At 50.9% G+C, this 57,671-nt stretch carries 53 protein-coding genes (2 of these 53 cut by a window edge); 28 read left to right on the top strand and 25 right to left on the bottom strand.

From position 1 onward, the window contains the following. Nucleotides 1–873 carry the 5' portion of a DNA helicase RecQ gene (gene recQ / locus ACXYMU_RS02330; protein ID WP_458984731.1) on the bottom strand. Its footprint begins 1,308 nt before the window's first position, so the window shows 873 of its 2,181 coding nt (coding positions 1–873); its start codon is at nucleotides 871–873; its stop codon lies off the left edge, out of view. Between the two features lie 69 nt (nucleotides 874–942). On the opposite strand from recQ, the gene ACXYMU_RS02325 reads away from it, so the two are divergent. Together ACXYMU_RS02325 and ACXYMU_RS02320 are read left to right on the top strand one after the other, a co-directional pair. After that, entirely contained in the window at nucleotides 943–1,914 is a 972-nt protein-coding gene (locus tag ACXYMU_RS02325; protein ID WP_458984730.1) for a KpsF/GutQ family sugar-phosphate isomerase, read from the top strand. Nucleotides 1,915–1,922: 8 nt separating this feature from the next. After that, nucleotides 1,923–2,999, top strand: coding sequence for a mannose-1-phosphate guanylyltransferase (locus ACXYMU_RS02320; RefSeq protein ID WP_458984729.1), 1,077 nt, complete (start codon nucleotides 1,923–1,925; stop codon nucleotides 2,997–2,999). A gap of 120 nt (nucleotides 3,000–3,119) precedes the next feature. Here the strand turns inward: ACXYMU_RS02320 and rlmB are convergent, their stop codons facing one another. From rlmB to ACXYMU_RS02295, 5 genes are all read right to left on the bottom strand, one after another. Further along, nucleotides 3,120–3,932 (bottom strand): 23S rRNA (guanosine(2251)-2'-O)-methyltransferase RlmB, encoded by an 813-nt coding sequence (gene rlmB / locus ACXYMU_RS02315; RefSeq protein WP_458984728.1) that lies wholly within the window; start codon nucleotides 3,930–3,932, stop codon nucleotides 3,120–3,122. Beyond that, on the bottom strand, nucleotides 3,905–5,155 hold the full coding sequence (locus ACXYMU_RS02310; protein ID WP_458984727.1) for a GWxTD domain-containing protein: 1,251 nt from the start codon (nucleotides 5,153–5,155) through the stop codon (nucleotides 3,905–3,907). Before ACXYMU_RS02310 ends, rlmB begins: the two co-directional genes overlap by 28 nt. An 85-nt stretch (nucleotides 5,156–5,240) precedes the next feature. Then, nucleotides 5,241–8,195 carry a glycosyltransferase family 117 protein gene (locus ACXYMU_RS02305; RefSeq protein ID WP_458984726.1) on the bottom strand — a complete coding sequence of 985 codons (2,955 nt, stop codon included), beginning with the start codon at nucleotides 8,193–8,195 and terminating at the stop codon, nucleotides 5,241–5,243. Nucleotides 8,196–8,320: 125 nt separating this feature from the next. Beyond that, complete coding sequence (locus ACXYMU_RS02300) at nucleotides 8,321–8,911, bottom strand: T9SS type A sorting domain-containing protein (protein ID WP_458984725.1); 591 nt, start codon at nucleotides 8,909–8,911, stop codon at nucleotides 8,321–8,323. Between the two features lie 353 nt (nucleotides 8,912–9,264). Beyond that, nucleotides 9,265–10,014, bottom strand: a complete 750-nt coding sequence (locus ACXYMU_RS02295) for a biotin--[acetyl-CoA-carboxylase] ligase (RefSeq protein WP_458984724.1) — start codon at nucleotides 10,012–10,014, stop codon at nucleotides 9,265–9,267. A 51-nt stretch (nucleotides 10,015–10,065) separates the two neighbouring features. Here ACXYMU_RS02295 and rsfS point away from each other — a divergent pair, with 51 nt between their 5' ends. From rsfS to ACXYMU_RS02270, 5 genes are all read left to right on the top strand, one after another. Then, a complete protein-coding gene (gene rsfS, locus ACXYMU_RS02290; RefSeq protein ID WP_458984723.1) occupies nucleotides 10,066–10,440 on the top strand; it encodes a ribosome silencing factor in 375 nt (124 codons plus the stop codon). Nucleotides 10,441–10,508: 68 nt separating this feature from the next. Next, nucleotides 10,509–12,641 carry an ATP-dependent zinc metalloprotease FtsH gene (gene ftsH / locus ACXYMU_RS02285; RefSeq protein WP_458984722.1) on the top strand — a complete coding sequence of 711 codons (2,133 nt, stop codon included), beginning with the start codon at nucleotides 10,509–10,511 and terminating at the stop codon, nucleotides 12,639–12,641. A gap of 11 nt (nucleotides 12,642–12,652) precedes the next feature. Then, nucleotides 12,653–13,306, top strand: a complete 654-nt coding sequence (locus ACXYMU_RS02280) for a LutC/YkgG family protein (protein WP_458984721.1) — start codon at nucleotides 12,653–12,655, stop codon at nucleotides 13,304–13,306. After that, nucleotides 13,290–14,060 carry a UDP-2,3-diacylglucosamine diphosphatase gene (locus ACXYMU_RS02275; RefSeq protein WP_458984720.1) on the top strand — a complete coding sequence of 257 codons (771 nt, stop codon included), beginning with the start codon at nucleotides 13,290–13,292 and terminating at the stop codon, nucleotides 14,058–14,060. The genes ACXYMU_RS02280 and ACXYMU_RS02275 overlap by 17 nt, the downstream gene beginning before the upstream one ends. Beyond that, on the top strand, nucleotides 14,050–14,880 hold the full coding sequence (locus tag ACXYMU_RS02270) for a hypothetical protein (protein ID WP_458984719.1): 831 nt from the start codon (nucleotides 14,050–14,052) through the stop codon (nucleotides 14,878–14,880). Before ACXYMU_RS02275 ends, ACXYMU_RS02270 begins: the two co-directional genes overlap by 11 nt. A gap of 2 nt (nucleotides 14,881–14,882) precedes the next feature. Here ACXYMU_RS02270 and ACXYMU_RS02265 read toward each other — a convergent pair whose 3' ends face one another. Next, nucleotides 14,883–15,212 carry a DMT family transporter gene (locus tag ACXYMU_RS02265; protein WP_458984718.1) on the bottom strand — a complete coding sequence of 110 codons (330 nt, stop codon included), beginning with the start codon at nucleotides 15,210–15,212 and terminating at the stop codon, nucleotides 14,883–14,885. A gap of 57 nt (nucleotides 15,213–15,269) precedes the next feature. Continuing rightward, nucleotides 15,270–16,148 carry a GNAT family N-acetyltransferase gene (locus ACXYMU_RS02260; protein ID WP_458984717.1) on the bottom strand — a complete coding sequence of 293 codons (879 nt, stop codon included), beginning with the start codon at nucleotides 16,146–16,148 and terminating at the stop codon, nucleotides 15,270–15,272. A 142-nt stretch (nucleotides 16,149–16,290) separates the two neighbouring features. On the opposite strand from ACXYMU_RS02260, the gene ACXYMU_RS02255 reads away from it, so the two are divergent. The 4 genes from ACXYMU_RS02255 (at nucleotide 16,291) to ACXYMU_RS02240 (ending at nucleotide 20,853) form a co-directional block, all read left to right on the top strand. Continuing rightward, entirely contained in the window at nucleotides 16,291–17,448 is a 1,158-nt protein-coding gene (locus ACXYMU_RS02255; protein WP_458984716.1) for a zinc-dependent alcohol dehydrogenase, read from the top strand. 98 nt (nucleotides 17,449–17,546) lie between these two features. After that, a complete protein-coding gene (locus tag ACXYMU_RS02250; protein WP_458984715.1) occupies nucleotides 17,547–18,482 on the top strand; it encodes a glycosyltransferase family 2 protein in 936 nt (311 codons plus the stop codon). Between the two features lie 28 nt (nucleotides 18,483–18,510). Beyond that, complete coding sequence (locus tag ACXYMU_RS02245) at nucleotides 18,511–19,764, top strand: glycosyltransferase (protein ID WP_458984714.1); 1,254 nt, start codon at nucleotides 18,511–18,513, stop codon at nucleotides 19,762–19,764. Nucleotides 19,765–19,851: 87 nt separating this feature from the next. Further along, the gene (locus tag ACXYMU_RS02240) at nucleotides 19,852–20,853 is read left to right on the top strand and encodes a GNAT family N-acetyltransferase (RefSeq protein ID WP_458984713.1); all 1,002 of its coding nucleotides are present in this window, start codon (nucleotides 19,852–19,854) and stop codon (nucleotides 20,851–20,853) included. Between the two features lie 5 nt (nucleotides 20,854–20,858). Here the strand turns inward: ACXYMU_RS02240 and ACXYMU_RS02235 are convergent, their stop codons facing one another. Next, a complete protein-coding gene (locus tag ACXYMU_RS02235) occupies nucleotides 20,859–22,268 on the bottom strand; it encodes a lipopolysaccharide biosynthesis protein (protein ID WP_458984712.1) in 1,410 nt (469 codons plus the stop codon). Nucleotides 22,269–22,599: 331 nt separating this feature from the next. On the opposite strand from ACXYMU_RS02235, the gene ricT reads away from it, so the two are divergent. From ricT to ACXYMU_RS02220, 3 genes are all read left to right on the top strand, one after another. Further along, nucleotides 22,600–24,006, top strand: coding sequence for a regulatory iron-sulfur-containing complex subunit RicT (gene ricT / locus ACXYMU_RS02230; RefSeq protein WP_458984711.1), 1,407 nt, complete (start codon nucleotides 22,600–22,602; stop codon nucleotides 24,004–24,006). After that, entirely contained in the window at nucleotides 23,999–24,478 is a 480-nt protein-coding gene (locus ACXYMU_RS02225) for a gliding motility lipoprotein GldH (protein ID WP_458984710.1), read from the top strand. Before ricT ends, ACXYMU_RS02225 begins: the two co-directional genes overlap by 8 nt. A gap of 205 nt (nucleotides 24,479–24,683) precedes the next feature. Beyond that, nucleotides 24,684–25,760: an endonuclease/exonuclease/phosphatase family protein gene (locus tag ACXYMU_RS02220; RefSeq protein ID WP_458984709.1), complete on the top strand. Its 1,077-nt coding sequence runs from the start codon at nucleotides 24,684–24,686 to the stop codon at nucleotides 25,758–25,760. 80 nt (nucleotides 25,761–25,840) lie between these two features. Here the strand turns inward: ACXYMU_RS02220 and ACXYMU_RS02215 are convergent, their stop codons facing one another. After that, the gene (locus ACXYMU_RS02215) at nucleotides 25,841–26,032 is read right to left on the bottom strand and encodes a cold-shock protein (protein WP_115565521.1); all 192 of its coding nucleotides are present in this window, start codon (nucleotides 26,030–26,032) and stop codon (nucleotides 25,841–25,843) included. A gap of 419 nt (nucleotides 26,033–26,451) precedes the next feature. Between ACXYMU_RS02215 and ACXYMU_RS02210 the strand changes: the two genes are divergently transcribed. After that, complete coding sequence (locus ACXYMU_RS02210) at nucleotides 26,452–28,254, top strand: hypothetical protein (RefSeq protein WP_458984708.1); 1,803 nt, start codon at nucleotides 26,452–26,454, stop codon at nucleotides 28,252–28,254. Between the two features lie 108 nt (nucleotides 28,255–28,362). Here the strand turns inward: ACXYMU_RS02210 and ACXYMU_RS02205 are convergent, their stop codons facing one another. The 3 genes from ACXYMU_RS02205 to ACXYMU_RS02195 form a co-directional block, all read right to left on the bottom strand. Next, nucleotides 28,363–29,232 (bottom strand): SDR family oxidoreductase, encoded by an 870-nt coding sequence (locus ACXYMU_RS02205; protein ID WP_458984707.1) that lies wholly within the window; start codon nucleotides 29,230–29,232, stop codon nucleotides 28,363–28,365. An 85-nt stretch (nucleotides 29,233–29,317) separates the two neighbouring features. Beyond that, nucleotides 29,318–30,175: a hypothetical protein gene (locus ACXYMU_RS02200; RefSeq protein WP_458984706.1), complete on the bottom strand. Its 858-nt coding sequence runs from the start codon at nucleotides 30,173–30,175 to the stop codon at nucleotides 29,318–29,320. A gap of 38 nt (nucleotides 30,176–30,213) precedes the next feature. Next, entirely contained in the window at nucleotides 30,214–34,152 is a 3,939-nt protein-coding gene (locus ACXYMU_RS02195; RefSeq protein WP_458984705.1) for an AAA domain-containing protein, read from the bottom strand. A gap of 286 nt (nucleotides 34,153–34,438) precedes the next feature. Here ACXYMU_RS02195 and ACXYMU_RS02190 point away from each other — a divergent pair, with 286 nt between their 5' ends. Next, nucleotides 34,439–35,185, top strand: a complete 747-nt coding sequence (locus tag ACXYMU_RS02190) for a hypothetical protein (RefSeq protein WP_458984704.1) — start codon at nucleotides 34,439–34,441, stop codon at nucleotides 35,183–35,185. A gap of 88 nt (nucleotides 35,186–35,273) precedes the next feature. Here ACXYMU_RS02190 and ACXYMU_RS02185 read toward each other — a convergent pair whose 3' ends face one another. The 5 genes from ACXYMU_RS02185 to ACXYMU_RS02165 form a co-directional block, all read right to left on the bottom strand. After that, nucleotides 35,274–36,218, bottom strand: a complete 945-nt coding sequence (locus tag ACXYMU_RS02185; RefSeq protein WP_458984703.1) for a ComEA family DNA-binding protein — start codon at nucleotides 36,216–36,218, stop codon at nucleotides 35,274–35,276. A gap of 7 nt (nucleotides 36,219–36,225) precedes the next feature. Beyond that, entirely contained in the window at nucleotides 36,226–36,387 is a 162-nt protein-coding gene (locus tag ACXYMU_RS02180; RefSeq protein ID WP_458984702.1) for a hypothetical protein, read from the bottom strand. Between the two features lie 5 nt (nucleotides 36,388–36,392). Next, nucleotides 36,393–38,045: a sodium-dependent transporter gene (locus ACXYMU_RS02175; RefSeq protein WP_458984701.1), complete on the bottom strand. Its 1,653-nt coding sequence runs from the start codon at nucleotides 38,043–38,045 to the stop codon at nucleotides 36,393–36,395. 184 nt (nucleotides 38,046–38,229) lie between these two features. Further along, entirely contained in the window at nucleotides 38,230–39,135 is a 906-nt protein-coding gene (locus tag ACXYMU_RS02170) for an SDR family oxidoreductase (protein ID WP_458984700.1), read from the bottom strand. A 6-nt stretch (nucleotides 39,136–39,141) separates the two neighbouring features. Then, on the bottom strand, nucleotides 39,142–39,789 hold the full coding sequence (locus tag ACXYMU_RS02165) for a peptidylprolyl isomerase (protein WP_458984699.1): 648 nt from the start codon (nucleotides 39,787–39,789) through the stop codon (nucleotides 39,142–39,144). Nucleotides 39,790–40,228: 439 nt separating this feature from the next. Between ACXYMU_RS02165 and ACXYMU_RS02160 the strand changes: the two genes are divergently transcribed. From ACXYMU_RS02160 to ACXYMU_RS02140, 5 genes are all read left to right on the top strand, one after another. Continuing rightward, nucleotides 40,229–41,782 (top strand): alanine/glycine:cation symporter family protein, encoded by a 1,554-nt coding sequence (locus tag ACXYMU_RS02160; protein WP_458984698.1) that lies wholly within the window; start codon nucleotides 40,229–40,231, stop codon nucleotides 41,780–41,782. Between the two features lie 301 nt (nucleotides 41,783–42,083). Then, a complete protein-coding gene (locus tag ACXYMU_RS02155; protein ID WP_458984697.1) occupies nucleotides 42,084–42,614 on the top strand; it encodes a hypothetical protein in 531 nt (176 codons plus the stop codon). A gap of 140 nt (nucleotides 42,615–42,754) precedes the next feature. After that, the gene (locus ACXYMU_RS02150) at nucleotides 42,755–43,255 is read left to right on the top strand and encodes a hypothetical protein (protein WP_458984696.1); all 501 of its coding nucleotides are present in this window, start codon (nucleotides 42,755–42,757) and stop codon (nucleotides 43,253–43,255) included. A gap of 245 nt (nucleotides 43,256–43,500) precedes the next feature. Next, entirely contained in the window at nucleotides 43,501–43,743 is a 243-nt protein-coding gene (locus ACXYMU_RS02145; protein ID WP_458984695.1) for a hypothetical protein, read from the top strand. Continuing rightward, complete coding sequence (locus ACXYMU_RS02140; RefSeq protein WP_458984694.1) at nucleotides 43,734–44,045, top strand: type II toxin-antitoxin system RelE/ParE family toxin; 312 nt, start codon at nucleotides 43,734–43,736, stop codon at nucleotides 44,043–44,045. Before ACXYMU_RS02145 ends, ACXYMU_RS02140 begins: the two co-directional genes overlap by 10 nt. A 195-nt stretch (nucleotides 44,046–44,240) precedes the next feature. Here ACXYMU_RS02140 and hemC read toward each other — a convergent pair whose 3' ends face one another. From hemC to ACXYMU_RS02110, 6 genes are all read right to left on the bottom strand, one after another. Next, complete coding sequence (gene hemC / locus ACXYMU_RS02135; protein ID WP_458984693.1) at nucleotides 44,241–45,194, bottom strand: hydroxymethylbilane synthase; 954 nt, start codon at nucleotides 45,192–45,194, stop codon at nucleotides 44,241–44,243. A 371-nt stretch (nucleotides 45,195–45,565) separates the two neighbouring features. Beyond that, complete coding sequence (locus ACXYMU_RS02130) at nucleotides 45,566–46,690, bottom strand: DNA polymerase III subunit (RefSeq protein WP_458984692.1); 1,125 nt, start codon at nucleotides 46,688–46,690, stop codon at nucleotides 45,566–45,568. Between the two features lie 172 nt (nucleotides 46,691–46,862). Continuing rightward, complete coding sequence (locus ACXYMU_RS02125) at nucleotides 46,863–48,056, bottom strand: GlmU family protein (protein ID WP_458984691.1); 1,194 nt, start codon at nucleotides 48,054–48,056, stop codon at nucleotides 46,863–46,865. A 68-nt stretch (nucleotides 48,057–48,124) separates the two neighbouring features. Then, nucleotides 48,125–48,334, bottom strand: a complete 210-nt coding sequence (locus tag ACXYMU_RS02120; RefSeq protein WP_458984690.1) for a hypothetical protein — start codon at nucleotides 48,332–48,334, stop codon at nucleotides 48,125–48,127. Between the two features lie 75 nt (nucleotides 48,335–48,409). Then, nucleotides 48,410–48,565, bottom strand: coding sequence for a hypothetical protein (locus ACXYMU_RS02115; protein WP_458984689.1), 156 nt, complete (start codon nucleotides 48,563–48,565; stop codon nucleotides 48,410–48,412). Between the two features lie 166 nt (nucleotides 48,566–48,731). Continuing rightward, a complete protein-coding gene (locus tag ACXYMU_RS02110; protein ID WP_458984688.1) occupies nucleotides 48,732–48,977 on the bottom strand; it encodes a type B 50S ribosomal protein L31 in 246 nt (81 codons plus the stop codon). A gap of 183 nt (nucleotides 48,978–49,160) precedes the next feature. Here ACXYMU_RS02110 and ACXYMU_RS02105 point away from each other — a divergent pair, with 183 nt between their 5' ends. The 6 genes from ACXYMU_RS02105 to secDF all read left to right on the top strand — a co-directional run bounded on the left by ACXYMU_RS02105 (nucleotide 49,161) and on the right by secDF (nucleotide 55,282). Beyond that, nucleotides 49,161–49,676, top strand: a complete 516-nt coding sequence (locus ACXYMU_RS02105; RefSeq protein ID WP_458984687.1) for a phosphoribosyltransferase family protein — start codon at nucleotides 49,161–49,163, stop codon at nucleotides 49,674–49,676. A gap of 64 nt (nucleotides 49,677–49,740) precedes the next feature. After that, nucleotides 49,741–50,319, top strand: coding sequence for a non-canonical purine NTP diphosphatase (locus ACXYMU_RS02100; protein ID WP_458984686.1), 579 nt, complete (start codon nucleotides 49,741–49,743; stop codon nucleotides 50,317–50,319). An 86-nt stretch (nucleotides 50,320–50,405) separates the two neighbouring features. Further along, on the top strand, nucleotides 50,406–51,026 hold the full coding sequence (gene udk / locus ACXYMU_RS02095; RefSeq protein ID WP_458984685.1) for a uridine kinase: 621 nt from the start codon (nucleotides 50,406–50,408) through the stop codon (nucleotides 51,024–51,026). After that, the gene (locus tag ACXYMU_RS02090; RefSeq protein ID WP_458984684.1) at nucleotides 51,023–51,715 is read left to right on the top strand and encodes a potassium channel family protein; all 693 of its coding nucleotides are present in this window, start codon (nucleotides 51,023–51,025) and stop codon (nucleotides 51,713–51,715) included. The genes udk and ACXYMU_RS02090 overlap by 4 nt, the downstream gene beginning before the upstream one ends. 96 nt (nucleotides 51,716–51,811) lie before the next feature. After that, entirely contained in the window at nucleotides 51,812–52,126 is a 315-nt protein-coding gene (locus ACXYMU_RS02085) for an RNA methyltransferase (protein ID WP_458984683.1), read from the top strand. A gap of 174 nt (nucleotides 52,127–52,300) precedes the next feature. Continuing rightward, nucleotides 52,301–55,282, top strand: a complete 2,982-nt coding sequence (gene secDF / locus ACXYMU_RS02080) for a protein translocase subunit SecDF (RefSeq protein WP_458984682.1) — start codon at nucleotides 52,301–52,303, stop codon at nucleotides 55,280–55,282. A 239-nt stretch (nucleotides 55,283–55,521) separates the two neighbouring features. Here the strand turns inward: secDF and ACXYMU_RS02075 are convergent, their stop codons facing one another. Continuing rightward, the gene (locus ACXYMU_RS02075; protein ID WP_458984681.1) at nucleotides 55,522–56,133 is read right to left on the bottom strand and encodes a NifU family protein; all 612 of its coding nucleotides are present in this window, start codon (nucleotides 56,131–56,133) and stop codon (nucleotides 55,522–55,524) included. Nucleotides 56,134–56,348: 215 nt separating this feature from the next. Between ACXYMU_RS02075 and ACXYMU_RS02070 the strand changes: the two genes are divergently transcribed. After that, on the top strand, nucleotides 56,349–57,671 hold the 5' portion of the coding sequence (locus ACXYMU_RS02070; RefSeq protein ID WP_458984680.1) for a sodium:proton antiporter. Its footprint extends 63 nt past the window's final position; the window shows 1,323 of its 1,386 coding nt (coding positions 1–1,323); it begins with the start codon at nucleotides 56,349–56,351; its stop codon lies beyond the right edge, outside the window.

The raw sequence follows: 57,671 nt of genomic DNA, 5'->3' as shown, positions 1-57,671 counted from the left end.
AGCAATCGTAGCGACAATCACATCCGCATCTTCGTTCAGGAAGGCATCTTGGTTGGCCATACGTATCTGCGAATCGAGCCCGGCGTGGTATGGCAATGCCTTTACGTCGTTTACACGCAGCAGCTCTGCAATCTCCTCTACCTTCTTGCGGCTCAGGCAATACACAATGCCACTCTTGCCCTTGTGCTTCTTCACGTACTGAATCAGCTGCTTCTTGGTATGGTGCTTCGGACGAACCTCGTAGTATAGGTTGGTGCGGTTGAAAGACGATTTGAAGACCGAGGCGTCATCCATCTGCAGGTTGCGCTGTATGTCGAGCTGCACTTTCGGGGTAGCCGTTGCCGTGAGGGCGATGATCGGCAGGTTTCCGATCTGGTCGATGATACCCCGGATGCGGCGATACTCCGGCCTGAAATCGTGGCCCCATTCCGAGATACAGTGTGCCTCGTCTATGGCTACGAAAGACAGGTTGGAGTTCCGCAGGAATTCGATGTTATCCTCTTTGGTAAGTGACTCCGGCGCAACGTACAGCAGCTTTACCTCCCCTGCCAGTGTTTCGCGCTTCACCTTGTTTATCTCCGCCTTAGATAGCGTAGAGTTCAGGAAATGCGCGTTCACACCAAAGGCATTCAGCTGGTCTACCTGGTTTTTCATCAGGGCGATAAGTGGCGAAATAACGATGGCCGTACCTGGCAGCGAAAGCGCCGGTAATTGGTAGCACAACGATTTGCCCGCACCTGTCGGCATAATCACAAAGGTGTTTTTCCCGTTGATAATGTTATTGATTATCAACTCTTGGTTTCCCCTAAATTGATTATACCCAAAAACTTCTTTTAATTTGTTCTTGAGATTGATCTCTTGTTTTACTGACATGTAATCGTACTAAAATTTAAGCAGGTAGCAACGTACTTCCGAATAGAGTACACTTAATACAAATTTAATTTGAATCTCTCAAATAATATAACCCTTACCGCAAAAAAAGTCTTAGAGCTGGAAGCCGCTGCAATCGCCAAACTGGCAGATTTTATCGACGAAGACTTTGAGCAATGTGTCAAAACCATTTTAACTATCAAAGGAAGGGTGGTTGTGACGGGTATTGGCAAGAGTGCCAACATTGCTCAAAAGATCGTGGCAACCCTGAACTCTACGGGGACCCCGGCCCTGTTTATGCACGCCGCCGATGCCATACACGGCGACTTGGGTATGATTCAGCAGGACGACTTTGTAATCTGCATCTCAAAAAGCGGTAACACCCCTGAGATTAAAGTACTTGTACCGTTGCTAAAGCGCAAAGGTTCCAGGATGGCCGCCATGGTTTCGAGCACAGACTCTTACCTGGCGCAGGCAGCCGACTTTGTTTTGAACGCTTATGTAGAGCGTGAGGCTTGTCCGCACAACCTGGCCCCCACCACCAGCACCACCGCTGCCCTTGCCCTGGGCGATGCCCTGGCCGTGAGCCTGCTGGAGGCACGCGGCTTTAGCAGCACCGACTTTGCCACGTTGCACCCCGGGGGTTCGCTGGGCAAGCGCATGTACCTGAAAGTGGAGGATGTGTACATTCAGCACGAGTCTCCGCAGGTAAAAGCGCACGCAAAATTAAAAGAGATCATTATCGAGATTTCCTCGAAACGATTGGGCGCCACGGCCGTATTGACCGCAGACACAGAACGACTGGTAGGCATCATTACCGACGGTGATTTACGCCGCATGCTCAACAAATACGACAATTTTGAGCACATCACCGCGACGGATATCATGACGCCGTCGCCCCTGACCATTGAGGCCTCGGAGTACGCCGTGGAAGCACTGGCCCTGATGCAAAAAATGAGTATTACTCAGGTAATTGTTACAAATTCAGGTAAATTCGTGGGCTTTGTGCACCTGCACGATCTGCTGAAAGAAGGACTGATTTAAACTAAGATATGAGAAACGACACCTATGTAGTTATTATGGCGGGCGGCATCGGAAGCCGCTTTTGGCCCTTTAGCCGTACTAATTACCCGAAGCAGTTCCATGATGTGCTGGGCATTGGCGAAAGCATGCTGCAGATGACAATGAAGCGCTTCAAGGATATTTGCCCCACTGAGAACATCTTTGTCGTTACCAACAAGGACTACAAGGAACTGGTGCAAGATCAGTTACCCGAGCTGAGCGACAACCAGATTCTGCTTGAGCCTATTGGCCGCAACACGGCTCCCTGCATTGCCTATGCCTCTTATAAAATCGCGCAAATAAACCCGAACGCTAACCTGGTGGTGACTCCTGCCGACCATGTGGTGATGAAGCCCGAGGTGTTCACTTCTGTAATTAAAGAGGCCGTAGAGGCAGCCTCAAAAGACGATGTGCTGATCACGCTGGGCATCACGCCGAGCCGTCCGGACACAGGATATGGTTATATCCAGTATATAAATGAGGAAGACAAGCACATCAAGAAGGTGAAAACCTTCACAGAGAAGCCTAACCTGGAGTTGGCGCAGATGTTCTTGGAGAGCGGCGACTTTGTATGGAACTCCGGCATTTTTATCTGGAATGCGCAGAGCATCCTGAGCGCTTTCCGCCAGCAGTTGCCCGAAATTGCGGAGATATTCGAGGAAGGCACTACGGTACTGAACACACCGGAAGAGCAGAACTTCATTACAAGAGCCTACTCGCATTGCCGCAACGTGTCTATCGACTACGGCATCATGGAGAAAGTAGACAATGTGTTTGTGCTGCTGGCTGACATTGGCTGGTCTGACCTCGGCACCTGGAACTCACTTTATACCATTAACGAGAAGGACGAGAATGGCAACGTGGTGGATGGTGAAACGATCATGTATGACACCAAAGACTGCATCATCAAAACGCCTAAGGAAAGGCTAGTCGTGCTGCAGGGCCTTGAAGATTTTATCGTGGCAGAATATGATAATGTGCTAATGATTTGCCGCAAAGGCGAAGAACAGCGCGTAAAGGATTTCATGGCGGAAGCCAAGTCTAAAAAAGGCCCTGATTATATTTAGAGCTGCACGCAATACCGCGTAACACATACCAGTTAAAAACAAAGGGGCTGCAACATTGCAGCCCCTTTGTTTTTAACTTTTCACACAAGTACCAGTTCGCTGGCCTTGTCAAGTGCTGTGCTATTTTGCGTCCTGCAGGCGCTGCCGCATCGCTTCGAACAGGATGATGCCAGTGGCCACCGATACATTCAGGGAACCGATCTGCCCCATTAGTGGTATACGCACCCGTGCATCGGCACGCTTCAGGTATTCCGGCGAGATGCCATCTTCCTCGCTGCCCATGATGATGGCGGTAGGTCCTACCATGTCCACATCCGTATCTGTGAGATTGTCTTCTGTCTTTTCGGTACAGGCCACAATCTGGAAGCCCGAGTTTTTCAGGTATTCGATCGTCTCCTTTAAGTTTGGCTCACGACAAACCGGCACCAGGTGCAGCGCTCCCGCCGATGTTTTAACGGCATCCGCATTGATCTGCGCACCGCCACGACTTGGGATCACGATGGCATTTACCCCCATACACTCCGCGTTCCGGGCGATAGATCCGAAATTGCGCACATCCGTTACACGGTCCAGGATGAGCAACAGCGGGTTTTTGCCCTGCTCAAAAAGCGAAGTCACTATTTCTGAAAGCGGGACATAGGTAATAGGTGAGATAAGCGCTACGGCTCCCTGGTGGTTCTTACGGGTCAGGTTGTTGAGTTTTTCCAGTGGCACCGTAACCACGGGCACCTCAAACTGCTTTGCCAACTGGATAATCTCGTCAGTGGTCGGGTTCTTGGCGCCTCGCAACAAGAAAATCTTCTCCAGTTCTTTCCCGGCTGTCATGGCCTCTAAAATAGGACGCGTGCCGAAAATCATTTCGCTCTTGTCGTCTCTTGATGCTTTAGGGCCACCGAAGCGGTTACCTACGTATTTGTTTTGCCTGCTCTCCATTTTGCTACGGTGCTGTACCAGCTTTCCTCGTACTCGGGGCGCCGTATCAGCTCATAATGATTTTCGGTAAAGTTATTCCCTTTTTTGGTAAAAACGAATTTGAGGTTTGGCGCCCGCTCTGCGTTCTGGTATACCCACGTCACCTGATCGCCTACGCTGCTCACTCGGGTGGGCTTGCCGTAGATGATGTAAATCATGCCCCTGTCGGTGGCCCAGCCTGCTTTATGCGAGGAGAAAAGCGTATTGGCGTATTCCACACGGCTGTAAAATTCCTTGATCAGATCGCGGCCCTTACTCTTGTTTCCTGCCAACTCCAGCCAAAATTTATCGATCGCGGCTTTTTTATCACGGGCGGCATTCAGCTGCTCCCGCTCTTTAGAGGTAGTCAGGTAGACAAGCGGCTGCAGCATCTCCGTTGCGCGGGTTATCTGCGGGAAAGCCCCTGGCAACACCAACAAACCGCCTGCCGCTACAGCATCTGATTCAAGCCGGTAAAATCCTTCTTGGGCTAACGCCAATGTATCGCCTGCCTGCAGGGTATAAGTATTACTTGCCGAAAGCGTGCGTGGCCCTACTGCCGGGCGCATGGACATGGGTGGGGCGGCAGGCCTGAAATCAGCATCAAAGCGCTGTAGTTCCACTGGCCCTGCGGCTGTGTCGAAGTACTGAATAGCTAACTTATCGCTGGTAGTGGCGAAAGTTTGCATGAAAGGCTTGCCAGTGGTGGCGTTGCGCATTAAAAAGTTCTTTCGGAGCATTTGGCTGCGCAGCGGCACCCGGAATTTATTGCCCATTTTCTCCTGCCCTATCAATTGCTGCCACAGCCAAAAGTGCAACACGTTCGGTTCTTGCACCAGGCTGCGGGGCAGCACCACCTGCACCATGCGCTTGCCTTCCACATCGGTGATCTTCCGGTTAGGTAGTCTCACGGAATCGCTTAGCAAGGCACCCGCTGTTCCGTTTTCGCCTGTTAGCACTTTGTACTCATAGGACAGGGCCGTTTCCAGCAGATCCAACACCTGCCGCACATCCTCAAACTGCAGGATTAGGTATAGGCTGTCGTTCTGAGCATAGTGTCGCTGCAGCATTGTGATCTCTGGCTCTTCTGGCTTGGCTGGAGGAAGTGGAGGCGAAGACGTACGCGTGGTTGGTGCGCCGCCCCAGCAGCCCGTCAGAAACAGTGCTGGCAGTAGCAAGAGTATCAGGTTCTTCATTTTAGGCATGCTGTCATTGCTTTAAAAATGAAAAGGCCGGACAGTAGATCGCTGGCCGGCCTTTTGTAGTACTGCATCCGCAATGGTTTTGTTATTAGCGACGCATGCGCTGCAGGTACTGCATGAACTGCTGCTGCAGCTGCTCGGCACGTTCTTCCATACCCAGGTTTTCCGCGGCTCCTATCAGTTGCTGCAGGATCACCATATTGGTCTGTATCTCGGTATCGAATAAGGCGCCTTTTGCAAAATAGTAATCTAATGATTTCTGTGCATCAACCGCCATTTCGTTTAGCAATTGCTCTGCCTTTTCCGGTTCACCCAATGCATCATAAATCGGGATGAACTGCGGGGTATAGTAATCGTAGGGCACCGTGTTACCCGGCATCACGGCAAAGCAGTAGTCCACCACTTCCTTTGCTTTGGCAGTGTTGCCGTCCTCGAGGAAGGCCATTGCCAGGCGGGCAAACTTATCGCGCGCATTAGCCGAGAAGCGGTAGTAATTCTCATCGTAGAAGATGTCCGGGTTATCGAAATTTCGGAACTTGAACTTCTTCATCATGTTCTCATACATCATCTCCTTGTTCACATACCCCTGCTCATCTTTCTGCGCGGTTTTAACCGGGACAATGCGATAGGCAAGCCCCTCCAGTTGGAAGTGGTCCGACAGGCCCATAAAGTCGGCGCTGTTTACGGTGGTAGAGAAATAAATCGGGCGCACCCAATCATTGGTCGCCAGCAGATCCAGCATCACCAGGTGCTTCTTCTCCAGCAACGACTTGTTAATCGTCCAGGACATACGCCCCAGAATCTGGTCTTCTTTGTCCTCAGCCACGAAGCCCAGTTGCTCCACTTTCGCCTTGTCCACGTCCATGAAGAAGTTTTTGGTAGGCATCGTCAAAAGGGTCGTGCCCTGCCCGTACTGTACCTGCAAAGCCGGGTGGTTCTGCTTCACCAGGCTTATGTACTGATCCAGGTTTATACCTGCTGCCACCTGCGGACGCTCTACGTAAGGCAGGTAGTCGTTAGTGCCCTGACGGTAGTTCTCGTTCTCCAGCGTGAGCGGCCACGGATCTGATTTGTAAGAAGGGCGCTTCATCTGATCGATGTACCAGTCGGTGTTCAGGTAGCTGAGTACAGCCACGCGTACATCCGTGCGGTAACCCTCTACCTCCTGCACATACCACAGCGGGAAGGTATCGTTGTCCCCGTTGGTGAACAAGATAGCATTCGGAGCACAGGAGTCCAGCAGGTTCTTGGCAGAGTCTACGGACTGATAACGCTCAGACCGGTCGTGGTCGTCCCATCCCTCCGCTACCATGATACCCGGCACGGCCAGGCCAAGCAGTGTAGCAGCTATGCCTCTTGTCTGGGTGTTCTTTAGCACCCTGGCCAATAGTTCGGCCAGGCCCAGCACACCCAAACCTATCCAGATGCTAAAGGCATAGAAGGAACCGGCAAAGGTATAGTCACGCTCCCGAGGCTCCACCGGCGGCTGATTCAGGTAAAGCGCAATGGCAATACCTGTAAAGAAGAACAGCAGGCCAATCACAAACGCATCCCGCTCTTTCTTGCGCACCTGGTAGATCAGCCCGAGTATACCAATTAAGAGTGGCAGCAGGTAAAAGCAGTTACGGGCCTCGCTCTCCAGCACGCGTGCCGGCGCATTCGGATCGTCTTTGCCAAACCAGAGGACTCCGGCGTTCTGCACATCGCTCTCGCGGCCTGCAAAGTTCCACAGGAAGTAGCGCCAATACATAAAGCCCAGTTGATAGCGCATCAGGTAGCTAATGTTCTGCCCAAACGTAGGCGCCTGGCCTTCGCGCAGATCTACCCACTTCTTGTAAGCATCAATATGCTGTGGCTGATCGCTGTAAATGCGGGGCAGCAGCGTTTTATCTTTGCTATCGTAAATCGGCTCTATCTTCGGGGTAGTTGGCAAATAACGGTCTTTGCCCCGGATGTAGCGCGGAGCACCTTCTTCCTGTGCCACCGGCTGTGCATTGTACTGCGGCCCGTAAAGCAAAGGACGATCGCCGTACTGCTCCCGCTTCAGGTAAGCCACAAAGGTCAGGATGTCATCCGGGTCGTTCTCATCAATGGTTGGGTCGTAAGACGAGCGGATCGGGATCATCAGGTAAGAAGAATAGCCAATAAGCACAAACACCAAGCCCAGCAACGCCGTGTTCAGCACGCGGTTCTGATGCTTGATAGAGTAGCGTATCCCGAAGACGATGGCTGCAATCAGCAGTGTTACAAACACCAGTAACCCTGAGCCGAAAGGAAGCCCGAACGTGTTCACGAAGAACACCTCAAAGTTGCCCGCCAATGTTGGAAGCCCCGGTATAACGCCCCACAGGATGACCACTACAATCACGGCGCTGATGGCAAATGCCGCCACACCGCCCCAGAAGCTTGGCTTGTACAGTCGGAAGTAGTAGATAAAGCCTAAAGCTGGGATTGTTACAAGATTTAGTAAGTGCGCGCCGATGGACAGGCCTACCAAATATGCAATCAGGATCAGCCACTTATCGGAGTGCGCCTCCCCTACTTTCGCCTCCCAGCGCAGAATCGCCCAGAACACGATGGCCGTGAAGAACGAGGACATGGCATATACCTCTGCCTCCACAGCTGAGAACCACGCGGAGTCTGAGAAGGTATAAGCCAGGGCTCCTACGGCACCGCTTCCCATGATCAGGATCAGGTTGCCAGTAGTTGGCTCCGCACCTTCACTCACCAATATTCTGCGCGCTAAAATGGTGATGGTCCAGAAAAGGAACAGCACGGTAAAGGAGCTGCAAAGCGCCGACAGCAGGTTTACCCACCAGGCTACTTGGGTAGGGTCTGACGCGAACATGGAGAAGAGCCGGCCTACCAACAGGTAGAAGGGTGCACCGGGTGGGTGCGGCACTAGCAGTTTATATGAACAGGCTATAAATTCGCCGGCATCCCAAAAACTAGCCGTTGGCTCCAGGGTAAGAATATAAGCCAGTGTTGCGATAAAAAAGACAACCCAGCCCACGATGTTGTTTATCTTCCGATAATCCGTCATAACGATAATTGATTCAGCCCCGAAAATAATAAATAATGTAAAGCGGCTGTGGAATAATTAGATGTTTATAAAGAAAAAGCCGACCACTTGGTCGGCTTTCATATCATTTACAAGGAAACGCTGGCTTACTTCTGCAGCACAAGACGCTTCGTTTCAATTGTTTTATCGTTTGCCAGCAGGCTATAAAAATATATTCCGGAAGGATAGCTGCTTAGATCCAGTTCCACTTCCATTTTCTCGGCGGGGCCTAACTCGTGTACCCTGATCACGCGGCCAATGGTGTTGGAGATGCGGATTTTATAGGTGTTGTCGCCGGGCAGGTTCAGTGCCAGGCGCGTGATGCCACGCGATGGATTTGGGTAGGCGTTGATAGAAGGCACAGGTTTAATCTCACGGCCGGGGGCAATAGCTGCCAACGTTACACTGGCATACATCGCTTTTTCTGCTTTTGGCTCCACCACATGAAATACCTGGCTTACAGAAGAGGCATATATCTTAGAGCAGGTATGCTTTTCTGTATTTGCGATAAAGGCTGGTCGCGAATTATTGGCCGAAACCACTAAAGCTGAACCTGTCTTTTCGGCCATCAGCTTCCACAGAGTATTCCCTCCATTCGTAACGGGTGCCACCCCGTCGCTTACACCCGTCGCAGCATAGCTAAGCAAGTGCGAGGTGATGAGTGTTACTACTAAAAAAACTTTTGTAAAAATCTTCATACACAGTCTGTTTTTGTAAAAACCGCAGAATATGGCTATTACACTTCAAATATAATTAAAATAGCCACTTTATACTATCCTAATTAAAATTAATATAAGTGAGTCCTTGCCTACTTCAATTAACCTTTCCTTAGGGAATTAGCAGCTCCTGATTTATTAGTCAATTATCATGCCTCTTTAAGACCAAGCGCTCATTGTACCATCAAAAAGCTGAATTACCTGGCTTGGCTCTCAGAGGAGCACTAATTTGCAACTATTCGATGTTAAAACAAACATTTAGATCGCAAAAGATTCCCGCATTGGGTATATGTGCTTGGAATGCGTTTCTCTAGCCAGTTCAGTTTCTCCAAATGCTAGATGACATATTTTATCTCCTGGAAGTTAAAATACCGCAACTCCTTATCTACCTGGAGCGCTAGGCGGCCTGCCTGGTCCACTCCCACCATCTGCCCTGCCACATACTGCCCGGCCACCTCATACAAATGCACCTCCTGGTAACGGTACAGTGCCTGCAGGTACTCGTGCCGTATTTTGTCCTGCTGCCGGTTGCGCAGTTGCAGATAGCGTTTTTCCAGCAATTCCAGCAGCCTGACCGTTAATTTTTCCACCTCCTGCTCATGCCCTAATACTTGTTGCACCGATGTGGCCGTTGTATAGCCAAAGTGCTGTTGGTTCACGTTTAAACCAATGCCGACAATACTGTGTTGCAGGGTATGGCCACAAATGGTATTTTCTATCAGGATCCCGCCGAGTTTTTTGTTCTGGAAAAACAAATCGTTGGGCCACTTAACCTGCGCTTCTGTCAGGCCTTGCGCATGCAGCAGGTCGAGCACAGCAAGGGATACTGCCATGTTAAGGGAGAACTGCTCTCGGGCTGTTAAAAAAGTCGGAGACAAGACCACAGAGAGCGTTATGCTCTTGCCAGGCTCGGCCTCCCAGGTATTACCGCGCTGCCCACGGCCCTTGGTTTGGTGCGCCGTAACAACGGCACAGCCTTCTGTGGCTTCATTTTTGATAACAAGTTGTTGCGCCTCCGTGTTAGTAGATTCACAAACTTGCAGAAAATAAAGCTGCTGGCCTATAAACAGCGTATGAGGCACCATATTTTTACCGTATAATTTAGTACTTTTACAGATCAAATTTAAAGAGCACAAATGAAAGAAACCAAGGTTGAGGCTGCTTCAGACATATTGGCAGAGCTTGTGGTAAAGGGAATGCAAGAAAAGAAGGCTACTGATATTGTTGTGATAAACCTCAAGTCACTTAAAAACGCTGTATCCGATTATTTCGTAATAGCATCCGCAAACTCCGACACACAGATTGACGCCATTGCATCTTCCATCGAAGAGGAAGTGTTTAAATCCGTAAGGCAAAACCCGTGGCAAAGCGAGGGCCGCACCAACAACGAATGGGTGTTGTTGGACTATGTAGACGTCGTTGCGCATATTTTTCTAAAGGACAAACGTGAGTTCTATGCTTTGGAAGAGCTTTGGGGCGACGCCAAGATAGAGCGCATCGCGTCTGAATAACATACTTGGCCGCCTCTAAACATTTAGTGGCGGCCAGGGTTTCTCTTTTATCTGAATTTAAAACATCAATGGCAGAAAAAAACAATAAAGGCAACAACAAAAAGAAAAAGCCGATGATACCGAACACGCCTCCACGGCCTACTATGCAGCTGTGGATGTTAGCCGTACTCATTCTGCTCATTTTTGGGTTGTCCTATCTCAATAACAGTAACTCTTCCATAGAAACCACGCAGCAGGATTTCGAAGAAATGCTGCTGAGCGGAGACGTGAAGAAACTGACGATCGTGAACGGCAAGACCGTGGAAGTGACGCTGAAACAAGAGGCGCTTAATAATGACAAATACAAAAGCGAGCTGAATAACCGCGGTATGCTGTCGGTGGAGAACACAGGGCCGCAATACCATTTCCAGGTTATTTCCGCCGAGACTTTCAAAGAAGATCTTGAAAAGCTTCAGCAGGACATCCCTAAGGACCAGAAAGTTGGCTATACCCTCGAGAACCGCACGGGCTTCGCTGATTTCTTCCTGCAATGGGGCTTCCTGATTCTGCTGGTATTTGGTTTCTGGTTCCTGATGCGCCGGGTTACAACTGGTGGCGCTGGTGGCCAGATTTTCAACATCGGCAAATCCAAGGCAGCGCTTTTTGATGCTGAGAACAAAGTAAAAATAACGTTTCAGGACGTGGCTGGCCTTGAAGAGGCGAAGGAGGAGGTGCAGGAGATTGTTGAATTCCTCAAGCACCCTTCCAAGTTCACGGTATTGGGCGGCAAGATACCAAAAGGCGCTTTGCTGGTAGGCCCTCCGGGAACAGGTAAAACCCTCTTGGCGAAAGCCGTGGCAGGCGAGGCAGACGTTCCATTCTTCTCGCTTTCCGGTTCCGACTTCGTGGAGATGTTCGTGGGTGTGGGTGCTGCCCGTGTGCGCGACTTGTTTAAGCAAGCCAAAGCCAAAGCGCCTTGTATCATATTTATTGATGAGATTGACGCTATCGGACGTCACCGCAGCCGTGGTGCCACACCAGGCGGGAACGACGAGCGCGAAAACACTTTGAACTCTCTTTTAGTAGAGATGGACGGTTTCGCCACTGACTCCGGGGTGATAATCCTGGCAGCCACTAACCGGCCGGATACCCTGGACTCTGCATTGCTTCGCCCAGGCCGTTTCGACCGCCAAATTAGCATCGATAAGCCAGACATCAACGGACGTACTGAGATTTTTGATGTACACCTGAAGCCTTTAACGTTAGCAGATGATGTAGACGCAAGGAAACTGGCTGCACAGACTCCAGGATTTGCTGGGGCTGAGATTGCCAACGTGTGTAACGAGGCTGCGCTTATTGCCGCCCGCCGTAACAAAAAAGCAGTTGACCAGCAGGATTTTAACGATGCCGTGGACCGTGTAATTGGTGGTTTGGAGAAAAAGAACAAGATCATATCTCCGGAAGAGAAGAAAATTGTAGCCTACCACGAAGCTGGCCATGCCATTGCCGGTTGGTTCTTAGAGCATGCTGACCCATTGGTGAAGGTAAGTATTGTTCCACGTGGAGTGGCAGCCCTGGGTTATGCCCAATACTTGCCGAAAGAGCAGTTCCTGTATACTACTGAACAGCTGATTGACGAGATGTGTATGGCCTTAGGTGGCCGTGCCGCTGAGGAGCTCGTGTTTGGCAAGATCTCTACAGGTGCCCTAAGCGACCTGGAGCGCATCACCAAAATGGCTTACAGCATCGTGACGATGTATGGTATGAATGCGAAGATCGGTAACGTATCGTTCTACGATTCGAAGCAAAACTCTGACTATTCCTTCAACAAGCCATATTCTGAGGCAACTGCTGAGACGATTGACGAAGAGGTACGCAAAATCATTGATTCAGCTTACCAGCGCACCAAGCGGTTACTAACTGACAAAGGGCCTGAGCTGGAAGTCATTGCACAGGAGCTATTAGCGAAGGAAATTCTTTTCCAGAGCGATCTGGAGCGATTAGTCGGACCTCGCCCGTTTGAGGCTCTCACACAATACCAGGCACATACTGCCGGTACTGACCGTAGCAAGACCAAGAGCGAGGTAGAGCAAACCCAGCCACTTGAGCAAGGGTTAACGAAGCACCCTGAGCAGCAGGAAGGTCGCGTACCGGGCACACCGCTCGATGATGCCAACACACCCGCTGAGCAGGACAGTTCTGTAAATTCTAGAATAGCTTGAGCTGAACAAGCATGTACGAAGCAAAATCAAAAGAAATAGTTTTAAGAAGAGTAAGGGAGGCGCTGGCTAAGTCGGCGCCTTTTCTGCCTCCTACCCCGGATTTTACCTCTCCTTTGCACCCTGCTGTGGCCTTAGAGGATATGTCGGTTGTTTTTGCAGAGAATTACATCCGCAATAGCGGCGTTTTTGTGTACTGCGAAAGCCAGGAAGACTTCTTCGATCAGCTTTACATCTACAAGAAGGAGCAGAACCTGCAGCACCTGTATGTGTGGGAGCGCAACCTGCAAAATGCCTTGGCGCATGCCGGTATTGAGTTTAACGACGATGAAACAGAGTTCGTGCGCGACGCGGAAGCCAGCCTTACAACCTGCGAGTCGCTGATAACCCGTACGGGCAGCGTATTGGTCAGTTCCGCAAATGCCGGAGGCCGCAGGCTGAGCATCTACCCTCCTACCCACATGGTAGTGGCGCAGGCCAGCCAGCTGGTACCTGACATAAAAGATGCCCTGCAGCGCATCAAAGAAAAATATAAAGAGAACTTCCCTTCGATGGTATCGATGGTGAGTGGCCCTAGCCGCACCGCTGATATCGAGAAGACGCTGGTAATGGGTGCACATGGCCCGAAACAGCTTGTCCTGTTCCTAATAGATGACCTCCCGCATTAACGAACTCCCTCCAGGTAAAAAAGTATACTTCGCCTCTGATTTCCATCTGGGCGTACCAGACGAAGCAACCAGCAGAGCCCGCGAAAAAAAGATTGTTCGTTGGCTGGATACTATCCGGCACGATGCCGCCGCTATTCTGCTGGTAGGTGATATCTTCGACTTCTGGTTTGAGTACAAGTACGCCATCCCGAAAGGGTATGCGCGTCTGCAAGGCAAATTGGCCGAATTAACGGATGCAGGTATCCCCATCATGCTATTCACAGGGAACCACGACATGTGGATGTTTGACTATTTCCCTCAGGAGCTCAATATTCCCGTACTCCGCGATCCGATCTCCACTCAATTCGGTGGTAAAACCTTTTACATCGGGCATGGCGATGGTTTGGGCCCTGGCGACCATACCTATAAACTGCTGAAGCGCGTGTTTAACAACAAAGCCTGCCAGTGGCTTTTTGCGCGTGTGCACCCTAACCTCGGCATTGGCGTTGCGAACATATGGTCGCGCAGGAGCCGCATCAGCAACATCAAAAAAGACGAGGAGTTTCTGGGTGAAAGGGAGTGGCTGGTTCAGTACTGCCAGGAGGTAGAAGCAACCCAGCACCACGACTACTATGTGTTTGGGCATCGGCACTTGCCATTGGACTTACCCATTGGTGAGCACAGCCGGTACATAAACCTGGGAGAATGGGTCAATTTTTGCACCTACGCTGTATATGATGGGGAGAGTTTACAACTGCAGACCTTTGAAGGCTAAAACAATCAGCCTGCTGCTGGTACTGGTGATGCTGCTCGCACCGCTTTTCACTTATGCCCAATCTATAGCGAGCCCCAAACCGGTTTATAGCCATACCCTGTCAGTCAGTTCCCCAACCACTGTATCACAGGACCGTAATGGCGCTGTTTACGTGCTGGGGCCACAGCGCAATTTGCTGCGGCTGGATGCGCTGGGACAGCCGTTAGACACTTTCTCGCCCCCTACCCGAGGCCGCATCAGCACCATGGAGGCATGGAACCCAATGAAAGTGCTGCTCTTTTATGAAGACAGCCAGACCCTACTGTTGCTCGACCGTTTTCTGCGCCCTCTCAGCAGCACCGATCTGCGCGACATCAATTACGGCGGAATAGCCAAAGTCGCGGCCCTTTCTTCGGATGATGGGGTATGGCTGTTTGATGAGACAAACCTAACCTTAAGCAAACTAGACTTGCGACAGCGTAATGTTACGTTGGAAACGCCCCTTAACTTGATTCTGGATCGGGAACGCTTTGACGTGCTGCAGCTACGGGAGTACCAGAACCAGCTCTACCTGCTGGACTCTAACAATGGCCTGTATGTATTCGACAACCTGGGCAACTATAAGCAGCAAATTCCTCTGAGCGGCGTGCGCTACGTCGGCTTCCGCGACAACGAGCTCTATTACGTGCTGCAGGGGCAGCTGCACTTTCTTGATTTATACACCTCTGAGAAGCGTGCGATGCCACTGCCCGCAAACAAGGGCTATACCAATGCACTGGTAGGAAACGGGCTGCTTTACTTTTTCAGCAAGAACAAGGCAGACGTTTATACCTGGCAATAAGATCATTTCACCTCTGAGAAAACTTTCAGCCCAACTACTCCGGCCACAATCAGGAGTATGCACACAATGCGGATGAAATCGCGAGGCTCGTTCAGGAATGCGATGCCCAGAATGGCGGTACCGGCGGCTCCGATGCCCGTCCAGATACCATAGGCCGTGCCTAAGGGCAGCTGTTTCATCGCTTGCGACAATAGCACAAAGCTCAATATCATCACCACAACGGTTACAACACTAACCCCTACTTTTGTGAAGCCTTCACTGTATTTCAGGCCGAAGGCCCAGCCTATTTCACAAATCCCTGCCAATAGCAGGTATACCCACGCCATGTTCATGTTTCCCAGCCTTTGTTGAGGTGCAAAGGTATAAAATAGCATCTACAGATGCCGTAATCAGGCAAGTGGCAACAGCATTTCGTATTGCCGCAGGACAAAGCCGAAGTGCCGCCGCTCCAGGTATGTTATCATGGAGGTTGCGCTAATGTCTACGTTCACAAACACCAAGGCCGGTGCTGCCGTTAACTGCGTGGCCTCCCGCAGCAAAGCCGTACCAATGCCCCGTTGCCGGAAGGGTTTGTCTACTGCAAACTGCGCGACAGAGCCTGTGTTGGGGAAGAAGGCAATATACCCCACTACTTCTCCAATATTGTTCGCGGCTTCCAGAATGATTTTCTTGTCCGGGCTTTTGCGTACTGCCTCTGCGGTATTTTGCCACGTTGGGGCGGCCTCCCAAAAGCACTTATAGGTTTGCCAGTCGGGTTTGGCTGTGGCTCTGATGGTTATATCGTCTGGTGCTTCCACCTCCAATAACAATTCGGATTTCAAGGCCCTGAAAAAATCCACCGACCGCGTGACACCAAAGCCCGTGCTCTTGTAGGCACGTATAGCTGGCGAGTTTTCCCGGATCGCTTCCAGCAGGCACTGCTCTATTCCGGCTTCCCTTAGCTTAGGAAACAGGAATTTGTAAAGCTGCTGGGTTAGGTTATACCCTCTGTATTCTGGCAGCACGCCGGTTCCCGCATTGTATGCAGTAGGCAAGCCGCCCCACTCACCGAGGCCCGTTATGATAAAGCCCACCATTTTGTTGTCCACAAACGCAGCCGCACAGAAGGACGCGGTAATTCCTTCGCGTTTCGCCTTCACCTGAAACTGTGCCCAGTCCAGCTTAATGGGCATGAGGTAATCTGAAAAAGCCTCCAAGAAGGTTTCATGCAAAAGAGGCAAGTCCTTTTCAGTGAGAAAGGCAAAGCGGAAGTCGGGCATTTTGAGCATAACAAGTTGGTCGTAATCCGTTTACAGATGAGTTCAAAAAAATTGGCTGCGTGATGTGGCACAACTCGAGTTACCACTCAAGCGTTTATAGGACCTACTATATGGCCATATCGGCTGGCAACTTAAACCACACAATTATACTATGAAAGCAGCAGTATTTCACAAAATGAAAGATATTCGGGTTGATAACGTTGAAGATCCGCGGATACTCGACCCACGCGACGCAATTATTCGGGTTACCTCTACCGCTATTTGCGGTTCTGACCTCCATATCTATAACGGAATGATTCCGCAGGCGCACAACATGGTGATGGGTCATGAATTTATGGGCGTGGTAGAAGAGATAGGTGCGCAGGTGAAAAACATCAAAAAGGGCGACCGCGTGATTGTGCCCTTCCCTATTTCCTGCGGCAGTTGTTTTTTCTGCCAGCACGGCCATTACCCGCATTGCGAGAATTCTAACCCCGACAATTACGGTCCGGAAGGCGGGCTGCTAACTGAAAAAGGCGCTGCCCTATACGGATACACAGACTTGTACGGTGGCTACGCCGGTGGCCAGGCTGAATATGTGCGCGTTCCGTTTGCCGACGTAGGCCCTGTTAAAATATCAGACCAGTTTACAGACGAGCAGGTGCTTTTCCTGACCGACATTTTCCCTACCGGTTACTCCGCCGTGCATTGGGGCGAAGTGAAAGGCGGCGAAACGGTGGCCGTGTTTGGTTGCGGCCCGGTGGGCCTGATGGCGCAAAAGGTTGCCTGGATTAAAGGGGCGAAACGCGTGATCGGCATCGACCTGGAGGAATACCGACTGGACATGGCCAGGCGCTCAGCCAAGTCAGAGACAATCAACCTCAAGCACGTTGACCCGATCGAGGCCATTCGGGACATGACCGGTGGCCGCGGTGCCGATGTGTGCATTGATGCCGTAGGTATGGAGGCCGACAAGTCGCTGCTGGACCGGGCCAAGTCTGTTATTCACATGGAAAAGGGCACCATCAACGCGCTCAAAATGTGCTTTAGCGCTGTGCGTAGAGGCGGTATCGTTTCTATCGTTGGGGTATACGGTTCGCCTTACGACAACTTCCCGCTTTACCAGATCTTCGACAAAGGCCTCACCTTGAAGATGGGGCAGGCGCCCGTTCAGCTTTTCGTAGACGAGCTTTACAGCTGGGTAGACCAGGGCAAGATTGTGCTGGATGACATCATCACGCATACCCTGCCACTCGACCAAGCCGCCTACGCCTACGATATCTTCAACAGTAAACAGGACAACTGCGTGAAGGTGGTGCTGAAGCCATAGAGAGGATATATTAAGTCAATGCAAAGCAGCGGGCCATAGTGTGTCCGCTGTTTTGCATTAAATTCTTTATCTTCCGTGCTATACCGATCTTGTAGACCATGGTAGATGTTTCTGTCCTTATCCTGAATTTCAACACATTCGACCTTACATGCGCCTGTATTCAGTCTGTATACAACCATACCAAACAGGTTACTTTTGAAATTATTTTAGTAGATAATGGCTCAACAGAGTGCCACCCTAATCTCTTTAAGGAGAAGTTCTCAGATATTATCCTAGTTGAAAGTGACACTAATCTAGGCTTTGCCAAAGGAAATAATCTCGGCCTTCGGTATGCTACTGGTATGATGGTGCTTCTTTTGAACAGTGATACCGAGCTTTTAAATGACAGCATTTCTATCGGGTTCCAGCGCCTGGCAAAATCGAAAGGAATAGGTGCACTTACAGGCAAAGTAATAACTCCAGCAGGCGAAGTGCAGCATGTGGCACAGCGTTTTCCTTCAATTTCCCTCTTACTGCTCCAGGTGCTACGCCTTTTCCATTTTATGCCTTCCCCTAAAAGAGCAGAAGCTTTTCTGGGAGAATACTTCTCATATGACAGAGAGATTTACGCCGATTGGATTTGGGCTACCTTTTTCCTTATCCGAAGAGAGGCCATCAGCACTTTCCGGGGTGGAAAATTCCCCGAAGACTTTTTTATGTATGAGGAAGATAAACTTTGGGGATATTATCTCAGAAAAAAAGGGTATGACTTGTTGTTTACGCCGCTTCCTCTCATCCTGCACCACGTATCGGGTAGCAGTAAAGAATCTTCAGATATCGTAACCGCTCATACTCCTATACTTCGCAATGAATTCCTGGTGATTGCTATGACGAAGGGAAAATGGTATGCTAAAGCTTATTTTGCGCTTAAAACGGTACACTATCTCACCTCCAGATACACATTCGCTAAACCTCTTTCAAAGCTGTATCTTAGCATTGCACTGTCACCCCCTAGAACAGTAAATGCTATTAAATTAAACATTAAGCACCATTAAGCAACATTAAGCAGCTTTTCAAACATACATGGCCTTGAAAATTGCATACTGTGTCAGCCACTTTCCTTATCAGTCTGAAACATACCTACTTACACAGCTTAAGGAGCTTTTAGATGCGGGGCACAATGTAACCATCTTTTCAACAGGGCGGTTTGAATCTTACCCGAAGCATGCCATCCTGGACCAATACCAGTTGTTGGATCGAACTATTTACCGACCGGTTATACCTAAAAGCCGCCTAAAACGTGTGGTGAGGGCTGCGAAATTCTTATTGGAAAACCTGAGACAAGCAAAGTACCTGATTCGCACTTTAAATATTAGGCGCTATGGACGGTATGCGTTGAGTCTGCAATTTTTCTACGATGCTATTCCTTACCTCAAAATAAAAGAATTCGACATTGTACACTGTCAGTTTGGTCCAAATGGAATCAAGGCGCTTAACTTTCGTGAAATAGGATTACTTTCAGGTGAGCTAATCACCTCCTTCCATGGGTTTGATATCAATGACAAAGACTTCTTGTCCTGGCCAACGCACTACTCCAGAAAAGGCTTATACATAGAGCTTAATCAAGCATGTCAGATTTTTACAGTCAGCTCCGATTTTTCTAAGAAGACAGCTATGGGGTTAGGTATTCCTGAGTCGAAAATTGAGGTACTGCCTGTTGGTCTGGACACTGGCAAATTCAAACGGAACAAACCATATCCTGCTACAAACCCCTCTAAGCCTTTCATTTTAACGGTAGCCCGTTTAGTTCCTTTCAAAGGGATAGAGTATGGAATTAAAGCGGTCGCCGCGCTCGTTAAAGATTTCCCTGACTTAGTTTATCACGTTGTTGGTGAGGGCGACAAACGAGTGGAGCTAGAGCAGTTGGTTGATTCTTTGCAGTTGCAGCATCATGTAGTCTTGCGTGGTGCTGCTACGCAGGAAGAGGTCATCCGCTGTTACCAAATGGCTGATGTCTTTATCCTGACAGGCTATGAGGCGATGGATGGCGAAGTGGAAACGCAAGGCCTTGTACTGCAGGAGGCACAAAGTATGGAAATACCGGTTATTACGACCGATGCCGGCGGCACGCCAGAAGGGGTCAGGGATGGCGAAACGGGTTATATCATACCCCAACGAGATTTGACGGCTTTAACAGACAAGCTTTCTTACCTGCTGGCAAGGCCGGATGAGCGCTTGAGGCTCGGAAAGGCAGGCAGGGCCTACGTTGTCGAACACTTCGATGCTCGGGTACAGCACCGCAGGTTGATGAAATTATATGAGCGCCTGCTTTCCTGAAATTCCTCTGATGCCAGCGATAACTACTAAAAAGCATTTAGTGAAAACTTAAACTATCTTGCGCCTTAGAAAAGCGACTTACTCTTCATGATCCGTTACCTCCGCCACAACCAGATTGACAAGCAAAAGTGGGATGATTGCGTGGCAGCATCTGAGGCGGGCGTGCTGTGTGTATTGTCGTGGTACCTGGATATTGTGTCGCCGGAGTGGCATGCACTGGTGGAGGAACAAGCAGATCAATACATTACCATTATGCCATTGACAGGTACCCGCAAGATGGGCTTTCGCCGGTTGGGTTCGCCCCACTTTTGCCAGCAGTTAGGTATAATTTCAACCAGACCAGTTGCAGATGCCCAAGTGGTGCAGCAGTTTCTAAACGAGGCCATCCAACGCTTCCGCTTCGTCCATAACTACAAATTCATCACCGAAAACACGCCTGCACTCGCACAACTTGCGGGCCAGTTCCAGTTACAGCAGCGGCACACTCGGTACTTGTCATTAAACAAGCCTTATACTGATCTATACCAAGACTATAACCGCGACAGAAAGATGAACCTGAAGCGGGCCCAAAAGGCAGGTTTAACAATGGAGGAAAGCGCGGATATCGAACCGATGCTCGAGTTCTTTAGAGCCCATGTGGCGCATAAAGTGGTGGGCGGTGTAGCGGAGCCTACTTACCAGATGCTGCGCGATTTGTTTACTCAAATGCAAAAAAGGGGCTATGGCAAGTTGTTCTATACCTCCATTAATGGAAAACTAAACGCGGGTTGCCTGTTTGCCCATTACAACGGCAAAATCAGCTACACCTTCAACGCGGCTGATGAAACAGGCAGAGTGACTAACGGCAGGACGCTGATGTTAGATGCGGTCATCAGGCGGCATGCGAACTCAGCCCATATATTTGACTTCGAAAGCCCTTCCATCGAGCAAATCGATCAGTTTTATGCCAGCTTCGGGGCAATGCAGGTACAGTATTTTGCCTTGCATCATAACAATTTGCCTTTGCCTATCCGGTTTATCCGCGACCTGCGCATGCAGGCTTACCGTGCGCTGCACCTGACAAAGGGCGTTGCCGAAGACGGGGGGTAACCCCGCTACCTTTTCCTTTCTACAAAAAAGTACACCAGACCAATCCCCAAACCTACCCCGGTAAGTGCCGCTTTTTGTACCAGCGTGGTACCTGCCAAGGTATAAACCCCAAGCAAGGCGAAAACCGTTAGCAGCAGCCAAAACCAAGGGAAGTAGTTGATTTGCTGTAGCTGCCGGTACTCTTTTAGCATATATCCGGCGTACCCCATAAACATGAGCGCGGCAAATGTGGTAAAGGCGGCCGCCTCTATCCCGTATACCGGCACAAGGATCAAGTTCAGTAGTACGTTGCCCACACCCGCCACTGTGGAAATTTTCCAGAGGACCGAGGTCTTTTCGCGGTACACCAGTTGGTTGATCGCGGCCAGGTACATCGGTTTGTAGTTATACCCCATCAGGATGACAATGGCGAGCGGGTAGGCTTCCTGCAGCGTTTCATTCTTGATCAAAAGCTCAAAGATTTCCTTCATCCATAGCCCGAGCACGGAGGTGCCGAGTAGAAAAAGCACTTGGAGGGAGAACGTGAGTTTACGGGCCTGAAGTTTGTCTGATATTGCCGCCTCCTTGCCATACAGCTGCATATACACCGGCATTGCGGCTTGCACCACAGCATGCGAGGCCGCGGAAAAATAAAGCCCGAAACTGGAGGCGACGTTGTATGAGCCGATACGGGCGACGGGCACCCGCAGCACATCCAGTACTAACCTATCTGAAGTATCCAGCAGGAAAAATGAGAAGCTGTGCGGAAGCAACGGTAAAGACACTCGCAAAGAACTCCTGATACGCTCCCAATTAATCCTGAAAATAGGCCACATCCTTTCGCGCACATACATCAGGTAGCCTAAGAACAGCACGCTAAAGACACTCCCGAGAAAGTTGGCGTAGAACCAGCCCATATACCCAAGCTTCAGATAGGCGATGGTATAGATGTTAAGGCCGACCACCAAACCGCCCATCAGAAAAGAATGCAACGCAATGGGGAAAGGCCGCTGCTGCATCTGATAGTAATGCCCGCCAAACAAACCGATGCTATTGAAAAAAATGGTTGAGGTGACGTTCAGCACTATTAGCTCCCACAGGTTACCAGCAGCCTCAGCGGGTATGACCCAGTATAGCACGGTACCCAACAGCAGCCCATACCCTACCGACCAAAGCAACAGGAACCCGTGCAGTTGGCGCCATATCCATTTATACCGTGTGGGGTATTTGGCATAGCTGTTCACCATCACCACCGATAGCCCCAGCGACTGCAGTATTCCCAACGCACTCATATAGGCTGTGATCACTCCTGCCACGCCGTAATCGGTGGTGGTGAGGAAGGGAGTGATGATGGGCAAGGCCAACACTCCCGCGAGCCGGGGCACTTGGGCTGCCAGCCCATAAATGGCTGCGTGCGAGAGAAGTTTCTGAAGCATCGCCCAAAATTAACTTTTATATCCTAGCTCCGGCTTACCTGCCGCATTTTTTAGCGCGAGGCTGCCGTTAATCCGTATAGGGCTAGGGGCTGGCGCAGCCGTTGACGGTAGTAGCAGAGATGTGCCGCATAAAGCCTGAAAAATTATTATATTTGTTAATTAACAGTTTTTGAAAACAAGAATAGCCTAGCTATATAAGGAGATATAAAAAGTGGGATGTAGTTCATGTTCTAGTGGCGGATGTGGCACCAGCGTTGGTGGCTGCAAAAGTAACGGCGGGTGCAGCACAGGAGGTTGCAACCGTTTAAATGTATACGACTGGCTCAGCGACATGGAGTTACCAACGTCGTTTGAGGAGTTTGACATAATAGAAATCAGGTTTAAAGGAGGCCGCAAAGACTTCTTCCGAAACGTTAACAGGCTGGACCTGACCACAGGCGATCCTGTGGTCGTGGACGTGCCGAACGGCCACCACATCGGCTTTGTGTCGTTGAAGGGGGAGCTGGTGCGCCTGCAGATGCTGAAGAAGAAGGTAGACAACAACGAGGAGATCCGCAGCATCTACCGCATCGCCAATGAGCGCGACATGGAGAAATTCCAGGAGGTGCGCGATTTGGAGGCAGGCACGATGTACCGCAGCCGCGAGATCATACAGCAGCTGCGCTTGCGCATGAAGCTGTCGGATGTGGAGTACCAGGCCGACAAAAGCAAAGCGACTTTCTTCTACTCTGCCGATGACCGCGTGGATTTCCGTGACCTGATCAAAAAGTTGGCCGAGGAATTCAAGGTCCGCATCGAGATGCGCCAGATCAGCCTGCGCCATGAGGCTGGCCGCCTGGGCGGTATCGGCTCTTGTGGCCGGGAACTCTGCTGCTCTACCTGGCTCACCGATTTTAAAAGCGTTTCTACGACGGCGGCGCGTTACCAAAACCTCTCGCTTAACCCAAGCAAGCTCTCTGGCCAGTGTGGCCGCCTGAAGTGCTGCCTCAACTATGAGTTGGAGACCTATATGACAGCGCTGAAGGATATACCGACCGTTAACCGGCCGCTGCAAACAAAGCTTGGCGATGCCATTCTGCAAAAGACGGATATCTTTAAGCGCATGATGTGGTTTGGCTACAAAGGCGACAACAACTGGTACCCAGTGCCTGTGGAGCGCGTGCAGGAGATTCTGGAGATGAACGCGAAAGGCGAACCAGTTGAGGCACTGCTACTGGAGGTTCCGGATGAGCCGAAGCAGAATGAGTTTGTAGCGCAGGTAGAGGGCAACCTCGAGCGCCTCGACGACAAATTCAAGAACAAGAAGAAGAAAAAGAAGAAGAAGAAAAGACCTGCTGGTGAGGCGGCACAGCCAGAGCAAGCAACAGCCGCTTCCGCGAAAGAGCCTAAGAAAGGCCCACGACGCGAGGAGGCGAAAACCGGTGAGGCAGTCACAGGAGACAGACCGCCGCGTCCGCCGCGCAACCGCAACCGCCAAAAGGATGGCAGGCCGCCACGCGACAGCAGCGAAAACCGGGAGCCAAGGGAAGCCAGGGAGCCAAGGGAAAACCGCGACGGCAGAGACAGGCGCCCACCCAGGGCTCCAAAACCGGAGGCACAGGCAGACGGCGCCGGCACTGCTACGCCAGCAAGCCAGCCTAATGCCGAAGGAAAGCAGCCAAACAAGAAGTCCCGGTCCCGAAAGCCTTCCAGAGGCCGAAGACCTGATCAGCCAAAACCGCCGCGTACAGATGCTTAGAGGTATAGTGATATGGGCAACAGCCTTGTTGCTGCTCGCCGGTTGCGACCCGAACCGGGTGTATGAACAGAACGTGGAGCTGCCCGAGGGCAACTGGCATATTGATAACGCCCCGGTTTTTGAGTTTACGATTCAGGACACTACTACTGCGTACAACGTCGCGTTTAACGTGCGGTACAACCTGCAATATGAGTACTATAACCTCTACCTGCGGCACCAGCTGATGGGGCCGGACAGTACGCAACTGTCGGCGGCGCAGCATGAGTTGCTGCTGATGGACGCTAAAACGGGCAAACCCTTGGGCAGTGGCTCCAGTGATACGTATGACTTGCAGAAAGTTGTGCTGAAGGATGTCCGCTTCCCGAAAGTGGGCACCTACCGTCTGAAGCTCACCCAGTACATGCGCCGCGATCCGCTGCCGCAGATGCTGGCCGTTGGCGTACGGGTAGAGAAATCAGCTGCGGCAGAGTAGATTCAGCTGAACGATTCAATAGCCCTTCGCTGTGGCAGGCAGTTTGAAAGCTGCCTGCCACAGCGAAGGGCTATTTTTATGAATGTCGCCTCCCTGCCCTGTGTTTACTATGCAAAGCACTTACAGCGCGATAGTGTAGAGGGCATACAACAAAACGCGTTTTGCTCTAGTATGCATAATACACTCTCAAATCTTTTTCGACGGAATGCAGATTACGCTAATCATACTAGGTTTTATCTTCACCCTCTTCTCTTTTCTTCCCCTCATCAAATCCCCTTTATGGTGGATCAGGGTGCTGGATTTTCCGCGCCTGCATGTAGCGGTGTTGCTGTCTGGCATTACGGCGCTCTACCTTATTTTTTACGGTATAGCAAGCACAGCTGAAATAGCGATGCTCGCGCTTTGGGTGCTGGCCGTGCTGAATGAGTTGCGTTACATTTATCACTTCACGCCATTGGCCAAGAAAGAGGCCCTGCGCACCGAAGAGCAGAAGCCCAGCAATGCTTTCACGCTTATGATTGCCAACGTACGTATGGTCAACACCAAATACGACAAGTTTCTGGACCTGGTGCTGAAAGAAGACCCTGACATGCTGGTGATGAATGAACCCAACAGTGCCTGGCACGACCATGTAAAGCAGGAACTGGACAAGCGCTATCCTTATTCCATTAAAAAGCCGCTGGAGAACACATATGGAATGCTGTTCTGGAGCAGGCTGAAACTGCATGACACCGAAATACGCTTCCTGGTGGAAGATGGTATTCCGTCTTTTTACATGGTTGTGGAGTTGCCGAGCGGCAAGAAGTTCGACTTGTTTACGGTGCACCCGCAGCCGCCACGCCTGCTACAAAACACCGAAACCCGGGAAGCAGAATTGCTGCTGGTGGCCAAGCAAGCGAAAGAAACAAAATACCCCAGCGTGGTTGCCGGTGACTTGAACGATGTGGCCTGGTCTAAAACAACAAAGCTTTTCAAGGAGATCAGCTGTATGATCGACCCGCGGGTGGGGCGTGGATTCTATAACACGTATAGTGCACTTGTGCCGCTTTTCCGCTACCCCCTCGACCATGTTTTCTATGATCCGGAGTTCAGGCTTGTAGGCCTGAGACGCCTGCAGAAATTTGGGTCTGATCATTTCCCCATCTCCATCACGCTCAATTATGAGCCCCGGCATGAAGCGGAACAAGAGCATCCGATAGCAGACAAGGAAGACCGCCAGGAAGCCAACGAGCTGATTCAGGAAGGTTTGGAGAAAGGCGAGGAGAAAAACGGAAACAAATAGGCCATAAAAAACCCGCTCAGTAAACTGAGCGGGTCAAAAAATAAATGAATGGTTGCCTTGCGGCACTATATATCTTTAACTTAGATACGCTCTACGTTAATTGCATTCAATCCTTTTTTGCCATCTTTCACTTCGAAAGATACACGGTCATTCTCACGGATCTCGTGGATCAGACCAGACTGATGCACAAAGATGTCTTGGTTAGTGTCATCGGCAACTATGAAACCGAAACCCTTAGAAACGTTGAAGAACTTTACTTTACCTGTTTTCATTATAACAAATTAATTAATAATATGGCAAAGGTAAGTATAACTTCTGATATAATCGCCTGTTTAGAGAAATAATTAACGGAAACGGGTTCAACCACTTAAGCGGTTCTGAGCCACACTTCCCCACGCCCAGAAGTACAAAACCAGGGTACCGCATCTTGATTTTCAATCGCTTTTTCCCCTGCTCCTACTGCTTTGAACCGACAGCCAGACAACTCCTTTAGAGTGGCTCTGTGAAATAACCATGTGCTGTGGGGTTCGTATAGTTAAAACATTCAGTCACACTAAAAAAGAGGGTAATTACCTCAAATTTACGCGTCGCTGAAACAGTTTAACAAGCCACATCGGCGGCCCCTGTGGTTCATTTTTGCGGGGCTTGCAACAAACTTAATTCTAACTAATAATCTTAAGGAGATTAAACTATGAAAGACACAGAGAAAAATCAGGATTCGAATGACATGAATAGCTCGATGGGCTCATCGGGCAGCTACTCTAGTTCATCTAGCTCGCCAAGCACCTCTTCTTCTGGCACCACATCCTCGGGTAGCAGCAACAGTGGGTTTGGCTCGAACAAAAACTCCGGCTCAAATCCATTATCCGGCTCAAATGCATTATCCGGCTCTACCGGCTCTTCGTCAACTTCCGCGAACAAAGACAGCAGCGGCAAGACAACTGCTTCAGGCAGCAAGTCTTCTACTACCAAGGCAAAATCGAGTTCCTCCTCTAAAAAAGAAGGCAAGACCACTGATAGCAAGAGTGCCAAATCAACAGGCTCTGCTGGCTCCAGCAGCAGTCAAAAATCCGACAGCAACAAATCCGACTCTAACCGCAGACAAGACCAGCTTTCAGAGTATGGCAACTATGGCTCTATGAGCGACAGCTCTGACCAGACATCCCAGACCAGCACTGGCCAGGGAAGCTATGGTAATCAAAACTACGGCAGCAATCAGGACCGCAGCAGCCAAGGCAGTGGGTATGGCTCACAGGGTGGCTATGGGTATGGCTCTCAGAACAGCAACTACGGCGGGCAAAGCGGCTACGGTTATCAGGGCGATTATGGCTCGCAGGGCAACTATAGCAACCAGGGAAGTTACGGCAGCTCAAACCAGGGTAACTACGGAAACCAAAACGATTACGGCAGCCAGGGCGGCTACAACTACGGTAACCAAGGCGGCATGGAAGGAAACCGCATGCGTGCACAAGACTCGAACGATATGTATGGCAATCGTGGAGGCGCCCAGGGCGGATACCAAGACCGCGAAGGCGACATGCAGGGTGGCTACGGCGTGATGAATGACCAGGGCGGTATGGGCCGCTACAACCAGCAGAGTGGTTCCGGTAACCAGGGCTCACGCGGCAATTTTGACTCTGCCTCGCAGAATTATGGCATGCAGGGCGGATACGGTAGCCAAGGCGGCTATCAGCAGAACTACGGGCAGGGCGATTATGGCCAGCGCGGCGGCAACTACCAAAGCAACCGCGACCAGGATTATTACGGCAGCTCCAGCAACAGAGGTCAGCAAAGCTCTAATAGAGGCTCGCAGGACAACTACGGCGACAGAGACCGTCACGGTTCTATGGGCTACGGCTCATCAAGAGGAATGAGCGAATACGACAATGACAACCAGGGATCGTCCAGAGGGTATGATTCGCAGCGTTCCATGCAAGGGGGTTACAGCAGCCAGGGCGGATACGGCGGCTCCAGAGGAGGATCTTATAACGATGAATACGGCAGTGGCCGTTCTTCTGGCAGATCCGGCTCTCAAGGAAGCGACTATGGCCAGGGCATGAGCGGCGGCTATGGTTCCGGTTCTGGTTCCAATAGCGGCTATGGATCAAACAGAAGCGGTGGCTATGGCTCTTCATCTGACAGAAACAGAGGTGGCTACGGCGACAGCGACTCCAACCGAGGCATGAGCGGAGGATATGGCTATGGCTCAGGGGGCCGCAACCAGGACAGTGATTTCTCTGGTCGTCGTGGCCAAAGCGGTTACAGTTCCGGAGGCTACGAGCAAGGCGGCCGCGGAGGCGATCAGAGCCGTTATGGCTCTATGGACAGCGGCACCTCGTACTACAGCGACAACCGTGGCTCTACTTCCCGCGAGAATTACCGTGGCTATGGCCAGGGAAGCGGTTCCGGGGCGTCTGGATCAGGTGACCAGCACCGTTTCGAGTCGCGCCGCAGCGACCGTTACCGCGACATAGACAACGATAGAGACAGATAAGCAGCTCTAGATGGCTTATAAACGAGAAGGCCATTCCTACTGCAGGAGTGGCCTTCTTGCTTTAATCTGGAATGTGGGGCTATATGATAACCTTGCACTGACGACTGGTTAAACAAAGCACTTTTTATAGTCTGTGGCAAACTGCCGGAATGTGTGGGGAGTTCGGCCGGTCAGTTGCTGCACCGCATCGGTAGTTTTTTCCAGCATGTTTTCTTTATAGGCCCGTTGCAGTTCCAGCATAGCGTCTACCATCCAAAGGGGCATGTGCTGCAACATTGCGCTCCGGGCATCATCCTCGGGTATATCCACAAAGTCCACGGGCTTTCCGGTTACTTCGCTTAGTATACTCGCCACCTCTTTCCCAGATAAGGCCTCCGGGCCTGTCAGCTCATAGGCCTTTCCTTCGTGTCCGGTGCTCGTGAGTATCGCTACAGCTACAGCGGCAATGTCCCGCACGTCAATGTGGCTTACCCTACCGTTGCCCGTCGGATGATAAAATTTGCCATCCTTCTTGATGCTCTCAGCATCGTAGTTGGCAAAATTCTGCATGAAGGACGTAGGGCGCAGGAAGGTATAAGCAATACCGCTCGCTTCGATGTACTGCTCCACCTCGCGGTGCCAACGCCCAATTTGCAAGCCCGGTGTTGCATCAGCCCCTATCACCGACAGTTTCACGATGTGCTTTACGCCAGCCTGCTTTGCTTCGTCCACCAAGGTCTTGGCCATCGTCACCTGATCCTCCGAAAAAGGAGTGACCATAAACACTTTATCGGCATGGGTGAAGGCGGGGCGCAGCGAGTGCTGGTTGTTGAAATCCATTTCCACTACTTCCAGGTTGGGCAGGCGTTTCAGGTTCTCGCCTTTAATGATGGAGTGTACCCCGGCTCTCACCCGCACATCGTCTAGCATCGAAAGCTGTATGGCCACCTCTTTTCCTACTGTGCCTGTAGCACCTGTCACTAATATCGTTGTATGCATCTGTCTGTCTTCCTTTGTTCCTTCTTTCTACGGCTCTCTACCTGTTCAGTTCTTGCCATAGCCAGATGGGCATTGGCGGCAGGCATTATTTCTTTTGCAGCGTGACAAGGAACATTTTGCCATTCTCGTTGGTGAGCAGCAAGGAAGTGGGCGAAAGGTAGGTCAGGGCTTCGGCCTGACCCGTTCTGCCAAGCGGCAGGCAAGTGCGCTTGCCTCGGAAGTTCACGCTTCCCGCCTCCATCCCGAAAAGGTATAAGCGGCCATACCCTAACAAGGCAAACTGACTGCGGTCAGGTGCGACGGCTGCAGCTGTTACAGGCGATTGAAGCACCAGTTCTGCCTGAGGCTCCAGGGTATAATCCCCGGCATTGGCCGGCACGCTGTAGTAGCGCGTCAGGTTGCGGCGAAGCGAACGGCTTTTGGTGAAAAAGTGCAGGCTGTCATCCTGGTAAAACATCCCCTCCAAATCATACTGCAATTGCTCTTTCTCGGGCGGGAAAGCGGTTTGGTCGGCATAGCGAAAACGAATGATGTCCAGGACGGTGTGTGTTTCGGGATGCACTTTATAGACGCGCAGGTTTTTCCGGTTGTTAAGGTTGTTGCCTACATCGCCGATGTATAAGTTACCGTCCGCATCTTCTGTCAGGTCTTCCCAATCGTGGTTTGGCACTTGGAGTGGCATTTCCTGCAGCAGTTCTCCTTTTAAGCTGATGCGATACAGGGCATTGGCAGTCCCCCCGTCGCCATGCGTCCAGAGCGTGGAGTCTTTCGCCATAGCCAGCCCGGAGCTTTCCTTGATTCGATCATCCAGCTGGCCGATACGCTGTACCTTTACTTTGTAGTCTTTCCGGAGGCTGCTAACATCGCTTATGCGCCGATCGGCTCCACAGCCACAGACCAGTGCTTGCAGGTACACATACACAGTAAAGAGCTTGAAAAGCATGGCTAACAGAATAAGTCAATTAAAAGCAACAGGTATCATCATAGGGCTTTGAGTCTGCGCAATACCTCTTCGCGGTCGGCCCAGAACTGGCGGCTGTATACCTTAGTAAAAGGCCAGTGGCGCTGTTGTAGCAGTTGCGGTACATCCGCATGCGAGTGCCGCACAGACACATGGCTATAGTACAGGTCATCGTCGGTTAGCACCACACTGGTATAGCGCCTTCCTTGCACCCGCGTCAGGTCGGCAAACGGCACTTTCTGTTGCAGTGTTTCGACCTGTTGCTGCAGGCGTTCCTTTAGCATCGGTACCTGCGTGGCTAAGGGGGCTTGCCGGGGCTTATACGTGAAATAACGGCGACTCACTTGCTGCGCATACAACAGGTATGCCTGCAGTAGTTTCGGGCCCTGGTGCAGGGTATGTGCCACCTGCAGTTGCTCTGCCCGGATGCTGCTTACCACCTGCACCTGCCGCCGGGCACGCGTAATGGCCACATTCAAGCGATTAGCGCCACCTGCCTGGTTCAGACTACCGAACTGCATCGCGAGCTTGCCCTGGGCATCCGGCGCATACCCCACCGACAGAATGATGACGTCTTTCTCATCACCCTGTATGTTCTCGATGTTCTTTACCAGTAGGGAAGCCGGCAAAGTAAGGCCTTGCGCGTTCGCGCGGTCTTCCAGCAGGTCTTGCACTAGCATTTGCTGCGCATAGTTAAAGGTGATGACGCCTACTTCCTCCTGCCCTGCCTGCAACCATTGCATCACCAGGTCCACCACTTTTTCGGCTTCAGGCAGGTTCGTGTTATGTTGCCAGATGCCGTGCACTTTCACAAACTGTATGGCCGGGGTGCGGGTATTCAAGTCCTCCCGCTCCGGAATCAGCTCCAGCCTATGGCGATAAAAGTGTTTGTTCGAGAACTCAATCAGTTCGGGGTAGCGGCTGCGGTAGTGCTGCGTTAGCATCGTCTGGGGCAGATACAACCCGCACAGCTGCAGCAGCGACTCTGCCGACAATTCCTCCACCTCCTCTTCATCTGCCGGGTTCCATCGGGCACGGTACAGGTCTGAGGGTTTCAGCTGCTGCTCATCGCCGGCCACCACTACTTGTCGGGCACGCTGCATGGCAGGCAAGCCCGCCTCGGCAAAGCACTGCGAAGCTTCATCAAAGATCACCAAATCAAAGCAGGCCGTTAGGGGAAGCACCGCCGACACCGTTTCAGGGGAAGCCAGCCAGCAAGGCATCAGGTCCAGAATCTCGTCGGAGAACAGTGAGAACAGTTTTCGGAGGGGGTATAAACTGCGCTTTTTGCTGACTTGGGCCTGTAACCTACGGTAGGTAACAGCATTGCCCAGGCGGTTGTGCTCCAGGTTGCGGTAAGTTTGCTCCCGCAATTTAGATAACACGATCTCCTGGCTTAACTGCTGTTTTTCCATTACCAAGTTCTGCAGTTCCTGCTCTAGTCGCTCGAGCTCTCCGTTGGAGGGCATGCGCAACTCCGGATGCTGTCCTTCCAGCTCATGCAGCCAGGCCAGGTATAAACTATTCAGAAACAGCTTTTCCACTTCATCTGCAGTGCCGTCGCACTTGGTTAGCAGCAGCTCAACAACCTCGCGTTCCGGTTTGGTGAGCATGGCGTATACCGTGTCGTGGGCAACCAGCACCTCGAAGTGCGTTTGCAATTCGGATAGCAACTGTGCAGCATGATCTTTCCGGGCTACAACGGCCTTCACCTGGGCCACGGTCAGCCATTCCAGCCAACCGTTATACTGCAACGTGGTGGCCTGTATGCTTTGGCTGAGCGATTTCAGGTGCGTGTCAAGGGTAACGTTCAGGAGCAGCCTCTCAGCCAACACCTTTTCGCGGTTGAGCTGGCGCAGCAATTTGTGCGCCTCCAGCGCCTGCTCCGCTGCCTGCAGCATTTGCAGCACCACCTCCTTTTCATCCGCCACTTGCAGCGAGGTGCCAACCCCTTTGTTAAACAAATGCAATTGTTCCTGTGCCTGCTGCCGAATTGCCAACCGCTGCTGCAACTGCGCCACATGCTCTTCGTTCAGTTCCAGGCGGTAATTGGCCAATGCCTGCGTCAATAGCTTCCTTTCTTCCGAAAAGAGCCAGCTCAGGCTTTTCAGCCAGTCGGTGCGTTGCTCCCCGTAGGCGGCAATGGCTTTTTTGAGGGTTGGTATTTGCGCAACCGGGATGGCCGCATCGGGCGCAGGGCTGTTGCCATAAAGCCGTTGCAGCCTGGTGGTTTGCTTTTTGAGTTCCTCCGGGTTAACCTGCCCGTGCAGCAGCGCCTCTACGATGGGCAGCACACTTGGCAACGACAAAAGCTTTTGCAGTGCCGCCAGATTATGGAGCGCCACTTTATAGGCTGAGAGGTTATCCAGCGTGAAGGTATAGCCACTCAGCGCCGTGAGTTCCTGCTGCAGTTCGGCGTATTGCGTGGGCAAGGCCTTGATCACCTCTTCCAGCTTTTGCCGCTGTGGCCAGCCGAAATCTTTCATGTTGTGGCGCTCCTTCCAGGCGAAGTCCTCCTGCTGAAAAGGCACTGCCTCCTGCAAGTAGTGCCGCAGGCGTGGCAGGAAATCCAAGACCGTAGCAGCCTTAAAATGTTTGAAATAAGCCGTGAGCGGCACATGCGGTTCCTGCAGGCTGCTGCGCAGGTATAACTCTTTGGCAGACCACCCGCAGTGCGAATCATTGAACAGCGCTTGCTTAAACGACTCCAGCTTCAGGATGCAGCGGTTTATACCCCGGCTAATCTCCAGGAACTGGCGGTCGGTATAAATACTGTTCAGCGCCAGGTTCTGCTTCCTGTATTCGTCCAAGGCCTCTATCTGGGCAAGTAGCTGGGCATAGATCCCGCTGCGGTCAGCGTTGATGTCGTGTACCAAACCGGCAAAGGCACTAAGGCCTTTCTGCGCTAAGCGCTGCTGCACCACATCCAGTGCGGCGCGCTTCTGGCTGACCACCAGCACCTTTTTGCCACGCGCGGTGAAATCAGAAACCAGATTACAGATGAGCTGTGATTTGCCTGTACCCGGTGGGCCTTGCACCACCATCGAGCGGCCCTGCTTTACAGCCTGTAGCGCGGCCTCCTGCGAGGCATCCATCTCAAAAACCGTGAATGTCTGCTGGGCCTGGTTACTGGCCGGTGTGTTCTGGGCAACTGCGGGTGCAAAAAGGTCTTCCATTTCCTGCAACTTATCGCGGGCCAGCAGTTCATCATAGTCCGAGAGCAAGTACGATGCTGCCTGCGGATACACGCCCAGTACGGCTTCCTGCTCCAGGTATAACTGCCCGGGTTTCTGCTCTCCCTCGTAAGCTGCTTTTTTGTGATCCCGGAAAGGTGTGAGCTTGTCTGCAAAGAACTCCCTGCCTACCTGTATCTTCAGCTGATTTTCTTTCAGGAGTTCGTACACTTGTGTCCGGAACTCCAACGGGTGCCTGGGCAAGGTGCTCAGGTCAAGTTCGGTGAGGGCTTCGGCCAAGGGCGTGCCCATGTAGTGCGCATAGGCCAGCAGGAAGCTTTGGTTGAATTGTGGGGGCTGGGAGGCATCGGGCACTAGTTCCCATTCCTGCGCGGCATTGATTTGCAACTGCACCGGGAAGAACAGCAGGGGGCAGCGCACCGCTGTGCCGTCTGAGAACTTTCCGTGCACAAAAGGCCAGCCAATGTATAGTTCCCGGCTACCGCGCTCTTCATAGACCATCTCAGCCTTGCGCCGGATATAGCGCAGCTGCTTGCTTACGGGGGTTATAGCCGCATACCCACTGTCGGCATAGGGGCTGATGGGAACGCGTTTTCTCGCGGCAAGCATTTGCTCGATCACAGAAAAGGCCGGTAGCCCGTTCAGGAAGTCCAGCCTCTCCATGTCCAGGTGCATTTCCTTTGACAAGCGGAGCAACAGCAGCGCTCTGTTGCTACTGCTCAGGTTCAGGAGCCGCCGACGGTATGTTTTAAGGATGTTTTTCATTTGCCGCTGCCCCGTTAACGGAGATAGGGTATAGATAGTCTGTAATAAAGTCGCAATTTAAGCGGATTTGCTCTTATTGAAAGCCGATGGATGGGTAATCCCTTTTCTGTGCAGCCTACCGAAGGTTATAACATAAGACGAAGCAGGCGCTCCGCTGTTTTGTAACCCAAACATTTAGTGCAAATAATAACCACAATTACCCTTGTGATCGTACAAATAAATACACCCTTTGCTCTAGAGTATACCTGCAACAGCCAGCCTGTATTGCAAAAAGCCATTCTTGACAATGGAATTGATCAGAAGATATTTGCCATTTTACATTTATCATCCCCTTTTAAAAGCGACTGATGTGTATGCCCCGGTTGACAAGGCCGCGATTTTCAGCACGTTTCTGTACACGTTCTCTTTCGCGCACATCTTCATGGGCATTGTGTTCTCGTTTCTTCACCCTGAACTGTACTATGCCTACACAGCCGAAGACAGTTACATCGAATATTTTACTGCTTTCACGCTGCTGGCCACATCACTTGTCTGCCTGTGCAAAGCCTCCTTTACAGGCATCAGCCCATCCAGGGTGTTTTACTATGCGGCGGCAGCGCTGTTTTTCCTGGGCTTTGGCGAGGAGATTTCGTGGGGCCAGCGAATTTTCGGTTTCGAAACGCCTGCCCAGTTAGAGCAAATAAACGCACAGAAGGAAACCAATTTGCATAACATTCACCTCGGCGGCATTAACCTCAACAAGCTAATCTTCGGCAAGGTGCTTTATACCGGTGTTTTCCTCTACTTCCTGGGCGTGCCCCTGCTGTACCGGTACAAGCGGCGATTCAGGGTTCTGGTGGAGCGCGTAAATTTCCCTGTGCCGACTACCGCCCAAAGTCTGGTGTACTTTCTAGCATTTTTCAGTATTCTGCTCATCCAGGAAGGCGAAAAATGGGAGCTGCAGGAATTTGCCTTGGCAAGCTTCACCTTCTTCTCATTTTTGCTTCCGCGCAACAAGCAGGAGAAAAAAATCAACCACGTTCCGGAATCCTGATCGGCAAATGCCGCATGGCCCGAGAGGTACTCCCATGCCCTTCGGCGTGTACTGTATATTTCATCTGTATCGCCTTGCTAAGGGGGCATTAGAGAGCCAGGTATGGGCGGAGCTTTTCGAACAGCTCTGCTGTAATCAGCTTTACTTTCCGGATGTCATCCACGGTCTGGAATTTGCCGTGCTGCTCGCGGTAGGCCACCAGCGCTCTTGCCACGTTAGAGGAAATATAGGGGTGTGCTTTAAGCTCGTCGGCTGTGGCTGTGTTCAAGTATAACTGCTTGGGTGTGTAGGTATCGGGCACGAAGGTATACTTCTGCAAACTGTCTACTACCTCGGGCTGCAGCCCGAACACCTCCTGCAACTGCTCTAACCGGTTAAAGCCGCCCAGGCCATCGCGGTACTTCACAATGCGGGCGGAGAGCTTGGATCCAATCCCTCTGATCTGCTTTAGTTGCGTGGTGTCGGCAGCGTTGATGTTGAAAGGCGCCAGGATAAACTTTTCCCGTGGCCTCCTGCTGTTGTCGAATTCCGGTGCCGGGCGGCTGCGACCCGCAGCCCACTGGTTCATGCGGTCTTTGGTGGGCCGGGTCTCCGGTAGCTCAATGTAAGGGTATAGCCGCTGAAACACTGAGTCCGGCATGTTGTAAATCCTGCCCAGTTCTGCCTTGTAACTCAAATCACCGACTTTGCTGCGATAGTTCAGGATGCGCTGCGCCAGGTATTTCGGTAAGCCAAAGGCCTGCCACTCCTCCAGCGTCAGTTTGTTGGGGTTAAAAGGGCGCAGGGCCACCGCAGGAACAGTATACCGGCTTTTGCGCTTCGCTGGCTGCACGGCTTCTAAACCTGCTACCAGACTGTCCAGGGTTTGCCTGTCCGAAGGGTTTATACCTGTGGAAGGAGATGTTCGGAAGGCCTTAAACAGAAATGGTGCTGCCGTAAGCAGCACCATGATTCCTATCAGCAACAGGAAACCGTTTACCTCGCTTAGCGAAAAGCTAAAGTAGTTCCGAATCCAGTGCCTGATCTTTTTCATTTATCTCTCAATGGTTGGGTACCTGCCGCTCCGGCTCATCGTCGTTATCCAAGTACGAGTCTGGCTCTGGTTTCGGAGGGGTACTAATCACCCGATAGAAAAAATAAATCATTAAAAAGCTTACCAAGGTGATGGTCGAAAGCATCACGACAAATGCAGATGTATTCATATCTTCTAAATTCTTCCTTCTCTAACTCTCTTTTTATACGCGATATACACCAGCAGCGCCAAACTCAGGAATACGGCCAATAGCAGGATGCGCGAAGCATTCACGAAGAACAGCTGGTCCTGTATCCCCTGTATAACCGAAGGATCGGTGGCAGCGGCCAGCTTCTCCTTTAGTTCGCTGTTCATGATCTTCTTGATGATGGAGCTGTTGTCCAGTTCCCAGGTGCCGCTGATGGCAGCGCCCCAGTCACCGCCCTTCGGCGTGAACAGGGAACCCAGGAACACCCACAGCAAGAGCAGCGGCGTGATGAACTTGATGATATACTTGTAAATGCCCGGCACTTTTATGTCGGCACCCGAGGTGATCTCATCCCAACCCTTGCGCATACCAAATACCCACGCAAACAAAATAGACTCGAACAAAGCGAATACTACCAGCGATACCGTTCCGGCCCAATAGTCATACTCGTCGAACACGCCATACTTAAAGAACAGCACCGTAGGCATACCCAGCAGGAACACGAACAAACCAAACGACCAGGCCGCCGACTTGCGCTCCCAGTTAAACTCATCCTGCAGGAAGCCGATCCAGGGCGTACCCATCGCTAAAGATGACGTGATACCGGCAAAGAACAACAGCCCGAACCACATGACACCGGAGATAGTACCCAACACATCGCCCCACTGGTAGAACAGGTATGGCAACGATCGGAAGGCAAGGCCAAGCCCGCCGCTCTGCACCAGTTCCGTCACCCGGTCGATGCCCAGGTAACCGATGGAGATCGGAATCAGGATAGCACCACCCAGCACCACTTCCACAAACTCGTTCATCCAGCCCGCAGACATCGCGTTCAGGGCGACATCGTCTTTGGAGCGCACATACGAGGCGTAGCAATGCACCGTGCCCATACCCACCGAAAGGGTGAAGAAGATCTGGCCGGCAGCTGCCAGCCATACCGTAGGCGACCACAGTTGGTCGAAGTTAGGCGTCCAGAGGAAGTTGAGGCCGACAGAGCTGTCGTTGATGGCACCGTCTACGCCCGCGGAGATCGTTACGCCTTTAAAGGCCAGGAACAAACCGAAGATAATCAGGAGCGGCATACCGATTTTAGCCACGCGCTCCACGCCAGAGGCCAGGCCCTGCGACAGGATCCAGGTGTTGAGCAGTAAGCAGATGATATAGAATACAACCGGCTCGTAAGGGATGCCCAGTGTGGAAATGCCCAGGCTGGTATACTCACTGAAGAAGGCCGAAACCGCATCCTGGTCCATGCCGCTAAACGTGCCGATAACGGAGTGGAACACATAGGAAAGCGTCCAGGACTCGATGTAGCAATAGTAAGAGGCAACGGCAATGTTAGTCCAGATGCCGAATACGCCAATGTATTTCCAGAGGCGGTTCTTGCCCATGGTATCCACAATAAACGGGGTGGAGTGGTGCCCGAACTTGCCCCCGAAGCGGCCCATCGACCACTCGATCCAGAGCAGGGGGATACCCATCACCAGAAAACAAACCAGGTATGGTATGATAAAAGCCCCTCCTCCGTTCTGCACCGCCTGTACAGGAAAGCGGAGGAAGTTGCCGAGCCCCACTGCGTTGCCGGCCATCGCTAAAATCAGGCCGACGCGTGAACCCCACGATTCTTTGTTAGCACTCATAAATTAAATAGTAGGTAGAAGTGTTAGTTTTGTTAAGGTTGATTTGTATTCTGTGTTATCAGGCTGGAATTAAAGGATACAATATAGAGAAAGCATCCGATAGCACCATTAAAAATCGAATATTTTAATATAATTGGTGGGCAGTATACCTATTCCCAGCGAACTAGCTCGGCAGGATGGTTTGCTAGCGGCTGGCTTGCGCTGCTACCAGCTGGATGCCTTGCATGAACGTATGCGGCCGGTAACCCAGCACTTCCTCGGCCTTCTGGATAACAAAGCCGGTGCGGGGCGGCCGCTTGGCGGGTTGCGAGAACGTGTTGCCGTCCACCTTGTCGATCAGGGATTTATCCAGGGCGAAGTAGTCGGCTACCTGCAGGGCCATCTCGTAGGGCGTCATCATCTCGCTGCCGGAGATATGAAAAATTCCCGTTGCATCTTTATCGGCCACCAGCCAGCAGCCCATGGCCAGGTCTTCGGCCAGCGTGGGGGTACGGTACTGATCATTCACGACCTTGATCACCTTACCGGCCACTAGGTTGTTGCGCACCCACAGCACGATGTTGGTGCGGCCGTAGTCGTGGGCCACGCCATACACCAGCACGGTACGCACAATGGCCCATGGGCACTTGGCCTGCTTCACCAGTTCTTCGGCCTGCAGCTTGGTTTTGCCATAGAAGTTAACGGGGTTTCCTGTCGCCCCCTCTCCATAAGGGCCATTCTCCCCATCAAAGATAAAGTCTGTGGAGACGTGGATGAGGTGCACCCCATACTTCTCGCAGGCCTTTACCAAGTACTGCACCGCATCGCGGTTCAGCAGCAGCGCACCGATGTGGTCATGCTCGCACTGGTCCACGTTGGTCATGGCGGCGGTATGGATGAGGTGGGTCGGTTGAAACGCGCGCACTACCCGCTCAATCTCAGCGGGCTTTGTCACGTCCAGGAACTCAAACAGCAGATCGGGCAGCACACCGGCCAGTTTGTTCTCGCCACGGCTGGTGGCCAGCACTTCCACGCCCTGGCGCGGAAGCAGTAATTCGGCTAGTTTCTGGCCCAGCAACCCGTTAGAGCCCGTAATCAGGATTCGCTTCATACCGGCTTATTTCGCTAGTGCCTGCGTGTTGTAATCGTAGTCGTATTTCTTCGCGATCTTCTTGCGCTTCACGTTTTCCACCTCTACCTTCATCTTGATGTCCTTTAGCGGGCGGTCGCGTCCGTCTTTGGGCTGCTCCGCAATTTTGTCGATCACATCCAGGCCATCCACCACTTGCCCGAACACCGTGTATACCTCATCCAGCATAGGCGTACCATCATGGTTCTCCACAATGTAAAACTGTGAGCCACTGGAGGCGCGCTGCGGGTTGGCGAAGTCGCCCTGTCGGGCAGCAGCCACAGCGCCGCGTACATGCTTGTGGCTTGGGTTAATTTCAGCGGGCACGGTATAACCGGGGTTTCCGGTACCGTCGTTGCGCGGGTCATCGTCTTTGGTGTTCGGGTCTCCCCCCTGTATCATAAAGCCGTCGATGACGCGGTGGAAGGTTGTTCCGTCATAAAATCCCTCCTCGGCCAGTTTCAGGAAGTTTGCCCGGTGCTGCGGCGTGTCCTCAAACAGCACCAGTTTTATCTCGCCCTGCGGCGTCTCGATGGTAACCAGTTTGTCTTTTCCTTTCGGTTTCTGGGCCAGCGTGATGGCAGGCAGCAGGATCACCAACGCAGCCATCCCGGCAATACTTTTCAGCAGTTTCATTCTCTAATAATCAGTTTAAGGCAGCAGGCTCACGCCTGTGCATGGTTAACAGGTTTTCAAATTTAAGCCTTTTTAGCTCTCAGATACATTTTTTCATCATTTTCTGTTTCCCATACCCGCCATACCTAAAGGCATGCCACCACCCAAGTAACCCGACCCGAATATATCATATTCAGCGTGCAGGCGGCAAGTATGCATTCGATATAAAAAGCTGTTTATCAATAAGAAGAAAAGCAAATTAAGCTCTCAAAAACCACACATAGGCAAGATCGGAGCAATTAAATCCTATTTCCATACCCCAGCCATACAACTTGGCTGTCGCTTTTTTGTGATATATGGGCCATGCCTTGCATTATATAATGTAAAACAGGTATATTTTTCATATTCGCCTCAAAAGTTGCTAACTTTAAGATACTCACAAACCAAATAAATCTACCACATGAAGAGAATCATACTGTTTACAGTACTTTCCTTAGCCATTTTTAACCCCACTTTCGCACAAACCCCGGCAGCACAAGAACTCTCTGTTGATGAGAAAATAGACGCTGCCATCGCCCCTACCGCCACTTTCATCTCCGACATTATATTTTATGAAGTTTCCATTGTAGGCGTGGGCATCCCGCTAATCCTGGTATGGCTGTTGGCTGGTGCTATTTTCTTCACCTTCTACCTTGGCTTTATCAATTTCAGGGGCTTTAAGTATGCCATTGATATTGTGCGCGGCAAGTATAACCAACCCGGCGCTCCCGGCGAGGTGTCTCATTTCCAGGCCCTGACGGCCGCTGTATCTGGTACCGTCGGCCTAGGTAACATTGCCGGTGTGGCCATCGCGATCTCGCTCGGTGGCCCCGGTGCCACGTTCTGGATGATCATGGCGGGCCTGCTGGGTATGTCCTCTAAGTTTGTGTCGTGTACGCTGGGCGTAAAGTACCGCGACGAGCACGCCGACGGCACCGTGTCGGGCGGACCGATGCACTATTTGAGCAAAGGCCTTGGCGAAAAAGGCATGGCCAAATTGGGCAAGTTCCTGGCGGCTTTCTTTGCCCTGATGTGTATTGGCGGCTCACTGGGCGCCGGTAACATGTTTCAGATCAACCAGGCAACGCAGCAGTTTGTAGCCGTAACGGGTGGCGAGGCCTCTTTCTTTGCTGCCGGTAACGCCTGGATCTTCGGCCTTATCATGTCGGTGCTGGTCGGGCTCGTGATTATTGGAGGTATGAAAAGCATTGCACAGGTAACCGAGAAAGTGGTGCCGCTTATGTGCGGCATTTATATTCTGGCTGCCATTGTGGTATTGGGCGCTAACATCACGGCCATACCTGCTGCCTTTGCGGCTATTTTTGAAGGCGCTTTCACGGCTAGCGCTGTGGGCGGTGGCTTGGTGGGCGTCATGATTCAGGGCTTGCGCCGTGGTCTGTTCTCGAACGAGGCCGGTATAGGCTCTGCCTCCATTGCGCACTCCGCCGTGAAGACCAACGTGCCGGTAACCGAAGGCTTCGTTGCCTCCCTCGAGCCGTTCATCGACACTGTGATCGTGTGTACCATGACAGCGCTCGTGATTGTGGTGACAGGCTCTTACAAGATGGACATCGGAGACGGTATCGCCCTGACATCGGCTTCCTTTGCCACCGTGATCAGTTGGTTCCCGATGGTGCTGGCAGGTGCTGTTATCCTGTTTGCCTTCTCTACCATGATCACCTGGTCTTACTACGGCCTGAAGTCGTGGACCTACCTGTTTGGCAACAACAAAGCCGCTGACGTGAGCTTTAAGGTGCTCTTCTGCATCTTCATTGTGTTGGGTGCCCCAATGAAGCTGAACAGCGTGGTGGCCTTCTCTGATGCCATGCTGTTTGCCATGAGCATCCCGAACATGGTCGGCCTATATATCTTGGCCCCAACCGTGAAGCGCGAGATGCAAGCCTTCCTGGCCTACGCCCGCTCGTCTAAAAAGCAGCCCTTGACGGAGGAAGCTGTTGAGGCGGCACAGGTATAGGTTTTAAAACAAGAGGCGAGGCTAAACAAGAAAGCATTCCGCTTTATATATGATAAACGAATTTTAGCAGAAGAACTAGCAAATGCTGGTTCTTCTGCTTTTTTTATGACTAATTTAAGACAGGTTTTATAACTTACTTAAGGAGTAGTATTGTACGCTGGTGAAATGACCTTAAGTTTAATCATGCTCGTCAAAAAAAGAGAAAGATAGCTACACACATAGTGCAGATAAACGGAATAGACTCATGCTATACATAAGTTGTGGTGCATTTGGGAAAAACATTACGAAAAGAAAAAATTAAGTGAAAGCTGAAATAATAAATCAACCTTACTCTGGCGAATTTGAAGAACGAATTTATGACGTTGAAAGCGTGTGGAATTCGCAATCTTGGACTTGGATAAAGTTTACAAATGATAACGGAGTTGAAAAAGTTGGACAATTTCGCGGATTTCCAAAAGAAGTAAAAGTATCTGACCAGAAAAATGAAGTTATTGTTTTGACTTCTGACTGTGTATTTCGATTAGACACTAACGAATTGAACATTATAGAATCGGAAAATCAAGTTGATTATGGGAATTTAGAAGTAACACCAAACGGAACATTTATTTTTTCCGAGTTTAGTGATGTTTATAAAATGGAAAATTCGCTTTCTGATATGCAAATAATCAAAAGCCCATTTGAAATGGACATGATAGAATTTAAAGAATGGAATGGAAATATTTTGGAATTTGAATGTGACGAAATGGGAAGATGGGAAAGGCACGAAATTATGGAATTGGATACAATAGAATGGACAATAAAAATTAAAAAAACGCACCACAACAATGTATAACCGCAATTACGGCGGATTCGACTGCGTCCGAATCCACTCGAAATTGCTAAAGTCTGTGCCAAACCGAAAATTAACGCATATTAACCCGTATTTGACGGTTATACGAGACCGTTAAAAGCTAAACAGAATCAAAAAAAACAATGAGAGTTCTAACGCTGCTTTTACTTGCTTTTTGCTTTGGCTGCCAAGACAAAGCAAACCCCAGGTTCCCTGATATAAAAGTAGCGATTAATGATACAAGCGAAATTGCCATTTCAGACTCCATCTACTTTATCACCGCCGATACCCTTCCTAATAAAGTTACGGTTGTCTCTGAAGTTTCAGACGCGAACATGTTCTATGCAGTAAACAACGCTGCATCTACAATGAGCACAAACGAATCCATCACTCTCCAAAGGCAGGATACGGTCTTTCAATTCTACCTTACCAAGAGGGGTTACGATAATTCAAACCTCAAAACGGTCCTTATACAGGCGCATTCAAAAAAGTACTTAGCCGGAGTAAAAGTTAGCACTCCCGTTTCTGATGCAAACCTTAACATTAGTATGAATGACAAAACCAGAGGAATAATGGAGGTTGAAATCTTTAGTATTACCGGACAAAAGCTGCTTCAGCGCAACCACCTGAAAAATGCCGATTAGTTTAGTATAAACTATGCCCTGCCCGAATATCCCAAGGGAATGTACCTTGTTTCTGCCACTTATGGGAAAGATCAAAAGATGTATAAACTCATAAAAGAATAAACACTTATACCCAAGCTGCGCGCAATTTTAGCATCGCTTTCCTCGCCTCAAGTGCAAGTCGCTGTTGGGCGAAAGGCGGAATCAATCAAATGCAGTTATCGTAATCTATAGCTATAGTACCTTTATATAAAGAACCCTACAAAATGGACATACAAGAAAGGAAAATACATTTTGTGCAAGAATTCTTGCGGCTCAACAATGAGGAAATCATCTCCAAATTTGAACAAATACTGGATTCAGAGAAAAAGAAGCTGTATTCTGAAAGTATTTCTCCAATGTCGCTTACTGATTTCAATCGGATTATTGAGAACTCAGAAGATGACGCTGCAAACGGAAGAGTGAAAGGAATCCAGGAACTGGACAAGGACATTGATACATGGACTTGAAGGTAGTATGGACCAACACAGCAAGTGCCCAGTTAGAAGGCGTATTCGATTTTTATAAAACAACAGCAAGTCTCACAGTTGCCAGAAAGATAGTTAAAAGCCTTGTACAAAAAACAGCTTCCTTAGCTCAGCAACCAAGGAAAGGGCAGCGTGAAGTACTTTTAGCTGATAGGCAAAAAGAGTACAGGTATCTTGTAGAAGGTAATTACAAGATAATCTATTGGATTGATACAGTTACTGTTTATGTTGCTGCCGTTTTTGACACGCGGCAAAATCCTGATAAAATCACAGAAGCCGAGTAAAAAAATGCTTCGCCCAGCCAAAAACAGCTTTACTCCTCACTATGCATCAGCTTTCGCCAGTACAAACCCTCTGCTACAAAAACCAACGTTCACATAAGTATCATTTGACCATTTAACAGCTTCCCGATTTACATATAATCAGAAATAGCCGCTAAGTTTAGCGGCTATTTCTGATACAACGGGTATAGGTATGGCTTAAGCTTCGTCGCGCTGCGCTTTGATGCTTTTCAGGATTGCATCGCCGCCCTGGCCCAGTATAGTATGTGCTAACTGCACTCCCAACTGCTCAGCCTGCTCTGGGCTTCCTGTCATGGTTTCCTGCAGCAGTGTTTGCCCGTCGAGGCTGATGAGGCCGCCGGTAATGCTTATGCCTTCTTCCACGAGCGTGGCAAGTGCAAAGGAGGGGATGCTGCAACCGCCTTCCATGGTGCGCAGGAAGCCGCGCTCTGCCAGCAGGCAGGTATGGGTATCGGTATGGTTAAGGGCCTGCTTGATAGCGTTCTTCAGCTCAGGCTCTAGATTGCGGGCGCACTCAATAGCCACGCTGCCCTGCCCTGCGGCTGGCACAAACTCATACTCCGGAAAGGTGTGCACGATCAGGTGGTCGTAGCCCATGCGCACCACACCGGCATAGGCCAACATTAGGGCATCAAACTGCTTTTCCTCCAGCTTGCGCAAACGCGTCTGCAGGTTCCCCCGCGACTCAGCGGTTGTAACGCCGGAGTAGTATTTTTTAAGCAAGGCCCTGCGGCGGGTAGAGGAGGTCCCGATGATGGCAGTGCTGTCGCGCTCCAGTTTAAAGCCCGGGTCGAAGCTCAAGATCACGTCGTTCACCTGCTCGCGCTCCATAAAGGCCACCAACTCCAGATCGGCAGGTATGGACGACTGCACATCTTTGGCGCTATGAACCGCAATCTCCACCTGGCCTTCGCGCAGGCTTACTTCCAGCTCCTCGGTAAACACGCCCTTGGAGCCGATCTTTGCCAACGACTTGTCCAGTATCTGGTCGCCTTTGGTGCTGATGATAACCAACTCCGTTTTCAGGCCCGCCGCCTGCAACTTGGCTGCTGTTTCCTCGGCTTGCCAAAGCGCCAGTTTGCTGCCGCGTGTGCCAATGCGTATCGTTCTGTCTTTTATATCTTCTGCCATGAATTCTTAGTTTACTTGCCCTCTCGCAAAGTTATCATACCTCTCGTTATCATACCTCCTAAACCATTTACACAAGCAGGGCTGCTTTATTCTCTATTTACTGGCGCAAGTTTTCAAACGTGTGTCTAAAAATGATGTCGAGTTTGCAACTTGACTGGGCCAGAGGCCCAATTGTTCCTTACACTCGCGAGACGCAAGCGAAAGCAATGTTAGAATGGAATTCAAAGAGAATGCATAACATCTTTTGCTAAAGCCCTTTTTACGTTATTTCTCTCCGATGCCTGGATTTGATTGTTAAATTGTTGATTTGATCACACTTATAGTCACAACAATTTAACAATCAACCATTTAAAAATTAAGCCATTTAACAATCAACTCTTACGCAGGTAGCTGGCAATCTGGATAGAGGTATCCACAAACACCATTTTGGGGTTTGCATTGCGCTCTATATGGTAATGTGCCTGGTTCAGTTCCTCGGCCAACTGCCCGGCATTGTCTTCGGTAATTACTTTCGAGAACTTCTGCACAAAGTCCAGTTCGGCGGGCGGTAAGAATGATATGAGCGAACTGTCGATGCCATACAGCATCACTTTCCGGAAAAGGTTAAGCGCGTATAGCAGGAAGTTTTTCTGGTTCTCACGCCCCAGCGTCTGGAATTTGTCGCTCATGTCGATCAACCCACCAAACTTATAACTGTAGCAGTTGCGCATCCATTCAGTGAAGAACACAAAATAGTCGCTGCTGATCTCGGTGGTGAGGCGAGCGGCGGCATTCAGGTTGCCTTCAGCCAGTTGGGCAATCTGTGTCGCTGTGGTTTCTTCGGTATTGTAACGCTTCCGCAGGTAAGCCACTACCTCCTGCTCCGTAAAATTACGCACCTGCATGATCTGGGTGCGCGAGGTAATGGTTGCCAGTAGCTTCTCCGCCGACTGCGACACCAGCAGGAACAAGGTTTGGGCCGGCGGCTCCTCTAGCAGTTTCAGCAGCGCATTTGCCGCCGAGGGGTGCATCAGCTCCGGAAGCCAGATCACCACAATCTTATAGTCGCCCTCAAACGCCTTCAGCGAAACCAGCTTTACCAACTGGCGGCTTTCGTCTTTGGAGATGTTGCCCTGCTTGTTCTCAGCCCCGATGTGCTGCATCCACTCATTCAATCCCTGGTATGGGCTTGCCTGCACAAACTCGCGCCACTCCGCCATAAACTTGCTGCTTAGCGCATCTTTGCTCACCGATTTGGTGGTGGTTACGGGCATCACAAAGTTAAAGTCGGGGTGCACCAGCTTGTTCATCTTCACGCAGCTGTTACAGATGCCACAAGAATCATCGGGGCGCTTGTCCTCGCAGTTGATATAGGTGGCATATGCCAATGCCAGCGCCAGGTTCGCGCTTCCCTCCTGCCCCAGAAACAACTGGGCGTGCGCCACATGGTGCTGCTGCACCGATTTAAGGAGCAAGCTCTTCGTTTCCTGGTGACCTATGATGTTCGCGAACTGCACTTTTTTAATTACGAATTAATAATTACGAATTACGAATGGGGCAATTTGGATTGATAAGTTGTTTTATGGTTTAATTGCTACATGGTTGTTTTGATCTCACTTAAAATCCCAACAATTTAGCCGTCAAGCCATTTAACAATCAACAACTAACAATCAACTATCAGCTATCAGCCTACCAGATGCTGTTCTCCCTGGTTTGCTCGAAAACAGCCGAGAAGATATCTTTATCTACTTCCGTGAGTGGTATGTCGCGGCGGCCCATAACTATTTCGGCGACCTCCAGCGCTTTCTTTAACTGGAATACCTCAAACCCGGCGGCACCTCCCCAGCTAAACGAAGGAATGTAATTGCGCGGGAAACCTGCCCCAAAAATATTGGCGCTTACCCCTACCACGGTTCCGGTGTTAAACATGGTGTTGATGCCGCATTTGCTGTGGTCGCCCATAATGAGGCCGCAGAATTGCTGCCCGGTGCTCTTAAAGCCTCCCTTCGGGTAATTCCAGATTTTAACTTCTGCGTAGTTGTTCTTTAAGTTCGATGTGTTCGTATCAGCGCCCAGGTTACACCACTGGCCTATCACCGAATTGCCTAGGTAGCCTTCATGGCCCTTGTTGCTGTAGCTCATGATGACAGAGGCACTCACCTCGCCGCCCACTTTGGAGAAAGGCCCTATCGTTACGTCACCGCGCATTTTACCGCCCATGTTCACGTGGCTGCCTTCACCCAATGCAAAAGGCCCCCTGATCAGGGCGCCCTCATGCACCTGCGCGTCTTTACCGATGTAGATCGGTCCGTTTTCAGCGTTTAGCACAGCGGCTCTTATTTTAGCGCCTTCCTCAATAAATATATCCTCCTCGTTGTAGGTTTTGGTATGCTTATCGTCCAGGGGCTGGCTCTTGCGGTTTTTGGTCAGGATGTTGAAGTCGCTTCGGATCTGTTTTCCGTTCTGCAGGAAGATGTCCCAGGGGTTTCGGATGATGGTACAGGGGTCGCAATCGCCTTTGCGCGAGGCAACGTGCGCCATCAGCTCGTCTAGGGTATGCAGTTCCAGGCCAGCGCCATTCAGGGCCACAAGGGTATCGTTATGGAAGAGCGCCTCGCCAACTTTCAGCCCGCGAATCGTTTTCACCAAGTCCTCGTCGGGGCACACGGCGCCGTTTATATAGAGGCTGCTGTATGAAAAGTCCAACGCGAACTTAGGCTGCAGGTATGGCTGCGTCAGGCAAAAGACCGCCTCACCCATGTACCTGCTCCATTTTTCGGCAATGGTCAGGATACCTACCCGCAGCTCGGACACCGGCCTTGTAAACGTAAGCGGTAACAGATTGGGCCGGATGGCAGGATCGTCGAATAGAATGATATTCATAGTGCAAAAATAAAGAAGTATGCCCGAAATAATTCAGGAAGACCTGCTTAATTACGTGTAATCTTCAACTAATAGACCTGCAGCGGCATGGTGGTCTCTGAATCGTTAGCCGGGAGAGCCTTGTTCTGGCCAAAAGACGATTGCATGTAGTGGTATCCGCTGCTCATAAAAACTTGCTCTTTTTCGTTGCGCACTGCTGGTACTGCCTTCTTGATGACCAACCTGTTGGCCCGCACTGGTATGTCGTTCAGCGCCATTGTAAAGGTACTATCAAACACTTGTGTTGTGAGGCCGTTGGGGTTCTTCTTCTCTTTCCTCCGGGTGATTAACTGTAGCGTTACATCTTCCTCGCCTTATTGGCTGTAGGAGAAGTTCTGATCACGAAACACCTGGAAGGTGACTGCTTTATCGACAGGCCCCGGCTCAGGTATAACCTCTTTGGTTTTGCCGCAAGCCGTCAGGCAACTAACAGAAAGCAAGGCAGGCAGGCACGCAATTCTTCGCTTCATGGTCAGAGGGTTGATGAGCGGCCAGGTATGCGTTCCTTTGTTACGGAAATCGGGTCGCTCACAGACGGGTATAGACAAAGCTAGAAAATGGGCCAAAAATAAAGAAGTCTCCCCGATATTCTCAGGAAGACTTCTTATTTGAAACGTTTTAACCGGAAAAAACCGCTTATTTCTTTTGGTAACGCTGCTTAAACTTGTCGATACGGCCTGCAGTATCCACAAACAGGTTTTTACCAGTGTAGAAAGGATGCGAAGCAGAAGAAACCTCGACTTTGATTACCGGGTATTCTTTGCCGTCTTCCATCGTGATGGTCTCATCAGAGTTCATAGTAGAACGGGTGATGAACTTGTAGTCACTAGAAGTATCCTGAAAAACCACCTGTCTGTATTCTGGGTGAATGCCTTTTTTCATTATTATAAACGTTAATTAACCTTAATTCTCAATCGGACTGCAAATTTAACAAGTTTTCCGTAAAGTAAAACGCTAAGGCCCAAATTATTTTGCTAATTGCTTATTTCGGCGGCTGAAGCAAATATCTTCTTAAATTTGCCTTAACTAGCTAACTCCTTACGCTCAACCCATAGCCAGACACCTATGATACCATCGCCACAACTCAAAAACCAGATCCTGGACAAGGCACAGATCGAGCAGAAGCTCACGCGTATTGCCTACCAGGTATACGAGCAGAATTTTGAAGAGCAGGAGCTTGTGCTGGCAGGCATTTACCCGAACGGTTACCAGCTGGCCCAGGTACTCGCGCAGAAGCTGCAGGAGATTTCCTCGTTGCAGGTGCAGTTGCTGCGCGTTACGGTTAACAAAACCGCGCCTCTCCAAAATCCCATTGAGCTGGACCAGGAGCACCTCGCGCTCACCGACAAAGCCATTGTGCTGGTAGATGATGTATTGAACACAGGCAAAACGCTGGCTTATACCTTAAACACCTTTTTGCCGCATAGCCCCAAAAAAGTAGAGATAGCTACCTTGGTAGACCGGCACCACCCCTTTTACCCGGTCGCTGCCACCTATACCGGTTACTCGCTGGCCACCACCCTGAACGAGCACATCATAGTAGACCTGAGCGAAGCGGCCTACGGCGCTTACTTACTTTAAGTATCAAAAAGTATCAAATCGCTGCCTATACCGGCAAACAATACATCACCATAAATTCAAACACATGAAGCAACTCTGTTTTGCGACCAACAACAAACACAAAGTAGCTGAGGTAGGCCAGATGCTGGAAGGCAAGTATGAATTGCTGACGCTGCAGGATATTGGTTGCCACGAAGAGCTGGCCGAAGACCAGGACACGCTGGAGGGAAACTCGCACCAGAAAGCTGCTTATGTATGGCAACAGTACAAGGTGAGCTGCTTTGCCGACGACACAGGGTTAGAGGTAGAGGCCCTTGGAGGCGCTCCGGGTGTATACTCCGCACGGTATGCCGGCCCGCAGCGCTCCGACAGCGATAACATCCAGCACCTGCTGCAAAACCTGGCCCCGCACGCAAACCGCAAAGCTCGCTTCCGCACAAGCATTACCCTGATTTTAGAAGGCGAGGAGCACCAGTTTGAAGGCATTGTGGAGGGCACGATAAACACGGCGTGGAAAGGCGACAAGGGTTTTGGCTACGACCCGATCTTCACCCCGGATGGCTATGACCGCACATTTGCCGAAATGACCTCGGAGGAAAAGAACGCGATCAGTCACCGCGGACGGGCCGTCAGGCAGTTGGTGGACTTCCTGAGAACGTGCTAGCTTCTCGTTGATGTATAAATCTCCCCCTGGCTTGCGGTCTTGTTCTGCTTTATACCTAAATTTGTAGCCTGAAACCTTCACTTCCTATGCAAAAGCCATTTATCGTCGGGATTACAGGAGGTAGTGCTTCAGGAAAAACTACTTTTTTGAACAAGCTACTGACGTCTTTCTCCCCTGAAAACGTCTGCCTCGTATCCCAGGACAACTATTACAAGTCTCGCGAACACCAGACCATGGACCTGAACGGCGTGGTGAATTTTGACCTCCCTTCCTGCATCGATGACGAGGCCTATGCCCAGGACATCCTGAGGCTAAGCAAGGGCGAGACCGTTTACCGCACCGAATACACCTTCAACAACCCGAACGTGGTGCCGAAGCAGCTGGAGTTTAAACCGGCTCCGATTGTGGTGGTAGAAGGTATCTTCGTGTTTTACTTCGAGGAAATCGCCCGCCTGCTGGACCTGAAGATATACATCGATGCAAAGGAGTATATCAAATTACAGCGCCGCATCATTCGCGACCAGGTTGAGCGCGGTTACGACCTGGACGATGTGCTGTACCGGTATACCAACCACGTAGCGCCTACTTACGAGAAATACATCAAGCCCTATAAAAACGACGCCGACATCATCATCCCTAACAACAACAACTTTGAGAAGGGGCTGGAGGTGCTGACCACATTCCTAAACGCTAAGATAAAAGCATGAGGCACAAGTTTGCAGTAATCGGATTGGGCATTTTTGGCAGGTCCATTGCCACCACGCTGGCTGAGCGCGGCGCTGAAGTTATTGCCATCGACTCGAACGAAGACCATGCCGAGTCGATAAAAGATGAGGTAGCTTACGCTGTGGCCCTGGATGCCACTGACCTACGCGCCTTGGAGGCGCAGAACATCCAGGACATGGACGCCGTGATCGTGGCCATCGGCGAAGATTTTGAAGCTTTGCTGATCACGACGGCCAACCTGCAGGAACTGAACGTGAAGCGCGTGATCACACGGGCTTCAAACAAACAGCAGCGCCGCATCCTGGAAAAGATGGGTGTGCAGGAAATCCTTTCGCCGGAGGGTGAGGTAGGCAAAACGGTGGCCGAGCGCCTGCTGCAGCCGAGCATCCGCACGTTCCTGCCCCTGCCCGACAACTATGAGATTGTGGAGATTAATGCGCCGCGCAACATCGCCAACCGCAGCATCGCCAAGATCTCCCTCCGCGAGAAGTATAACCTGAACCTGATCACCATCAAGCGCTTCTTCGAGGAAATACTGGACGGGAAGCCAACCCAGGTAGAGCACATCATCGGTGTTCCGAAGGCCGACACGATTATTTATCCCTCAGACATTCTGATACTTATCGGGAAAAAGCATGATGTAAAGCGATTTATCGATATAAACCGCTAAGATTTTACTTTTTCTGATAAAAGGTTTTACATTTGTAGTTATACGTTGCGAATGCCACAGGTAAAAACCACATACTGCCTCCTCAAGCATCTTCTGATGTCTGTTACCCTGCTTTGGGCGCTTATGCTCAATGGCCAGGAGGTAGTGGCGTATACCTCGGCAACCCCAATTAGTAAGCAGCTTGCCTCTGCCCCTGCAGAAACCAGGACGGTTATCAAGCAAAAGGTATCGCTGGAGGCCACCACCTCTTTTGTGGCGCTTAATTTGCCACAGGCGGTAGTGCCGCTTCCGCAGCAGCCCACGTTCGCAAACCCCGCTGACCTGCTGCTACCGGCTTATACCACCATACCCCCGGGAATCGGCTTTGTAGCCCGACTGTTCCCTATCATCATTCAGCCCAACGCTCCTTAGGCGCTCCTTTTCACTGACCATCCTTGGCGTGCTTCTGGCATGCTAATCCTCTAATATCCTGCAGCTTGCGGAACGCATTCGCATGTTATTGCATTTTGGTTTTAACAACCATTACCGGATAAGAGCACAGTACATTCATATTTCACCTATACCTATTTTTTCATTTACTAAACAATGCGGAACAAAACGTTAATCATCGTTCTGACAGTGATTGTATCGGCGCTTTGCCTTTACTACCTGTCATTTTCCTTCATTGCCCGTAACGTACAGCAAGATGCAGCGGCCTATGCCACAGATGCACAAGGCAACGTGAACCGGGTAAAGGAGCAGGCTTACCTTGATTCCATCTGGAAAGAGCCTATTTTCCTGGGCATGACGTATCAGGAAGTTAAAGAAAACGAACTGGGCCTGGGCCTCGACTTAAAAGGCGGTATGCACGTAGTGCTGGAGGTTTCTCCTGTGGAGATCATCCGCTCTATGTCGGGCAACAGCAAAGACCCGAACTTCCTGAAGGCGCTGAACCGTGCCCAGGAACTGCAGAAAAACAGCCAGGAGCGCTTCACGAAGCTATTCGCAGAGGCTTACCGCGAGGTGGAGCCATCTGGCCGCCTGAGCCGCATCTTCTCGAACACAGCCAACCGTGGCAAGATCAGCTACGAGTCTACCAACGAACAGGTGATTGAAGTGATCGACACAGAAGTGGAAGACGCCATTGACCGCTCTTTCAACATCCTGCGCACGCGTATCGACCGTTTCGGTGTAACGCAGCCAAACATCCAGCGTCTGGAGGGCACAGGCCGTATCCAGATCGAGTTACCGGGCATCGACAACCCAGACCGTGTGCGTAACCTCTTGCAGGGTATGGCCAACCTGGAGTTCTGGGAAGTATGGTCGCCACAGGAATTCGGTCCTTACTTTATGCAACTGGGTCAGTACCTTGACCAGCAGCAGCAGGCAGGTAAACTGAACCTGGCGACAGACAGCAAGGCAACAACAAACGCTCAAGGCAATGCCGCCATCGTGAAAGAATCGACAGATGACGTGCTGGCACAGGCTGCTGCGGCTTCCGATTCGACTGCCACAGACTCTACTGCCGCCGCTTTGGCGGAAACCACTGTTGACTCTGCCGCTGCAGCGCAGACAGGCGTTTTGGCTACGCTTTTCACGCAGATGCCAAACGGTATCGGAGCCAACGTGCGTGACACTGCCAAGATCAACGATATCTTCAGCCGCACAGAAGTGCGCGCGATGTTCCCTCCGAACATGAAGTTCCTGTGGGGTGTGAAGCCGATTGTAGGTGACAACCGCCAGGAGTTTGTGGAGTTCTATGCTATTAAGAAAGGTCGTGGCGGCGAGGCTCCGCTTACCGGTGAGGCCGTGAACGATGCCCGTCAGGATTTTGACCAGACAGGCCGTCCTGAGATCAGCATGACCATGAACCCGACAGGCGCCAAGAACTGGGCCCGCCTGACAGGTGACAACATTGGCCGCCAGATTGCCATCGTGTTAGATAACTATGTATACTCTGCCCCTGTTGTACAGGGCGAGATTACAGGTGGTAGCTCTTCTATCTCTGGTAACTTCACCATTGAAGAAGCGCAAGACCTTGCCAACATCCTGAAAGCTGGTAAAATGCCAGCTCCTACCCGTATCGTGGAAGAAGCCGTAGTAGGTCCTTCTTTGGGCCGCGAGGCTATCAACCAGGGCCTGATCTCTACCCTGGCCGGTTTCGGTATCGTGGTACTGTTCATGATCGCCTACTATAGCCGCGGTGGTTTCATCGCTGACCTTGCCCTGCTTTTCAACGTGTTCTTTATCCTGGGTGTGCTGGCGCAGTTCCATGCGGCCCTGACGTTGCCAGGTATCGCTGGTATCGTATTGACCCTGGGTATGGCCGTGGATGCGAACGTACTGATTTTCGAGCGTATGCGGGAAGAGTCCCTGAAGGGGCTGCCGATGCGGGAGATCATCAACAAAGGGTATGAGAAGGCGTTCAGCACGATCTTGGATGCGAACGTAACAACCTTCCTCGTAGGCTTTATCCTTTACTTCTTCGGTTCTGGCCCGGTAAAAGGCTTCGCCATTACGCTGATGATCGGTATCGTGACGTCTTTCTTCACCTCCGTATTCATCTCTAGACTGTTCGTGGAAAGCACCTTTAAGAAGGGTGGCAAGCTGTCATTCTCTACTGCGCTGGCAGGCAAGATGTTCCGTAACATCAAGTTTGACGTGATGAAGTACAGAAAGCCGGCTTATGCTTTCTCACTGGCTGTATTGGTATTCGGCTTTGTGGCCATGTACATCAACGGTGGCCCTAACCTGGGTGTTGACTTTAAAGGCGGCCGCTCTTATGTAGTGGAGTTAGACAAGACAGTACCAGCATCTGATGTACGCACAGCCCTGATGGATGACTTTAACGAGGCAGGCACCGAGGTTAAAACTTACGACACGCCGAACCGTCTGAAAATCACGACAAGCTGGTTAGCCGATGACGAGAGCATTGAGGCAGATGAGAAAGTAAAGGCTGCTTTAATGGGTGGTCTGGCCGAGTATCAGAACCTGAACCCAGAGATCCTGAGCTCATCTAAAGTAGGCGCTACCATTGCCGACGACATCCAGAACACAGCCTTGATCGCGATTCTGCTGTCCTTGGTGGGTATCTTCATTTATGTGATGATCCGCTTCCGTAAGTGGCAGTTCTCATTGGGTGGCGTGGTAGCCTTGCTGCACGATGCCCTGATGATCATCGCGGTGTTCTCTATCCTGGACCTTTTCGGTATCTCTTACGAGATGGACCAGGTGTTCATCGCGGCGGTGCTGACCATCATCGGTTTCTCGATCAACGATACCGTGGTAATCTTCGACCGTGTGCGTGAGTACCTGAATGACAACCCGCGCTCGAACGTTCGCGAGGTAGTGAACCCAGCCCTGATCAGCACGTTTAGCCGTACCATCATCACTTCCCTGACATTGTTCCTGGTAGTAGTGATCCTGTTCATCTTCGGTGGTGAGGTGCTGCGCGGCTTCTCATTGGCTATGATCATCGGTGTGCTTTTCGGTACGTACTCTTCCCTGTTCATCGCTACGCCAATTGTAGTGGATACCATGAAAGACGACAAGAAAGTTACGACTCCTGTAGCACAGCCGGTTCGCTAAACCGTTAGTTAATTTAAACAGCAGAAGGGCCCGGAGCATTGCTTCGGGCCCTTCTGTTTTTATACCTGCAGGTAGCTATACATGTAGGGGTAAAGCCATACCTCCTGCTCAACCTGAATTAGCTATTGAGGCTGTACTGTATGCTTTTAAGTCTCACGCACCTGATCTGAGGGTACCATCCATAAAAAAAGCCAGCCCTTGACCGGGGCTGGCTTTTGAATATTCCGTATTGGTGAAGACTACACAGTTACACCGTCCGCCACAACTTCTGTTACCTGCGGCACCATACGCTTCAGCAGGTTCTCGATGCCGGCCTTCAGCGTTACGGTAGCAGACGGGCAGCCGCTGCAAGAACCTTGCAGGAACACAGTCACCACGCCATCATGGTAAGACTTGAAAGTGATGTTACCGCCATCCTGCTCTACAGCCGGGCGTACGTAATTCTCCAGTAGGTCTATTACCTTCTTAGAGATTTCCGCATCTTCAGCGGACGTTTCGCCATCAGGGGCAGCCGTTTCCGGCTTGGCAACTGAGAAGCCTTCTCTGAAAGCCGGTCCGCCAGACTCAACATATGATTTCAGGAACGTGCGCAGCTCCGGGATCAGTTTTACCCACTCCAAATCAGCGTTCTTGGTAACCGTAACAAAGTTGCTGGCAATGAACACACGGCCTACATAGTCAAAGTTAAAAAGCTCCTGCGCCAACGGCGAGTCAAGGGCACTTTCTAAGTTCGGATAGTCCACGCTCTGGCCTTCCGGCAACAGCTGCACGTTCATCACGAACTTCATTGATTCTGGGTTGGGGTTAGCTTCCGCGTAAACAGAAACTACTTTTTCTTTATTTTCTAGCATGAGATTCCTTGTTTTAGATTAAAACCAGTGGTTATATCTGAAAGTTTCCAAAATTAGTTAATATTTCCGAGAAGCAAAGAATGCAGGTACCTGCATATTGATGTTACTACATGGCAACCTGCCTAGCTTGCAGTTAAAATAGCATTTTACCACAGAAAACGTATCTTTGCGCTGCAAGCAAATTTGAACTGACGTAACACCGCACAATTCCAAACATGCTAACTAACTTTATCCTGCTGGCTCAAGCCCAGCATGCGCTTCCGGCCTTTCTGATTATACCATTTCTCCTGTTGATCGGAATGATCGCTGCCGGTCCCATTTTCTTCGGACATTTCTGGGAGCACAATTACAAAACCGTAGCCGTTACACTTGGCCTGACCGTATTGGCCTATTACCTGTTCGTGCTGCAAGACTATCACATGCCTGCCCATACCTTGGCAGAGTATGCTTCTTTCGCCATCCTACTCAGCTCCCTGTACATTGCAGCGGGGGGTATATACATCAACATCAATGCCAATGCCACCCCCTGGATGAACGTGGTCCTGATGGCCGTAGGAGCCGTGCTGGCGAATTTTGTAGGTACCACAGGGGCATCGTTGCTGCTGATCCGGCCGTTCATACGCCTGAACATCCACCGTATCAAGCCATACCAGATTATCTTCTTCATCTTTATCGTGAGTAATGCTGGTGGCTTGCTTACCCCGCTCGGCGACCCTCCCCTGTTCATTGGCTTCCTGAAAGGCGTGCCTTTCTTCTGGACGCTGCAGCACCTATTCATGCCGTGGGTAGTCGCGATTCTTATCCTCTGCCTGATCTTTTATATACTGGATAGCCGCAACAAAGAGCGTTACACGCCTAGCCCGGAAGTGGTGGCCCGCAACGAAGAGAAGACAGAGTTCTATGTGAGCGGCAAGCGTAACCTGTTCTGGCTGGCAATCATCATCGGGGCTATTTTCCTGGACCCTAACGTAGTGGAAGGCCTCCCATATATCTCATACGATGGCAGCAAGTTCTCTTTCCTGCGCGAGATAATCCAACTGTCAGCGGCTTTCTTGTGCTACCGCTTCTCCAGCAAAACAGCCTTAGCAGGTAATAAATTTAACTTTCACCCGATTCTGGAGGTGGTATTCCTGTTCTTCGGCATCTTTTTTACCATGATGCCGGCGCTGCAGCTTTCGGCGGCTATTGCCTCGTCTCCACAGTTCTCGCAGTACATCACCCCTAACTTCCTGTACTGGGCGACTGGCTCACTTTCCGGCTTCCTGGACAACGCACCAACTTATGCCAACTTCTTGTCGCTAGCGATGGCCAAGTACGACATGGCGCAGAACAGCGTAGTAGAGGTAAGGCAATTCGCTACTGGCACAGGCGCCGATCCGGCTACGCTGGTGCTATTAGAAGCCATTTCGCTATCCGCTGTGCTGTTCGGTGCCTTTACCTACATCGGTAACGGCCCTAACTTTATGGTGAAAGCTATCGCGGAAAGCGCGGGCATTAAAATGCCGACTTTCTTCGCTTACATCGTGCGCTTCTCTATC

Source organism: Pontibacter sp. CAU 1760, assembly GCF_054482735.1.
Note: the sequence above shows the minus strand (reverse complement) of the source record. Positions and strands in the feature narration are given on the sequence as shown.

Coding starts and splice junctions, on each gene's coding strand:
- ACXYMU_RS02190 (WP_458984704.1), top strand. CDS start 34,439: ATGGAATTGATCAGAAGATATTTGCCATTTTACATTTATCATCCCCTT.
- rsfS (WP_458984723.1), top strand. CDS start 10,066: ATGAAAGAAACCAAGGTTGAGGCTGCTTCAGACATATTGGCAGAGCTT.
- ricT (WP_458984711.1), top strand. CDS start 22,600: ATGGAGTTACCAACGTCGTTTGAGGAGTTTGACATAATAGAAATCAGG.
- ACXYMU_RS02305 (WP_458984726.1), bottom strand. CDS start 8,195: ATGACGGATTATCGGAAGATAAACAACATCGTGGGCTGGGTTGTCTTT.
- ACXYMU_RS02200 (WP_458984706.1), bottom strand. CDS start 30,175: ATGCTTTTCAAGCTCTTTACTGTGTATGTGTACCTGCAAGCACTGGTC.
- ACXYMU_RS02165 (WP_458984699.1), bottom strand. CDS start 39,789: ATGAAACTGCTGAAAAGTATTGCCGGGATGGCTGCGTTGGTGATCCTG.
- ACXYMU_RS02265 (WP_458984718.1), bottom strand. CDS start 15,212: ATGAACATGGCGTGGGTATACCTGCTATTGGCAGGGATTTGTGAAATA.
- ACXYMU_RS02125 (WP_458984691.1), bottom strand. CDS start 48,056: ATGAATATCATTCTATTCGACGATCCTGCCATCCGGCCCAATCTGTTA.
- ACXYMU_RS02245 (WP_458984714.1), top strand. CDS start 18,511: ATGGCCTTGAAAATTGCATACTGTGTCAGCCACTTTCCTTATCAGTCT.
- ACXYMU_RS02195 (WP_458984705.1), bottom strand. CDS start 34,152: ATGAAAAACATCCTTAAAACATACCGTCGGCGGCTCCTGAACCTGAGC.
- ACXYMU_RS02180 (WP_458984702.1), bottom strand. CDS start 36,387: ATGAATACATCTGCATTTGTCGTGATGCTTTCGACCATCACCTTGGTA.
- ACXYMU_RS02235 (WP_458984712.1), bottom strand. CDS start 22,268: ATGCTTCAGAAACTTCTCTCGCACGCAGCCATTTATGGGCTGGCAGCC.
- ACXYMU_RS02240 (WP_458984713.1), top strand. CDS start 19,852: ATGATCCGTTACCTCCGCCACAACCAGATTGACAAGCAAAAGTGGGAT.
- ACXYMU_RS02310 (WP_458984727.1), bottom strand. CDS start 5,155: ATGCCTAAAATGAAGAACCTGATACTCTTGCTACTGCCAGCACTGTTT.
- ACXYMU_RS02280 (WP_458984721.1), top strand. CDS start 12,653: ATGTACGAAGCAAAATCAAAAGAAATAGTTTTAAGAAGAGTAAGGGAG.
- ACXYMU_RS02090 (WP_458984684.1), top strand. CDS start 51,023: ATGAGGCACAAGTTTGCAGTAATCGGATTGGGCATTTTTGGCAGGTCC.
- ACXYMU_RS02225 (WP_458984710.1), top strand. CDS start 23,999: ATGCTTAGAGGTATAGTGATATGGGCAACAGCCTTGTTGCTGCTCGCC.
- ACXYMU_RS02185 (WP_458984703.1), bottom strand. CDS start 36,218: ATGAAAAAGATCAGGCACTGGATTCGGAACTACTTTAGCTTTTCGCTA.
- ACXYMU_RS02210 (WP_458984708.1), top strand. CDS start 26,452: ATGAAAGACACAGAGAAAAATCAGGATTCGAATGACATGAATAGCTCG.
- ACXYMU_RS02145 (WP_458984695.1), top strand. CDS start 43,501: ATGGACATACAAGAAAGGAAAATACATTTTGTGCAAGAATTCTTGCGG.
- rlmB (WP_458984728.1), bottom strand. CDS start 3,932: ATGGAGAGCAGGCAAAACAAATACGTAGGTAACCGCTTCGGTGGCCCT.
- ACXYMU_RS02170 (WP_458984700.1), bottom strand. CDS start 39,135: ATGAAGCGAATCCTGATTACGGGCTCTAACGGGTTGCTGGGCCAGAAA.
- ACXYMU_RS02275 (WP_458984720.1), top strand. CDS start 13,290: ATGACCTCCCGCATTAACGAACTCCCTCCAGGTAAAAAAGTATACTTC.
- ACXYMU_RS02150 (WP_458984696.1), top strand. CDS start 42,755: ATGAGAGTTCTAACGCTGCTTTTACTTGCTTTTTGCTTTGGCTGCCAA.
- ACXYMU_RS02260 (WP_458984717.1), bottom strand. CDS start 16,148: ATGCTCAAAATGCCCGACTTCCGCTTTGCCTTTCTCACTGAAAAGGAC.
- hemC (WP_458984693.1), bottom strand. CDS start 45,194: ATGGCAGAAGATATAAAAGACAGAACGATACGCATTGGCACACGCGGC.
- ACXYMU_RS02105 (WP_458984687.1), top strand. CDS start 49,161: ATGATACCATCGCCACAACTCAAAAACCAGATCCTGGACAAGGCACAG.
- ftsH (WP_458984722.1), top strand. CDS start 10,509: ATGGCAGAAAAAAACAATAAAGGCAACAACAAAAAGAAAAAGCCGATG.
- ACXYMU_RS02215 (WP_115565521.1), bottom strand. CDS start 26,032: ATGAAAACAGGTAAAGTAAAGTTCTTCAACGTTTCTAAGGGTTTCGGT.
- ACXYMU_RS02320 (WP_458984729.1), top strand. CDS start 1,923: ATGAGAAACGACACCTATGTAGTTATTATGGCGGGCGGCATCGGAAGC.
- ACXYMU_RS02250 (WP_458984715.1), top strand. CDS start 17,547: ATGGTAGATGTTTCTGTCCTTATCCTGAATTTCAACACATTCGACCTT.
- ACXYMU_RS02115 (WP_458984689.1), bottom strand. CDS start 48,565: ATGAAGCGAAGAATTGCGTGCCTGCCTGCCTTGCTTTCTGTTAGTTGC.
- ACXYMU_RS02300 (WP_458984725.1), bottom strand. CDS start 8,911: ATGAAGATTTTTACAAAAGTTTTTTTAGTAGTAACACTCATCACCTCG.
- ACXYMU_RS02140 (WP_458984694.1), top strand. CDS start 43,734: ATGGACTTGAAGGTAGTATGGACCAACACAGCAAGTGCCCAGTTAGAA.
- ACXYMU_RS02075 (WP_458984681.1), bottom strand. CDS start 56,133: ATGCTAGAAAATAAAGAAAAAGTAGTTTCTGTTTACGCGGAAGCTAAC.
- ACXYMU_RS02160 (WP_458984698.1), top strand. CDS start 40,229: ATGAAGAGAATCATACTGTTTACAGTACTTTCCTTAGCCATTTTTAAC.
- ACXYMU_RS02085 (WP_458984683.1), top strand. CDS start 51,812: ATGTCTGTTACCCTGCTTTGGGCGCTTATGCTCAATGGCCAGGAGGTA.
- ACXYMU_RS02175 (WP_458984701.1), bottom strand. CDS start 38,045: ATGAGTGCTAACAAAGAATCGTGGGGTTCACGCGTCGGCCTGATTTTA.
- ACXYMU_RS02255 (WP_458984716.1), top strand. CDS start 16,291: ATGAAAGCAGCAGTATTTCACAAAATGAAAGATATTCGGGTTGATAAC.
- secDF (WP_458984682.1), top strand. CDS start 52,301: ATGCGGAACAAAACGTTAATCATCGTTCTGACAGTGATTGTATCGGCG.
- ACXYMU_RS02100 (WP_458984686.1), top strand. CDS start 49,741: ATGAAGCAACTCTGTTTTGCGACCAACAACAAACACAAAGTAGCTGAG.
- udk (WP_458984685.1), top strand. CDS start 50,406: ATGCAAAAGCCATTTATCGTCGGGATTACAGGAGGTAGTGCTTCAGGA.
- ACXYMU_RS02110 (WP_458984688.1), bottom strand. CDS start 48,977: ATGAAAAAAGGCATTCACCCAGAATACAGACAGGTGGTTTTTCAGGAT.
- ACXYMU_RS02220 (WP_458984709.1), top strand. CDS start 24,684: ATGCAGATTACGCTAATCATACTAGGTTTTATCTTCACCCTCTTCTCT.
- ACXYMU_RS02295 (WP_458984724.1), bottom strand. CDS start 10,014: ATGGTGCCTCATACGCTGTTTATAGGCCAGCAGCTTTATTTTCTGCAA.
- ACXYMU_RS02205 (WP_458984707.1), bottom strand. CDS start 29,232: ATGCATACAACGATATTAGTGACAGGTGCTACAGGCACAGTAGGAAAA.